The sequence below is a fragment of the Brevundimonas mediterranea genome, assembly GCF_011064825.1.
Classification (GTDB): domain Bacteria; phylum Pseudomonadota; class Alphaproteobacteria; order Caulobacterales; family Caulobacteraceae; genus Brevundimonas; species Brevundimonas mediterranea_A.
Map to the genome: position 1 here is coordinate 3,239,780 of NZ_CP048751.1, position 55,950 is coordinate 3,295,729.

The window sequence follows — 55,950 nt, forward strand, 5'->3', positions numbered from 1 at the left end:
ACGGATAGTTCATCACCAGCACCTTGGGGCGCGGCACGGTGTAGGCCATGGCCCGTTCGAGGCTTTCGAAATAGCGCTCGTCCGGCGTGGTCGGCACGCTGCGGATCGCCGCCCCGGCGATGATGAAGCCAAAGGTGTGGATCGGGTAGGAGGGGTTGGGCGCCAGGACGACGTCGCCGGGTTCGGTGATAGCCGTCGCCAGACTGGCCAGACCTTCCTTGGAGCCCATGGTGACGATCACCTCGGCGTCGGGATCCAGGTCCACGCCGAAACGGCGGGCGTAGTAGTTGGCCTGGGCGCGACGCAGGCCGGGAATGCCGCGCGACGCCGAATAGCCGTGGGCGTCGGGCTTGCGCGCCACTTCGCACAGCTTGTCGATCACGTGCGGCGGCGGCGGCAGATCGGGATTGCCCATGCCCAGGTCGATGACGTCCTCGCCGGCCGCGCGGGCGGTGGCGCGCATGGCGTTGGTCTCCGCGATCACATACGGAGGCAGGCGTTTCATGCGGTAGAATTCTTCGGACATGTCGAACTTCGCAGGGGGGCAGGAAAAGAGGGCGTCAGCGATGCCATCAATGGCGACGCTGCGATACCGAAAGATCGTCCATTTCCACGGTTTTTACGCCAAAAACATCTGATCCGGCGCCGGAGGGCGCCGTCTCCGGCATGAACCGTGCGTTCTGGCCGGTCAGTCGGCGAAGTTCTGTGGCTCCGGAGCGACGACGTCGTAACGAACGGCGAAGCCGGAGCCTGACGTCGGGCCAAGCCCCGGACCGCGCCGCCGGCGTACATGCTCGGACAGACGCCGCACCTGGGCTTCAGCCACGCCGTCGCGATCCATCAACTGCCGCACCATGGGGTCGGCCAGCATCTCGTCCAGGGTCAGGTCATAGGGCCTCATATCGCACCTCTGGTCTGTCGACTCGCCCCCGATCACAGATGGGCGAGGCGAGGGCGAGCGCCAGAGTCGTCCGGTCGATGTCGTCGAAAATTCACGCCCCGCTACGTCCATCCGGCGCGGACATCCAAGGCGCGGGGCAGATCGACGGGAGGGTGCGACCGATGGGTCGGCGGATGAACATCAAGGCGCACGAGGCGTTCAGACCGCATGACAATCTTCGCCGAGATTCTGATCGCGCTGCACCGCCTGGCCAAGTTTCTGACCCGCAAGGAGCGCCTTCTGTAGGCTCACGTCAGCGGACGGAGCGATTTGGCGATTGCGTCCCGCGTGGCGGGCCGTCAGTTTGGGGCCAGACTATCGACCATACGAGGACGCCCATGGCCCGCAAGCCCAACTACAGTTTCGAACGGCAGGAACGTGAGCGCGCGGCGGCCATAAAGGCGGCTGAAAAGGCGGCCGCCAAGGCCGAACGCAAGGCGGCGGATGCGGCGGAAAAGGCGCCGCCCGCCGAAGACTGAGGCTCAACGGCAAAATCCATTCGTGTTTTCGTTGTTTGAGCGGCCGCAAAGCCCTATTCTTGCCCGATGACACGCTGGACCCCCGAAAGCTGGAGAACCAAGACCGCCCTGCACATGCCGGCGGACTATCCAGATCCCAAAGCCCTCGCCGCCGTCGAGGACGAGTTGCGCGCCCTGCCGCCGCTCGTCTTCGCGGGCGAGGCGCGCCGCCTGACGTCGAAACTGGCCCAGGTCGAGCGGGGCGAGGCCTTCCTGCTCCAGGGCGGCGACTGCGCCGAGAGCTTCAAGGAGTTCTCGACCGACAATATCCGCGACACCTTTCGTCTGATCCTGCAGATGGCGGTCGTCCTGACCTTCGCCGGACGCAAGCCGGTGGTGAAGGTCGGCCGAATCGCGGGTCAGTTCGCCAAGCCGCGCTCGTCGCCGCTGGAAGAGATCGACGGCGTCGAACTGCCCAGCTATCGCGGCGACATCATCAACGGCATGGGCTTCACGCCGGAAGAGCGCGCGCCCGATCCGCAACGGTTGATCCGCGCCTACAACCAGTCGGCCTCGACCCTGAACCTGCTGCGCGCCTTCGCCGGCGGCGGCTACGCCGACCTCTACAACATCCATCGCTGGACCCTGGGCTTCGCGGGCGACAACGCCGCGGGCGCCCAGTATCGCGAACTGGCCGACAAGATCACCGAGGCCCTGGCCTTCATGGAGGCGGTCGGCGTCACGCCCGAGAGCCATCCGGACCTGAGCCGGGTCGAGGTCTTCACCAGCCACGAGGCCCTGTTGCTTAACGTCGAGAGCGCCCTGACACGGCTGGACGGCGGTTCGGGCGAATGGTTCGACACCTCGGCCCACATGCTGTGGATCGGCGAACGCACCCGCCAGCTGGACGGCGCCCACGTCGAGTTCATGAAGGGGATCAGGAACCCCATCGGCGTGAAGTGCGGACCGACCATGACGGCCGACGACCTTCTGCCCCTGATTGACGCCCTGAACCCGGATAATGTGTCGGGCCGCTTGACCCTGATCGGCCGTTTCGGTCACGACAAGGTCGGCGAGCGCCTGCCCAAGCTGATGCGCGAAGTGAAGGCCTCGGGCCGCAAGGTGATCTGGTCGATCGACCCGATGCACGGCAATACGCTGAAGGCCGGCAACGGCTACAAGACCCGGCCGTTCGACAGGATCCTGGGCGAGGTGCGGACCTTTATTGATGTTGCGGAGGCCGAGGGCGTCCACCCCGGCGGCGTCCATCTGGAGATGACCGGCCAGAACGTCACCGAATGCATCGGCGGGGCCCAGGCCGTGACCGAGGACGACCTGTCCAACCGCTATCATACCCACTGCGACCCGCGCCTGAACGCCGACCAGGCGCTGGAGCTGGCCTTCCTGGTGGCCGAACGGTTGAAGTCGGGCCGGATCAGCCGCTCGAAAGCCGCCTGATCGACGGGAACAACGGGGCGACGAGGCCGATGGTCGCGTTCGCCTCGGCCCGGTCCGGCGTCTCATCGTCGACGCCGACGCCGTTCATGTCGTTGCGCGTGGCCTGAACCACGATACCGTCCGGTCGCGACAGCACGGTCACGCCCCGGAAATGCAGGCCGTAGTTCGCCTCGGGCTGGGGCGCGAGCCAGGCGATCTGACCGCGCACCGGGATCAGATCCTTGTCTTCGAACAAGGCCTTGGCGCCATAACCGGTGCAGTTGACGACGATCTTCTCGGGCAGGGTCGTCAGTTCCGCCGGAGCGTTGAACGTGCGGGTCTCGATCCGACCGCCCTGGCTCAGAAACTCGGTCTCCAGCCGATGCGCCAGTTCGGCGACATTGAACTGCATGGCGCTGACCATCCGGGTTTCCCGGACCGGGAAGGGCGAGGCCGAAACGGGGAGGGGGAAGGATCGCGGGGCCAGCCCGTCCAGCCGGTATTCGGCGAAGCGGATCGGTTTTACGCCGGGCGCGGTGCGGATCGGCGGCGGTTCGGCCGTACGCGGCAGGTCCGCTGCGCCCGACAGGATATAGCGGTCGCTGAAGACGACCGGATCGCCTTCCGTCCCCAGATAGGTCTGGTGGGTCGCATAGGTCTCGCGCGCCATCTGTTCCCACAGGGCCGGAAATTCGGCCGAGACGCGGTCGGCGTCGGCGATGCGGCTGTCCGGCGTCCAGCTGCCGGTCGCGCGCATCGACCGGGTGAAGGCGGCGCGCTCTCGGGCGTAGATGGTCACCCGCGCGCCCATCCGCTGAAGCTGGAGCGCCGAGGTCAGACCCAGGGCGCCGCTGCCGATCACCGCGACGACGGGCGGACCGCCGGCGACCCCGGCCAGGGCCATGGCCTTGCGCGCCGCTATGGCGCTGGAGCCCCAGGACAGGGACCAGCCGCTGCCGCCGTGGCCGTAGTTGTGAACCACCCTGCTCTCGCCGACCGTCTCCACGTCCAGACGCGGACCGGCAGGGCGGAAGGGGCGGGTGCAGACGGTGATGCGGATGATTCGTTCGGGCTCCATCAGGATCGGGGCGATCCGACGGGGGGCGAAGCCGGCCGCGAGCGGGACAGGCGGCGTCGCGGCGCAGCCCGCGACGGTCCCCGCCAGGCCGGTCAGTACGGCGCGACGGCTGGAGTGGGCGACGACGGACATGAAGCCTCCAGGAACGGGAACAGCAAGGCTAGCGCGCCCATAGCCGGTTCGATAGCCGGCCGGCGCCATATTCGGCTTGTCGGAACAGGGGCGGCGCCGCAGATACGCTCGGATACGGCCATGGCGCGGACAAGGATGTTCCGTCTGATCAGCGGCCAACGACAAGGAAAGGCGTTCGGGGACGATCCCGGACGTAACGAATATGGATACGCCTGCGCACCAAGACGACAAGCCCGGCCGGGTCGCCTACCAGGGCGCGCCGGGGGCGTTCAGCCACGAGGCCTGCACGGCCCTGCGGCCTTGGGACGTGGCCGTGCCCTTCGAGACCTTTGCAGCGGCCATTGAAGCGCTGAAGACCGGGGACTGCGACTGCGCCCTGATCCCGGTCGAGAACTCGTCCATCGGCGTGGTCGAACCGGCGGCGACCCTGGTGCGCGAATCCGGTCTCCCCGTGGTGGCGGAGGCCTGGCGGCCGATCCGTCACGCGTTGATGGGCCTTGAGGGCGCCCGGATCGCCGATCTGAAACGGGTGCTCAGCCATCCCATCGCCCTGGCCCAGTGCGAACAGACGCTGAAGGGCATGAGGCTGAACGTGGTCGAGCATTTCGACACCGCCGGCGCCGCCCGCGACGTCGCCGAGGCCGGCGATCCGACCCAGGCGGCCGTAGCGCCGGTGGGCGCGGCGGAGGTCTATGGCCTGTCGATCCTGCGCAACGATCTTCAGGATTCCAGCGACAACCGGACGCGTTTCGTCCTTCTGGGCGTCTGAAGGGCTTGACGGCGCACGGTCTTTGCGTGCTTTAAGGTCGCACGGATCGCAATCGATCCGCATAACCGGACCCGGACCCATGTCCCGCCAGCGCGTTCTTTCTGTTTCCTTCGACCGTTCGCGCGCGGTTTCCGGCCTCTATTTCGGCTACGGCTTTTACGGCTTTCGATACGCCGGCTGAGGCGTCGGGCGCTCTTCGTCCCTGACTGTCTCGCCGGCGACCGCTCTGGACCAGAGCGGCTGTCCGCCCCTGCACATCGAAATCCCCCTTTGCCGAAAGCCCGAACCCATGCCCAATTCCAACGTCCAGCAAGTGTGGCCTGACGTGGTCGAACTGACCCCCGAACAACAGGCCTTGGCCGCCCTGCGCGCCGAGATCGACGCCATCGACGATCAGATCCTGGCCCTGTTCGAACAACGCCTCGCCGTCGCCGCCACCGTCGGCCGCGCCAAGGACGCCCCCACCGGCCCCCACACCAAGCTGCGCCCCGACCGCGAACAGACCGTTCTGTCGCGCATGCTGTCCAAGGCCCAGCCCGAGAACGCCGAAGCCGTCGAACACCTGTGGCGCGAAATCATCGGCTGGGGCCTGGCGCGCCAGGGGCGGCTCCAGGTCCAGGTCTGGGCGCCGATCGAGCCGACCCGCGCCTATGACGGCGCCCGGCTGCGTTTCGGCGCCGCCGCCGACATCAAGATGGTCCGCGACCCGCAAAAGGCCCTGGCCTTCGCCGCCGAGGGGCACGGGGTCGCCGTCCTGGCCATCAACACCGAGGACGCCTGGTGGATGGGTCTGCGTCGGGAATGGTCGATGCTGAGCGTGTTCGACGGTTACGGCGGAGAGACGCCGACGTCTCTGGCCGTGGGCAAGATCGACCCGCCGGCCCTGCCGAGAGGCCGCCGCGTCGTCGTCACCGCCGGCGGTGATGCGGGCGACGGCGGCGGCGCGCGTCGCTGGGGCCTGAACACCCACCACGGCTGGACCATCGCCCTGACCGAGGCGGAACTGACGCCGGGCGAGGCGGAAGGCTGCGTCGGCGCGATCGGCTGACCGCGCCGACTAGAGCGCTCAGGAGGCGTGCGCCTTCTGGGCCTTGGTCAGTTCGATCATCCCCTGGGCGGCGCCCATCTCCGGCACGATCTCTTTCGAACGGTCGGAGATGGCGTCGAACCGGGCCGCCACCTGTTCCGGCGCATCCTCGCCGGTGATGTGGACGCCCTCGGTCAGGGTGACATAGGCGCGCTCGAACCCGCCGGCGCCGGCCGCCAGTATACAGCGGCTGGGGGCGTCCCGGCTGAGCAGATACAGCAGGCCCGGCGTGACCAACTCCGGCCCCAGGGCCTCAAGGGGCAGGGCGGCACCCAGGTCTTCGGTCATGCGCGTATGGGCGGTGGGCGCCAGGCAGTTGACGCGAATGTCGTTCTTGGCCCCCTCGATCGACAGGGTCTGCATCAGACCCACCAGGGCCATCTTGGCCGCGCCATAGTTCGACTGGCCGAAATTGCCGTACAACCCGGACGAGGAGGTGGTCATGACGATACGGCCGTAATTCTGAGCCCGCATGATCTCCCACACCGCCTTGGTGCAGTTGACCGCTCCCATCAGATGGACGTCGACGACGAAGCGGAAATCCTCCAGCTCCATCTTGGCGAAACTCTTGTCCCGCAGCACCCCGGCGTTGTTGACCAGCAGGTCGACCCGGCCCCATTTCGCTACGGCCGCCTCGACCATGGCCTGAACGGCGGCGAAGTCGGTCACCGAGGCGGCATTGGCGATGGCCTCGCCGCCGGCCACCTCGATCTCGGCGACCACGGCCTCGGCGGCGGTGGCCGAACCGCCCGAACCGTCGCGGGCGCCGCCCAGATCATTGACTACCACCCTGGCCCCGCGCGCCGCCAGGGCCAGGGCGTGTTCCCGCCCCAGACCGCCGCCCGCGCCCGTCACAATGGCCACCTGGCCGTCAAATCGGATCGTCATCTCGTCGTCTCCACCCAAGGCCTGAGGCGTTCGGCTCCAGGGCCGGCCCCTTGGTCCGGTTTTGACGAGACTGGAGGCGGCGCACAAGCCCGGCCGGCGTGCTCAGCCCGCGCGGTTCTGGACCAGATCCTCGACGACCGACGGATCGGCCAGGGTCGAGGTGTCGCCCAGCGCCCCAATCTCGTTCTCGGCGATCTTGCGCAGGATGCGGCGCATGATCTTGCCCGACCGGGTCTTGGGCAGGCCGGGGGCCCACTGGATCACGTCGGGCGTGGCGATCGGACCGATCTCGCGGCGGACATGGGCCCCCAGGGCCTTGCGCAGATCCTCGGTCGCCTCGACCCCCTTGTTCAGGGTGACATAGGCGTAGATGCCCTGGCCCTTGATGTCGTGGGGATAGCCGACCACGGCCGCCTCGGCGACATCGTCGTGCAGCACCAGGGCGCTCTCGATCTCGGCCGTGCCCATCCGGTGGCCCGAGACATTGATGACGTCATCGACCCGGCCGGTGATCCAGTAATAGCCGTCCTGATCCCGGCGGCAGCCGTCGCCGGTGAAATACCGGCCCGGGTAGGTCGAGAAATAGGTGTCGAAGAAGCGCTGGTCGTCGCCATAGACGGTGCGCATCTGGCCCGGCCAGCTGTCGGTGATGCACAGATTGCCCGAGACGGCCCCGACCAGTTCCTGGCCTTCGGCATCGACGATCTGCAGTTCGACGCCGGGCAGGGGCAGGGTGGCCGAGCCGGGCTTCAGGTCGGTGGCGCCGGGCAGGGGGGTGATCAGATGCCCGCCGGTTTCGGTCTGCCACCAGGTGTCCACGACGGGGCAGCGGCCGTCTCCGACCACCTCGTGATACCAGCGCCAGGCCTCCGGATTGATCGGTTCGCCGACCGTGCCGAGCACCCGCAGCGACTTGCGCGAGGTCGCCTTCACGGGCGCCTCGCCTTCGCGCATCAGGGCGCGAAGGGCCGTGGGGGCGGTGTAGAAGGCCTCGACCTTGTGCTTGTCCACCACCTGCCAGAAACGGCTGGCGTCGGGGTAGTTTGGCACGCCTTCGAACATCAGGGTGGTCGCCGCATTCGCCAGCGGCCCATAGACCAGATACGAGTGGCCCGTTACCCAGCCCACGTCGGCGGTGCACCAGAAGACCTCGCCGGGACGATAGTCGAAGGTCAGCTCATGGGTCCAGGCGGCCCAGAACAGGTAGCCGCCGGTCGTGTGAAGAACGCCTTTCGGCTTTCCTGTGGAACCTGAGGTGTAGAGGATAAACAACGGATCTTCCGCGTTCATCGGCTCGGGCGGGCATTCGGTCGCGGCCTTGGCGGCCTCGACGGCGTAATCCACGTCGCGGCCTTCGATCATCGGCACGTCGGCGCCGGTGCGGCGGATGACCAGGACGGTGTCGACCTTCACCTTCTCCAGGGCCGCATCGACATTGGCCTTCAGCGGCACGATCTTGCCGCCCCGCACGCCCTCGTCGGCGGTGATGACCAGGGTGGAGCCGCAGTCCTCGATCCGGCCGCACAGGCTGTCGGGCGAGAAGCCGCCGAAGACCACGGAATGGACCGCCCCGATGCGGGCGCAGGCCAGCATGGCGTAGGCGGCCTCGGGGATCATCGGCATATAGATGGTGATCCGGTCGCCCTTCCTGGCGCCATGCGCCTTCAGCACATTGGCCATGCGGCAGACTTCGTCGTGCAGCCGGCCATAGGTGATGTGCTGGCTGTCCGCCGGATCGTCGCCTTCCCAGATGATGGCAGTCTCGTCCTGGCGATGGGGCAGGTGGCGGTCGATGCAGTTGGCGGCGACGTTCAGGACGCCGTCCTCGAACCAGCGGATGCGGAAATCTTCCTTCTTGAAGGAGACGTCCTTGATCTTGGTCGGTGCCTTGATCCAGTCGAGGCGCTGGGCCTGCTCGGACCAGAAGGCTTCGGGCGTCTCGCGCGCCGCAACCCGCGCCGCCTCATAGGCCTGCCGGTCCATGTGGGCACGGGCGGCGAAGTCTGCGGGAACGGGGTAGAGTTCGGAATCGGGCACGCGAGACGTCTCCAGCATTTTCAGAATCCGTATTTGGCGAACAGGATCAGTCGGGTCATGTCGCCGCTCGCGCCGGATTCGATTTCGCGATCAGCGAACATCAGCTCGGCCCCCACATCAAACGCCGTAACGGGCGACCAGATCAAGTTGGCGTGGATGCTCTGGGCGGACCGGTTGACGGCCAGACCGGTCACGCTGGTGTCGTTGTCCACCTTCTGGGCCGACCAGATCAGGCTGGAGCGCCAGCCGGGCGCCCAGACGTGACGATAGGCGGCGAAGCCGGCGACGACGCCGATCGCATCCAGTTCGCCCGAGGCGTCCAGCACCGCGTCGTTGGAGAAGTTCAGCCCCACATAACGGCCGATGCCTTCGCCGCCCGTCACCATCAGTCGGAGGTCGTCCTTGGCCCCGACCTTGATCTTGGTCGAGGCGGACAGGCCCCAGCCCGTGGCGGTGGAATCGATGTCCGTCGCCGGGTTCTGATATTTCAGCTGACGCAACAGACCGGCGAACTGCAGATCCCCCCACGGCTGCGCCACGGCGTAGCGGGCGGTGAAGTCCGGAAGACTGCTGTCGTCGGCGATGATCCGTGCTCCGCCGCTGAACGGGGTGACGGTCGTCTCGGGGTTCTCGACCGAGATCGAGAAGGGTCCGCGCGTGTATCGCACCTGAACCTGGCGGGCGAAGACCGTGCCCTCGGCCGCGCCGATGAAGTCGGCGGATTCCGGTAGGACGGCGGTGTTCTGGAAATTGGTCCACTCCTGGCCGATCAGCCAGTTGTCGATGGTGACGAAGGCGCGGCGCAGGGCCGGGTTGGCCGGGCTGGTGGTGCGCTGGTCCGCCGTGCCGGGCAGGGTCTGGAAGTCCATCTCGAGCCGCGTGCCGACCTTGTGGCCGCCGACCAGACCGTCCGTCGTCAACCAGAAGCGGGTCTGGCGGGCGTTGAAGTCGGTCGCCGTATCCTCGTCGGCGCCGCCGATGGGAATGGAGCCGGGAATGTGGAATTCGCGCAGGGCGTCGCCGTTGGCCGGATCGCCGCCGGAATAGTTCGAGGCCGAGGCGTCGACCTTGACGAAGCCGCCGAACTTCACCGTGTGGTCGCCGATGCGGAAGCCGTCGCTGGGCGCGGCCGCCTGCTGGACCGGGGGCGGGGGGGCAGGACGGGTCTCCAGCCGGATGATGTCCTGCTGCTGCGCCGCCTGCTGGGTGCGGGCGGCGACGACTTCGGACTTGAGGCTGTTCAACTCGGCTTCGAGCTGGGCGATACGGGCTTCGAGCGCGGCCTGGGCGTCCTGGGCGAAGGCGGCGCCGGGCGCGAGAATCATGGCCGCAGCCACGCACCCGCCCAGAAGACTGGACTTGATCATCATGGTTCCTCCCGCGCCCATCTGATGCGGGCGTCCTGCGTGAACCTTTCCTTTTGGGCCGTAGGCGGCCATTAGCCATTGGTCTAGTTTCGACCAAAGTCGAACCACGCCATGCTGTCGACGACGCGGCCGACAAGCATGCCGTGCAAGGGAAGGACGCCTTATGGATCGTATCGTCGTCGCCGACGATCACCCGCTGTTTCGCGCCGCGCTGCGTTCGGCCGTCGACAAGGCCGCGCCAGGGGTGCGGATCGACGAATGCGCCAGTCTGGCCGAAGCCCGAACCGCCCTGAACATCGGGGGGGTCGATCTGCTGCTGCTGGACCTGAAACTGTCGGACAGCGAGGGCATGGCGGGTCTGGCCGCCATCCGCGCCGAACATCCGACCGTGCCGGTCGCCGTGGTCTCGGCCAGTGAAGACGCCACGGTCGTGCGCCACGCCCTGGGTCTGGGCGCCGCCGGCTTCATTCCCAAGTCGGCAAGTCTTCCGGAGATGGTCGAGGCCATCGCCGCCATCCTGGCCGGCGACGGCTGGGCGCCGGAGACGCCGGACGTCGCGGACGACGACCTGCCGGCGCGGGTCGCCAGCCTGACGCCGTCGCAGTTGCGTATCCTCGAAGGCCTGAAGGCCGGCCGCCTGAACAAGCAGATCGCCTTCGACCTCGGCGTGTCCGAGGCCACGATCAAGGCGCATCTGACCAGCGTCTTCCGCAAACTGGGGGTCCATAACCGCACCCAGGCGGTGATCCTGGCCAAACAGATGGACCCCTCCTAGCTCGACAGGAAGGCCTTCAGGGTCGCTGGCTTGATCGGCTTGGGCAGCAGCACGGCCCCGGCGGCGGCGGCCTTTTCGTTCAGCCCGTCCCGGGTGTCGGCCGTGACCAGGGCGATCCGGCGCACCCCGCGCGGCCGCAGCCAGTCGATGACGGCGAATCCGTCCGGCCCGTCGCCCAGGTGCAGATCGACGACGGCGGCGTCGAACGGTCCTTGCGCGGCCATGGCCGCCTCGACCCCAGAGACCAGGGTGGGGCGCGCGCCCCAGCGGGTCAGCAGGGCGTTCAGCGCGTCCAGGATCACCGGCTCGTTGTCCACGCACAGGACGCGCAGACCGGCCAGGGGCAGGCGGACCTCATGCGTGGGCGCGGTCTCGACGACCCGATCCGGCGGGCTGCGCGGCACAGTGATGCGGAAGATGGTGCCGCGCCCGAAGCGGGAGTTCAGCTCCAGCGGATGGTCCAGCAGGCTGGACAAGCGGCGCACGATAGCCAGACCCAGTCCGGCGCCCGGCTCGTCGACAGGGGCGCCGGGCAGGCGCACGAACTCGCCGAACACCATCTCCTGTTCCGCATCGGGGATGCCGCGTCCGGTGTCGCAGACCAGCAGCCGCACGGCGTCGCCGCTCCGCCTCGCCCCGACCAGCACCCGACCGGCGTCCGTATAGCGGATGGCGTTGGCGATCAGGTTCTGCAGCATGGACCGCAGCAGATCCCGGTCGGACGAGACCCACAGGCGGCTGGGCACAAGGGTCAGAACCAGTCCCTTGGCCTCGGCCACCGGCGCATATTCGCGTCTCAGTTCGTCGAACAGACCGTCCAGCGACAGGCGGGTCACGGCCGCCTTGACCCCGCCGGCCTCCAGCTTGGACAGGTTCAGCAGAGCGGTCAGCAGGCGGTGGGCGCTGTCGATGGCGCGGTCGGCGTTGACGGCCAGGGTGCGGCTGGTCGGTTCGGCCCCGGGGCCGGAAACCGCCGGCTCCTCCTTCAGGGCGGCGATGAACAGGCGCGCGGCGTGCAGGGGCTGCAGCAGGTCATGACTGGCGGCGGCCAGGAAACGGGTCTTGGACGCCGTCGCGTCCTCCGCCACGCGCCGGGCTTCGTCCAGACGGGCGGTGCGGTCGGCCACGCGGGCTTCCAGACGTTCGTTGGCTTCTTCCAGCTGACGGGCGGCCCGGCGCAGGGCGGTGATGTCGGTGTAGCTGGTGACATAGCCGCCGCCGGGGATGGGGGCGCCGGAGGACCGCAAGACCCGGCCGTCGGGCTGGCGCCGTTCGTGGTCGTGCGGGATACGCCGGCTCAGGGCCTCCAGTCGGCGCTCCACCCAGGCCTCGATATCGTCCGGGCTCTCGCCGCGCTCGGCGTTCAGCCGATAGATGCTGGCGATCGACAGGCCGACATGGACGAAGCCAACGGGCAGGCCGAACATCTCGACATAACGGCGATTCCAAGCGGTTACACGTAGATCTTCGTCCACCACAATCACGCCCTGGTCGATATTGTCCAGGGTGGTCTGCAGCAGGTCGCGGCTGAACTGCACGGCCTGGGAGGCCTCGTCCAGCATCCGCACGACATCCTCTGGCGCACGACCGCCGCCGGCCAGGGCGGCGGCGATGACCCGCCGCGCCGAGGCCGCGCCGATGGCGCCGGCCAGCATCCGTTCGGCGGCCCGGGCGAGGGCGGCGTCGGCCGGGTCGGCGTCGCGAAGCCGGATGTCGGTCTCCGCGCTCCAGGCGGCGAAGGCCCGTTCGGCCCGCTCGTCGCCGATGAAGCGCGCGACCAAGGCGCGCAGGTCGCCGACCGAGGCGCCGGACGGCGATGGCTTCGACTCCAGCCAGTCCGGCCCCAGCCGATCCACGAAGGCCCGCGCCTGCACCCGATCAATCAGACGCGGCTGGGCGAAACGCGACACCCCGACATAGGCGACGAGGTTCAGCCCCAGGCTGACGAAGACGCCCAGAGCCAGCGGATCCTTCACCCCCATCATGACATGCAGATGCCAGGGGGCGCCGGGCGCCAGCTGGGGCAGCGCCAGCATGACGATCCACACGAAAACCCCGACGCTCATGCCCGCCAGAGCGCCATGGGCATGCCCGCCGCGCCACAGCACAGCCCCGAACAGGGACGGCGCCAACTGGGCCATGGCGGCGAAGGACACCAGACCCATGGCGGCCAGCCCGCGAGACTGGTCCGTCGCCTGATAATAAAGCCAGGCCAGCAGAAGCACGGCGACGATGGCGCCGCGCCGCACCTGCAGGATCGTGCCGGCCATGTCCGACGAGTCGCCTCTGACCCGCCATCGGTCACGGGCCAGGAAGGGCAGGATCAGACTGTTGGAGACCATGGCCGACAGGGCCACGGCCTCGACGATCACCATGGCCGTGGCGGCAGAGAAGCCGCCGACAAACACGATGGCCGTCAACCAGGACTCACCCCGCCCGAACGGCAGGGCCAGCACCAGAAGATCGGGGTTCGCCGCCGGCGCGAACAGGGCCCCCGCCGCGACTAGGGGCAGGACGGCCAGGCTGGTCAGAAGAAGATAGATCGGAAAGATCCAGCGGGCCTTCTTCACGTCCGCCGGCTGGGCGCCCTCGACGAAGGCGACGTGGAACTGGCGCGGCAGGCAGAAGATGGCCAGGGTCGAGACCAGGGTGATGGCCGTGAAGCGCGGCGTGATCTCGGGCGGCGAGGCGAGGGCGCCCAGTCCCTCGATGATACGCGGGGTCGATCCATCATGGATCAGCAGGACCAGGGCGAAGATCGCCACGAACAACAGGGCGCCCAGTTTGACCAGGGACTCCAGGCCGATGGCCTGGATCAGACCGCGATTATGTTCGGTCAGGTCCGGGCGTCGGGCGCCGAACAGGATGGCGAACCCCGCCAGAACCCCGGCCAGCGCCAGAACAGTCAGCCGTTCTCCCCCCGCCACCGGCGTGCCCGCCGTCAGAAGGGCGCCGGCCATCGACAGGGATTTCAGTTGCAGGGCGATATAGGGCAGGGAGCCCAGGATGGCCACGATGGTGACCGCGGCGCCCAAGGTCTGGCTCTTGCCGTAGCGCGACGCCACGAAGTCCGCCATCGACCCCACGTTCTCGCGCCGGGCGGCGGCGGCTATGCGTCGCCATAGGGGGAAGAGCAGGGTCAGACCGATCACGGGTCCGATATAGATGGGCAGATACTCCCACCCGTCGCGGGCAGCGGTGCCGACCGCCCCATAATAGGTCCAGGATGTGCAGTAGATCGCCAGCGACAGGGCGTAGACCCAGGGCGCCAGCGAGCGGCCCCGCGCCTGCGCCGCAGGCCGCTCCTGCCACCAGGCGACGGCGAACAGGATCGCCATATAGCCGGCCACGAGGCCGAGGATCACCAGGCTGAACATGAGCGGGATGTGAACCGGGCAGGGTGGGTTTCACAAGGGCGGACAGGCAAATGAAAGGGCGGGCTGTCCGAAGACAGCCCGCCCCTCATCACGCCCGAAAGCAGGATCAGGCGTTCAGATCGACGTCCTTGCCTTCCTTGACCAGCAGGAAGCCCAGCACGACCGTCGCCAGCGCCACGATGATCGGATACCAGAGGCCGGAGTAGATGTTTCCGGTCGCCGCCACGATGGCGAAGGCCGTCGTCGGCAGGAAGCCGCCGAACCAGCCGTTGCCGATATGATAGGGCAGGGACATGGAGGTGTAGCGGATATTGGTCGGGAACATCTCGACCAGGGCCGCCGCGATCGGTCCGTAGACCATGGTCACATAGAAGCCGAGGATGAACAGGATCAGCACCACCATCGGCTTGTTGACCAGGGCGCTGTCCGCCTTGGCCGGATAGCCGGCGGCGGTCAGGGCCTCGCTCAGGCCCTTGTCCCAGGTCTTCTTCTGAGCCGCGAAGTCCGCCGGGGTCATGGCGTCGCCGCGGAAGCTTTGGACGACCGACTGATCACCGATGCGAACCTCGGCCACCGTCCCGGCAGGCGCCGCGACATTGGTGTAGGTGACGCCGGCCTTGGCCAGATGCGACTTGGCCACGTCGCAGGACTGGTTGAACACCGTCTTGCCGATGGGGTCGAACTGGACGTTGCAGTCCGCCGGATCGGCGTAGACCACGACCGGCGCCGAGGCGGCGGCGGCGGCCAGGCGCGGATTGGCGGCCTGGGTCAGGGCGTTGAACAGCGGGAAATAGGTGAGGGCGGCGATCAGGCACCCGGCCAGAATGACCGGCTTGCGCCCCACCTTGTCCGACAGCCAGCCCCAGAAGATGAAGAAGGGCGAGGCCGCGACCAGAGCGATGGTCAGCATCACATAGACCAGGGTGGCGTCCAGCTTCATCACCCGTTCCAGGAAGAACAGGGCGTAGAACTGGCCCGTGTACCAGATCACGGCCTGGCCGGCGGTCAGGCCCAGCAGGGCGATCAGCACCAGCTTCAGATTGGGCCATTTGCCGAACGAGTCCTTCAGCGGGGTCTTGGAGCCCTTGCCCTCGGCCTTCATCCGCTTGAACGAAGGGCTCTCGGACAGCTTCAGGCGGATCCACAGCGACACGGCCAGCAGCAGGATCGAGACCAGGAACGGAATCCGCCAACCCCATTCCGCAAAGGCTTCTTCACCCACAGCGACGCGAACGCCCAGGATGACCACCAGGCTGAGCACCAGGCCGGCGGTCGCAGTGATCTGGATGAAGGAGGTGTAGAAGCCGCGTTTGCCGTGCGGCGCATGCTCGGCGACATAGGTGGCGGCGCCGCCGTACTCGCCGCCCAGGGCCAGGCCCTGGATCAGGCGCATCAGCACCAGGATGATGGGCGCCGCGATGCCGATGGCGGCGTAGGGCGGCAGAAGACCGACCACGAAGGTCGAGAGGCCCATCAGCAGCATGGTGACCAGGAAGGTGTTCTTGCGGCCCCACAGATCGCCCAGGCGCCCGAAGACGATCGCGCCGAACGGCCGCACCGCGAAACCGGCGGCGAAGGCCATCAGGGCGAAGATATAGCCGGTCGTCTCATTCACGCCGGAGAAGAACTGCACGGTGATGATCGCGGCGAGCGACCCGTACAGATAGAAATCATACCACTCGATGACAGTGCCGACCGACGACGCCAGGATCACCAGCTTGTCGTTCTTGCCGACCACATATTCATCATCGACCGGCGCACCAATGGCGCTGTCCGTCATTTGCGTTAGCCTCCCAGCTATCAGGTCTTTCCGACCGTTTCACGCCGCATACGCTGCGCATTGCAGGGACGTTGGCATCGTCGCGCGGGAAGCGTCAGGGAGACTTTGGTCGAACATAATATACGCCTAAGATATATTATGCGCAATTTAGACGTCCGACTGCGTGACGATGTGAGTTTTCCATAATGCTGAGACTCTAGGGTTTCTGGCCCGTTCTGTTCCGTAAATCTGCGATTCTTGTGCCGTAAATATGAGACTCGATGCCTCAAATGTTTTCGGCGCTACCATCGCGTTCGAGGTGCAGAGCGACGGCGGTGTAGATCAGTTCGTTCGAACTGACTTTCCTGCTGCTTGCCGTGTCGCGAACCAAAGCTGCAAATGATGCGGATACGGATATTGTGACGGCCGGCGCGTCGTTCTCGACCGCAAAGAAATGTCTGCGCCCTGGAAGCTCGGCTAAGACGAAACCCTGTACTATCTCCATGTAGAGATCCGACGCGCGCGCAGACTGATCTCGTGCCAAGGCTTTAATGGCGTCGTGTGCCTTTCGCGGCATGCGCAAAGACATATTTCTAAAGCGGGTGTCTGACGACGTGGTTAGTTTGGCGGTCAAGCTTTTCTCCATTGCGATGTGCAGAATCGCAAAGCTGGAGTCCGCCGTCTAGGGAGCTACGTCAGCGTAAGAGCGATGGCGGCCGCAGTTCTGGCCCGAAGAAGAAACGGACTAGGCCACCGAGCAGCACCTTCGAGAAACCGATGCAGATCGGAATCTGCGGCGCTTGCGAAGACAATAGCTAGAGGGTCTTTAAGCGCCAATTGTCCCAACGGACCAATTTGCCGTCGAGCTGAGGCCCTGCCGCCCAGATACCCGCCAAAAAAACTGTGCTCAACGACGAGTTCAAACCGAGAGGGGTCAGCAAGCACGGTGGCGAGCGCGTGCATACAACTGGATTGCCAAGCCGGCGAAAGTGATCGCATCGCTTTGAGGCCAAAGCGGAGGTTGCCCCAAAATGGGGTCTCGATCCCGTTGGGCAGCATTCGAACTGGTTGTTCTTGATCGCTCTTCCCAGGCGATAATAGGAGGTCGGCTAGGTCGAGGAATGTCGTCCGCGCCTTCGTCCATCGAGGCCCACAGCACCAGAAATGATCCAAGGGCGCTCCCCCCAGGGCAGCCATGCATGCCTCCTCAAAGACGATGACATATGCCGGCGGCACTTTCCTGGAGTGCCATGGCGTCGCCCTCCCCGGCTTGAGGAATGGGTCGCTGCGAAGATCGACTTCACGGAGCAGCTTCACTCGTCTCGTCCGCTCGCCGGCGACGATCACTGGGGCGAGGACGGAGGATATGATCGCATGGAGAGGAAGGCCGTGGCGGGAACACGTCGTCCGCCACACAAATAGCCACTCCCGGCGCAGATATTGGTCCCTTCCTTGCCGGGCATCCTCTTCAAGACACTCGCGACATGCCTTGCCTTGCCAATAATCGGATCTCTCCATCAGATCGTCGACATCCGCGTGGCGCCAGTGTCGATGGAGGCCTGATCGCTCAAGAACCAAGCCGGCCCCCTCCCCCAGGTTTCGCGCTGCCGCGATTAATTGAGGCGATGGTGCAAGGTCGTCGCTCGGAGCTTCGTTGAATCCTGGCGGCAGCAGGCCGCGCAGTTCCATCCGACGGACCCAAGAGCTCACCGCCTCGTCTGTGTATGGCTCAATCATCTCTTGCGAGGACCTCGCGTCCGCCGGCCTGCGTAGCGACGCGCTAGATCAAGGGCACCCAGTCGGGTAGCAAGTTCAGGGGCCTGGATGATCTCTGCGGTGATTTGCTCCGTGCCGATGCGGACCGCTTCGATTGCAGATTCCTTGATTAGATAAGCCGCGCGCCCGACATATCCTCCCGTTAATTCGTAGGCCGTATCGAGCATCTGAGAGGTCCACTCCGCAGTGAATTGAAGCGGCATCGCCTCTGAGAGCAACGTGACGAACTCCACAAAATCAGCCGGTGCGAGAGGAGCGAGTTCGACGATTTCGAACCTGTTTTCCAGCTGCTCATCAGCCTCGAACGCCATTTTGGCAGGCGGGGTGCCAAAGCAAAGAAGCGAGACCTTGTGGACGTTGCAGAGGCGACGGATTGCATTCAGGCACACCGCCCCGCGGACACCCGTAAAGACGCTCAGGTTGTTCGCTTCGTCGATGAGAAGCGCATCCGGTCGCAAGTCCTCAAAGAAGGAGTTGACGGCGCGGAGTAAGGTGCGCGCTGCGCCGCTTGGAATGTAGCGGTGACCGGCCTCCAGGATCGCTTCGTAAAACCTGCCTTCGTCTGCCTCTGTGGGCGCCTCAATCTCCAGTGTGACCGGCGGTCGGCCGCGTCCAGGAAGCGTTCCTAGCCTGCCCATCTCCATCATTAATTTCTGACGAAGAGCCGACTTTCCGGAGTTCGGCGGACCGGTGAACAAAAGGGCGCGGGGACGGATGCGCCCCGCGCTGAGGAGAGCCATCAGGGCCCTCTCCAATGCTGCGTCGCTGACCGGATTCGAAAGCCATCTGTCTCGGAGAATGTCGTCGAGACGGTGCAACTCGTTCGTTGGGGAGCCGGCAGGCAGGGAGCTCACCATTCCTCCACGATCCGTTTCGATTTGGCCAGCTTAGAGAAGACCAGATCGGTGATGATCGGTTTGGCTGGCTCGGGTTCGCCGTAGATGGTCTGCGCCACTTCCAAAGAGCGTTCCCCATGCTCGAGGCGCCGGCGAGCTCGCTTGGTGGTTGCGGCCTCGGAAGCGATTAGCGCCTCGCTTTCCTCGCGTTTGGCATGGATCATGTCCTCGTCCACTGTCGCCACCGCCGCCTCACGGAGGGCCTTTAGAGCGAGTTCATGCTCGCGCAATGTGAACGGCGCCTGGCGCTTGTACAGATGGACCCGTTCCCATCGCCCTTCCCACTCGACCCACACGAAGGACATATCTCTGGGATCGTATCTGAGATCGACTGCAACTCCGCCGCGCCGTACCGCCGCGCCCAACCAGGCCGACCAATAGCGAAGGCTTTTGAAATGGATCCCGGTATTGCGCAGCTTGCGACGATCGCTTGGCAAGAAGGCGAGCATGATGTCCACGGCTGCGCCCGGTGGCGCGTCCTTTTGCCGGAACCCTGCGTTCACACTCTCTTTCCAGCGAGATATGGGGGTGAAGCCGCCAATCCCTCGATGCGGCGAGATGTGATAGCGGCCTATCTGAAGGAACAGCCACCTCTCGAAGCCGTCCAGCGACATAACGGCTTTCGCTTCGCTGTCGTACTCGCCACGGTCGGACACATTGGAAAAGGTTGTTCCGGGCACGAGGTGCAGTTCACCCATTGTTGTCCCAATGTAGCGCTCGATCAGTGCGCCGTATCGGGGCTCCCTGACGGGCCGGAATTTTGGGGTGATGCCGTAGGTGATGAGGCCGCGCCTGAAGGCGTCCGACCGAAAATCTGAACCGTTGTCGGAGTGAACGATTTCGGGAAACCCCTGGCACGGCCAGTCCCAATCTTGCCCTGCTTGCTCTAGGAGCCCCTCCTTGGGAAGAAATGCTCGGAGCAGCGCCATGCCGGACTGGATGCGAGAAGGTTTGCCCAGACTGACGTAACAACCCACGCACATGCGAGTGTACGCATCGATGATCAGCGTGACGGTGGGACGACCGATAGGCAGGCGGAAACGGCGATCAACGAGTATGATGTCGCCTTCGGTGTGGTCGATGAGCCAGACTTGGTTTGGCCGTTCGGCGACGAATTCACCTGGTCGGGGCGTTGCGATTTCGGCGGCATTCTTTCCTCGACGCGCCTTTAGGCGGTCGTGCAAATCCAGCGCTTGTACGCGCGCCATCAGCCCCTTGCGTCCAGGCTGTTTTAAACCGGCCTTTCGGCAGCGTGCGCGAACCGTTGCCAAGACGTGGGCTACGCGCGGCTGCTGTCCGGACATGTAATCCTTCTGGAGAACCTCCAAAATGATTGCCTCGACTGCGGCATCGTACATTGAGGATCCCGGCGATCTTCCGCGCTTTTCGGGCAGAAGCGCAGATGCCCGATCATCCTCCTTCAAAAGGGCGATCATCCGGTAGGCTTTAGCCGTGGAAATATTCAGTTGCGCTGCAGCTGCATCGACCGCGGCTCGGCGCTTCCTGCCCATCTGCGCCAACGGCAGGAGCACGTGCCGCGCTTCAGCGGCGGCACGCCACGCGGCGTCCGGTTCGTCTGGCTCTTCGGCGTCTAGCAGGTCGACCGACATTCGGCGTCTCTAGGAACCTGAAACCCAAGGTTTTGAAAGGTTGCTGCTAAAATCGTGCTCGGCAAGACATTTTCGACGGGCGTGGGCGTCAAGTCCAATGCCAGGGTGCCACCCCCGGTATGCGGGCGAGCTGGGATGCTGTTGGATATCCCTGGAGTCAGAGTGGTCTCCGACTCAATCTGGATTAGTCCATCGATTCACCTGCGCCGGAAACTGACCGTGCTGGGGCTGACGTGCCCCTGAGTTTTCATCCAGCGGCGACCAGAGTCCTTGGGTTAGTTACGCCTCGCAGCGTGGGATGAGCAACAGGCCGGACCGCGCAGCTTTCATCCTGCGCAGCGGGTCGGCCTGTTGCGGTCAGACTGGCGGCAAAAGCCTCCGGGGTGAGGTAGCCGATTGATGAGTGCGGCCGGCGGGTGTTGTAGTCCAGCGCCCAGGCAGCGACCTTCTGGCGGGCGTGGTCGAGGCTAAAGAACAAGCTTTCGTTCAAAAGTTCGTCGCGCATCCGCCCGTTGAAGGATTCCACAAACCCGTTCTGGGTCGGCTTGCCCGGCGCGATGTAGTGCCAGTCGACGCCATGATCCTGCGCCCAGGCCAGTATGGCGGTGGACGTGAACTCCGTGCCGTTGTCGCTGACGATCATGGCAGGGCGGCCCCGCCGAGCGATCAGCGCGGTCAGCTCACGCGCGACGCGGCGTCCCGAGATCGAGGTGTCGGGGATCGCCGCCAGGCACTCGCGGGTGACGTCATCGACCACGTTGAGAATGCGGAAGCGGCGGCCCGTGGCGAACTGGTCGTGCACAAAGTCCAGCGACCAACGGGCGTTCTGCCTGACCTCGACCAGGATCGGCGCCCGCGTGCCGATGGCGCGACGACGTGAGCGGCGCTTGCGCACCGTCAGGCCTTCCTCGCGATAGAGCCGGTAGATCCGGTTCTTGCCCGAAGGCTCGCCCTCACGCCGCAGCAGCACGAACAGCCGGCGATAGCCGAACCGTCGCCGCTCCACGGCCAACGCGCGCAACCGCTCCCGCAGCGCCGTGTCCGGCGGACGGCAGGAGCGATAGCGCACCGATTTTCGATCGGCCTTGATGATGAAGCAGGCCCGCCGCTCGCTGACGCCGAACGCCGCCTTCAGATGGGCGACGGCCTGGCGCATCGCTGCGGGCCCTACCACTTTTTTGAGAGCAGATCGTTCAGCGCCGCTTTGTCGAGCATGGCGTCGGCCAGCAGGCGCTTCAGCTTTCCGTTCTCATCTTCCAGGGCCCGGAGGCGTTGGGCGTCCGACACGCTCATCCCGCCGAACTTGGCCTTCCAGGCGTAGATCGTGCCCTCAGACACGCCGTGCTTGCGCGCCAGCTCGCCCGCTTTCGCGCCGGCCTCGTTCTCCCGCAGGATCCCGATGATCTGCTCTTCCGTGAATCTCGCTCGTTTCATTCCGTCCGTCCTTTCAAGGGGCGGACTCTAGCTCCGCGTGGAGGAAATTCTCAGGGGCACGTCAGGGCCGACTCTAGGCGGTGGCACCACATATCATCTGTGTTGGGCGCGAACACCAAGATGGTCTTCAACGGTTGCCTCGCGCATTATGGTGTAAACCGGACGTTCGGAGGATCCGCCGCATGGATGATTTATCTCTGAGGTTTCTGGCTATGGCCGCTACGAGCATAACTGCCTTCCTACTCGGCGGCCTGGCGCTCAAAGGCCTGCGCATAATCTTCGAGAAGGTTTTCGCCGAGCGCATCAAACGCCTCGAAGATGAAGAGCGCAAGACGAAGTAGGCTCCGTTGCGGTCGGGTGACAGCAGCGCTTTGAATCAATGCCCCTCCCCTGTGATCTAAGACCCAAGCTAGGACTCAAGCTTGGCCAGTCTGTCTGCGGGAGATGTCAAAAACGACCGTTTCTGACATGGCGACTGGCCGTCTAGCCGCGCTCAGCCATTACAACGCGCGACTTGTGTCAAAACCCTGTCGCTGATTCAATGGGTCACTTCTATGAGCGCCAATGAGTTCTGACACATGCTGTTAGGTTACGCGCGGGTGTCCACCCCGGATCAAAAACTCGACCTCCAGATCGACGCTCTCGAAAAGGCTGGCTGCGAGCGAGTCTTCTCAGAAGCGGCCTCGGGGGTACGCTCGGAAAGAACAGCATTACGGGACGCGCTATCCCATGCGCGCTCGGGCGACGTCTTCATCGTGTGGAAGCTCGACCGTTTAGGGCGGACTGTTGGTCAACTCGTAGAGTTCGTGCGAAACTTACGAGAACGCGGTGTCGAGTTTCGAAGCCTTACTGATGGTATCGACACAACAACCCCTGCTGGTCGCTTCTTCTTCCATATGATGGCTGCATTGGCAGAGATGGAGCGGGACCTTATTCGCGAGCGGACGATGGCCGGACTAGCGGCCGCTCGCGCTCGGGGTAAGCAAGGCGGGCGCCGCCCTATCCTGTCCGAAAGGCAGTTGAAGCAGGCTAAGCTGCTTCTCGGCCACCCTGATCAAACTATGGAAGGGGTCGCTTCGTCCTTAGGCGTCTCTCGCAGCACGCTTTATAGAGCAATCGCAAGAAGTGCTGCAGCTGGAAAGCTCGGCAGCAGGTGATATCCAGCGTCCTCGATCAGTTTCAAGAACCCACCGGGCCACAACAAATAAGCTTACAGCCCCACTCCAGGCGCATCAGATCGCTGAGAGGGTCTTTCGGATGTCAAAGCGATACATCGCCAAGCCAACCGCCATAGGCGCCAAGGCTAGGGCTGACACCCTGACGGCCTCCATCGAATGTCCGATGCTCACACCCCAAAGGATAAACGTAAGCACCAGAAGCATTGAGGCTCCAACCAGCCACCCACCAAGCAGTTGGACCGAAGTACCGGACGTCAACTTCATCGAGCCTCTCCCTGTTCGAGAGCACAACTAGATCGGCCGGGTAAATACAATCCAAAGACGCATCCACTCAGGCCCAATCGGACTACAATGACTAGTTCAACGGGTGAGGCGTCCTACCCTTACTTCCGCTCAGACCGGCTAAGCGCCGCAGCAGGCATTCGCGAGCGCACCGTGCTGATTTCCACAATATCAAGATCCGTCGCCTAGACGCCCTTCAAAGATACTTCGTGATTTCCCGGAACTCGCCCATGGCCTGACGCGCCTCGGCGGGATCGCCCTCGGCCGCGTGGGCAAGGCAGTGGTCGATGTGGTCGTGGATGAGCGTCTTCTTGGCTGCGGCGACGGCCTTCTCGATCGCGTGCAGTTGCTGCGCCAGGTCCAGGCACGACCGCTCCGCCTCGATCATTCCGATCACAGTCCGCAAATGACCTTCGGCGCGCTTGAGCCGCTTGATGACGTCCGGGTGGGATGCGTGAGAAACATGAGCCATGGAATTTGACCTATCCCCCTGGAGGGGATACGGCAAGATGAAATCACGCTGACCGACCGGCGATCAGCTTCACATGCGACGCATCGAAACGATGTGGGCGGAGATCAGGAGGATAGAGCCGAACACAGTGCTCCAGACGGTCCAGCCATGGCCCGCGACTTCCGTCGCACCAAACACCAGGGATCCCACTCCCAGTACGGCGACGGCTTTGACAGCGATCTCGACGCTTGGGCGACGCAGGATCGACAGATAGGCGAACGTCGCCGCCACTAGGGCGAAAAGCCCATGCAGCCACTCCGTCGTGGCCAGGCCGACCAACGGAAGAACACTCGCCAGCACCGGCGCCGTCAAACAGTGGAGCAGGCACACCACGGACAAGCCGGCGCCCAGGACGTCTTCAGAACGACGAGGCGTGAGGGCTTCCGACAACGATATTCTCCAATGTTACGCCGTAACATTTACCCCTGTCAGTCAGGCATTGAAAGATGTTCTCTCCGCTTCGAAACGCCGCATATCGGCACCTCTTCATCGCTCAGGTCGCCGCCCTGCTGGGGACGGGCATGGCGACCGTGGCCCTGGGACTGTTGGCGCACGACCTCGCGGGCGCGAACGCGGGCGAAATCCTCGGCGCCGCCCTGGCCATCAAGATGATCGCCTATATCGGCGTCGCGCCGTTCGCGAGCGCCCTTGCGGCGCGCTTGCCGCGCAAGACGCTGCTGGTCTGTCTGGATCTCGTTCGCGCGGGCGTGGCGGTCGCCCTGCCCTTCGTCGGACAGGCCTGGCAGGTCTACGCCCTGATGACCGTGCTTTACGTCGCCTCTGCCGCCTTCACACCGGCGTTCCAAGCCATGATCCCCGATCTTCTCTCGGACGAGGCCGAATATACGAAGGCCCTGTCGCTCTCGCGTCTCGCCGCCGATCTGGAGAGCGTGGCGAGCCCTGTGGTCGCCGCCCTGCTGCTGGCCGTCATCAGCTACAACAACCTCTTCGTCGGAACGGCGATCGGCTTCGTGCTTTCGGCAGGCTTCGTGGTGACGGCGCTTCTGCCCCGTCCGTCATCAGCCCAGCCCCTGCCGTTCCTCAAGCGACTGACCGGCGGCGTGCGGCTGTTCGCCTTCACGCCTCGGCTGCGTGGCCTGCTCGCGGTGAGCCTGGCCACGGCGGCGGGTGGGGCCATGGTCTTCGTGAACACTGTGGTCATCGTACAGTCCGTGTTCGACCTGCCCCAGCAGGCGACGGCCTGGGCGCTCGCGGCGTTCGGGGCCGGGTCCATGACGGCGGCCGTCGTCCTGCCCCGTATCCTCAATCGACTGAAGGACCGCACCGCCATGCTGATGGGGGCCGGCATCATGACCTGTGTGCTTCTGGCGGGGGCCTTGATTGCCCGGTCCTATCCGATCCTGATCGGACTGTGGATCGTGATGGGCTTCGGTTACTCGCTCACCATCACGCCGGCCGGTCGCGCGCTTCGCCGGTCGTCGAGCGCCGGGGACAGACCTGCCCTGTTCGCCGCACAGTTCGCCTTGTCGCACGCCTGCTGGCTGATCGCCTATCCGGTGGCGGGTCTCGTCTCGGCCGAAGCGAACCCGACGGCGGCCTTCCTCGTCCTCTCGGCGCTGTGCGCCGCCGGTCTCGTGCTGGGCCTTGTCGTTTGGCCGGCGCATGACCCGTTGAATGTGGTGCACAGCCACGATGGACTGACGACGGACGATCCTCACCTTGCCGAGGGCGTAAGGCTCAAGGACGGCGGCGTGGTCCACGCCCACCCGGTCGTCATCGACGACCAGCATCGGCGTTGGCCGAAATCATGAGGCGCTGGTGGAGCGCAAGCAGGACAACGCTCCACCAGAACCCATGACGCGCCTTCGATCAGCACGTCATACAAGTCAGGTCACACGACCCGCTTGATCTCCGTATAGGCGCCCTGGGTTTGCAGGGTGATGGTCACCGGCGCACCGGTGCGGTTACGCCAGAACCAGCCGTGGGCGCCGGTGAAGGCGGCGGTCAGTTCGCCCGACTGCTGCTGCGCCGAGCCCTTGCCGTAGGCGTGGTAGGAAAGGCCTGGACGGTCAGCGTGGGTGTCGAAGTTGATCTTGCCGCCGCTACTGGTCCAGGTGAACCGCGCCTTGGCGCCCTCGACCATCACCAACTTGATCTCTGCGCCCTGGTCGGGTGCGAGCGTGAGCACGGTTTCATCGGTCCGCACCTCGGCGGTCGGCGCAGGTTGGACGGCCGGCGCAGTCGGCGAAGGACTGGCTGCGGGAGCGGTCGCCCCGGCGGCAGGTGTCGCCACATCGAGCGGCGGCGCGGCGGAAAGCCCCGATCCGGCGGCGGCGTCGGCGGCGGCGTCCGCTTCGGCCTCGGCTGCCAGTTGAACCTTGATACGACCCATCTCGGTCAGGCCGAAAATGGAGCCGACGCGGGTCGGATCGACCCCGTATTCGGACGGCATGACGATGGTGACCAGAAGCACGGAGGCGACGGCGGCGGCGATGCCGGTCGATTTGAGCAACTGCCCGGTCGAAGGCAGGTCGGAACGGGCGGGACGGTTTGCGTTGTACATGGAAGGTCTCCGATCACATGACGAAGAAGCCGACGAGCTGATAGCCCGTCAGGAGGAAGCCGAGGGTCATCAGCACGACGTTGGTCAGATAAGCGTGTTCCCAGAAGCTGTTCGAACGCCGCCAGAAGCCCATCAGGATGAGGATGCCGCCCAGGGCGAGCAGTTGCCCGATCTCGACGCCGATATTGAAGGCGACCAGATTGAGGAACAGGCCGTCAGGCGAGAGTTGGAAGTCCTGAAGCTTGGTCGCCAGGCCGAAGCCGTGGAACAGACCGAAGATCAGGGTCGCCCCCTTGGTCGAGGGCTGGAAGCCGAACCATCTCTGGAAGGCGCCCATATTGTCGAGCGCCTTGTAGACGACCGACAGGCCGATGATGGCGTCCACTACATAGCTGGAGACGCTGATATTGGTCAGGACGCCGAGCAGCAGGGTGGATGAGTGACCGATGGCGAACAGGGTCACATAGATGCTGATGTCCTTCATCCGGTAGAGGAAGAAGATCACGCCGAACAGGAACAGCAGGTGGTCGTAGCCGGTGACCATATGTTTGGCGCCGAGATAGACGAACGGCCAGAACAGGAAGCCCGAGGTCTCCTGGATATAGCCCTTGTCGCCTTCGGCGACGCCGTGAGCGAGGACCTGGCTGAGCAGGCCCTCCATGAAGAGGAATCCGATCACGAGGAGCGCGAGGGTCCAGGGCGATCGGAGCCACGACCGGGGGTCGTGACGCGCGATTGACGTCATGATTTCTCTTTCGATGTGGGAGGGATTGTGGCGCGATCGTCGGCGCCCTTTCGGATCGACCATCTCAGCCAAAGCCGAGCGGGCCTTTCCCAGAAGGCGTGAAGCGCGAAGGCCGCGCCGATCGTCAGCGCCAGCAACACCGCCGCTTCCCACAAGGGGAGACGATAGGTGCTGTCGACGCCGTGCAGCAGAGCCATGCCGTTCTTCCAGATGATCAGAAGCGGCAGGTGGACGAGATAGAGAGCGTAGGAGGCCTCGCCCGCCTCCACCGCCCAGGGGTGCGCGGCGAACGCCGCGTCCGTGCGCGCCAGCAAGGCCAGGGTCAGGATGACCAGACCCGCCACCGCGACGGTCAGCCGCTCGTCGGCGGCGAAGTGCATCATGGCCAACAGGGTCACAACGCTGAGCCCCGCCGCCAGTCGAGTGACTGTCGGTGAGAGCTTCAGCCGGGCGCCGAGCTGATAAAGGGCCACGCCGTACAGGAACTCCGGTGCGATCCTGAGCACGCCGAGAACAAGCTCGGCATGGGTCAGGATTTCGCCGAAACGCCAGCGATAGAAGGCGTCCAGTGCGACGAAGCCTGCGATCGCAAGCCCCAGGGTGAGCCAGGGATTGCGGCCGGAACGAAGACCGATCCAGGCGAACACCGGAAAGGCCAGATAGGCGGCCCATTCGGCGGACAGGGACCAGGACGGCCCGTTCCATTCGTTCGGGACAGACGCGGGCAACCAGGCGTGGATCATGCCCGCCGCCGCGACGAGCCCGGCGAACGAATAGCTCTGGCTGTCGAACGGCTGGCCCAGGGCCACGGCGACGCTGACGATCACGACCATCAGCACCAGCATCAGGCCATGCGCCGGATAGATCCGGGCCATGCGTGCGGTCAAAAAGCGTCCATAGTGGAACGTCCCGTCGCGCACCTGACGGCCATAGACGTGCGACAGCACGAAGCCCGACAGGATGAAGAAGAAATCGACCGCGAGGCGAGCACGCTCGATCAGGCTGACGCCCATCCCGCCCTCGGCGACGATGTTGAGCTGATAGTGGAACAGCACCACGCCGAGGGCGAGCCAGAAACGGATGCTGGTCAGGACCGGCATCCGTTCGGGAAAGGCATGGGTCGGCGCGACTGGGGGAATCCCGCCGACCCCGCCGCCGCGCTTTTCAGGAAGCGCGGCGGTCATCAGACGTTCCGGCGCCCGTTGCGGAACGGCAGATGATCCAGAAGCCCGCGCCCTGACCGCTCACCCGAAGGCGTGCGACCGTGAACGAGGCTGTAGAGGGCCGGGAGGACCAGCAGCGTCAGCACCGTCGAGGAGACGATGCCGCCGATGACCACGGTGGCCAGCGGACGCTGCACTTCCGCGCCGGCGCCCACGTTCAGCGCCATCGGCACGAAGCCGAGGCTGGCGACCAGGGCGGTCATCAGCACCGGGCGAAGGCGGGTGAGCGCCCCTTCCCGGATGGCTTGAGGCACAGGCTGCCCCTCGGCGATCAGCGACCGGATAAAGGTCACCATCACCACCCCGTTCAGCACGGCCACGCCCGAAAGCGCGATGAAGCCGACGCCCGCCGAGATCGACATGGGCAGACCACGCATCGCCAGGGCCGCCACGCCGCCGGTCAGGGCCAGAGGCACGCCGGAGAAGACGATGGCGCTGTCCTTCCAAGAGCGGAACAGGGCGAACAACAGACCGAAGATCAGCAGCAGCACCGCCGGCACAACCAGTTGAAGCCGTTTGGCGGCGGAGATCAGCTGTTCGAAGGTGCCGCCATAGGTGACCCAGTATCCAGCCGGCAGCTCCACCTCCCGTTCGATCCGCTCGCGGGCCTCTCCGATGAAGGAGCCCAGGTCGCGATTACGGACGTTGGCGGTGACGACGATGCGGCGCTTGCCGTCTTCTCGGCTGATCTGGTTCGGACCGGTTTCGAGCCCGATCGTGGCAATCTCGCTGAGAGGTACGAAGCCGCGCGGTTGACCGTCCGCCGCCGGCAGCGGCACCTGGATGCGGCCGATGGCGTCGGTGTTGGATCGCAGATCTTCGGGCAGGCGCACGACGATGTCGAAGCGACGGTCGCCTTCAAAGATCTGACCGGCGGTCGTGCCGCCCATCGAGGTCGCGATCACCGACTGGACGTCATCGACGCTCAATCCCAGACGCGCGATGGCGGCCCGGTTCGGCGTGATCTGCAGCATCGGCAGGCCGGTGACCTGTTCGGACTGCGGATCGGCCGCGCCGGGAATGGCGCCGACGATCTCCTCGATCTGAGAGCCGAGCGCCACCAGTTGATCCAGGTCGTCGCCGTGAACCTTGATGGCCACATCGGCGCGGACCCCGGAGAGCAGTTCGTTGAACCGCATCTGGATCGGCTGGGTGAACTCGTACTTGCTGCCGGGGATTTCATTCACCGCCTCTTCCATCTCGCGGACAAGCTGGAGTTTCGGCTTCCTGGGGTTCGGCCATTCGTCGCGGTCCTTCAACAGGATGAAGGTGTCGGCGACCGAAGGCGGCACCGGGTCGGTGGCCACTTCGGCGGTGCCGATCTTGGCGACAACCCGCTCCACTTCCGGGAACTTGGCCAGCCGGGCTTCGAGCGCGGTCTGCATCTCGATGGCCTGGCTCAGGCTCGTGCCGGGAATACGAAGGGCGTGCATGGCGATGTCGCCCTCGTCCAGGTTCGGCACGAACTCCGAACCCATCCGCGAGGCGACCACGCCCGAAATCGCCACAAGAGCGACGGCGGCGCCGATCATCAGCACACGCGCCTTCAACGCGAAGTCGAGCGCGGGCTGATAGCCCACACGCGCCCAGCGCATCAGGAAGCTGTCCTTCTCCTGAACCTTGCCGGTGACGAACATTGCGACCGCAGCCGGAACGAAGGTCAGTGACAGGATCAGGGCGCCGGTCAGGGCGATGACCACGGTGATGGCCATGGGGTGGAAGGTTTTACCTTCGACCCCGTCCAGGGCGAAGATCGGCACATAGACCAGGGTGATGATCAGCACGCCGAACAGGGACGGACGGATCACTTCGCTGGAGGCCTCGGCCGCCAGTTTGAACCGCTCGTCGCGTGTCAGCAGTCGACCGTGGTGATGCTGCGCCTCGGCGAAACGCCTCAGACAGTTCTCGACGATGATGACGGCGCCGTCGACGATTAGACCGAAGTCCAGAGCGCCGAGGCTCATCAGATTGCCGGACACCCCGGCCTGGACCATGCCGGTGATGGTCAGCAGCATGGTGATCGGAATGACCGCCGCCGTGATCAGGGCCGCGCGGATGTTGCCGAGCAGCAGGAACAGCACGACGATAACCAGAAGCGCGCCCTCGACGAGGTTCTTCTCGACGGTGGCGACAGCACGTTCGACCAGATTGGTGCGGTCATAGACCGGCGAGGCGACCACGCCCTTGGGCAGGGCCTTGGACGCCTCCTCCAGTCGAGCCGCCGCCGCCTGGGCCACGACCCGACTGTTCTCACCGGCCAGCATAAGAACGGTGGCCAGCACCGTCTCCTTGCCGTTTTCCGTCGCCGCGCCGGTGCGCAGTTCCTCTCCCAGCCCGACTTCCGCGACTTCCGCGACCCGGATGGGCACGCCGCCGCGCGTCGTGATCACGACGTTGGACAGATCCTCCTGCGTCGCGGCCTGACCGGGCACCCGGATCAGCCACTGCTCGCCGTAGCGTTCGACATAGCCGGCGCCGACATTGGCGTTGTTGCGCTCCAACGCCTCAACCACTTCGCTCATGGTCACGCCATAGGCGGCGAGCCGTTCGGGGCGCGGGGTGACGTGATACTCGCGCACGAAGCCGCCGATGGTGTTGACCTCGGTGACGCCGGGCGTGTTGCGCATCTGCGGACGGATGACCCAGTCCTGAAGCGTGCGCAGATCTTCCGGGGTGTACGGCGAACCGTCGGGCTTGCGCGCGCTCGGCTCGGCCTCGATCGTGTACATGAAGATCTCGCCCAGGCCGGTGGCGATCGGCCCCAGCTCCGGCGACAGGCCCGGCGGCAACTGACCGATGGCGGTCTGAAGCCGTTCATTGACCAGTTGCCGCGCCCGGTAGACGTCCGTACCGTCCTCGAAGACGACCGTGACCTGGCTCAGGCCGTAGCGCGAGACCGACCGGGTGTAGGACAGGCCCGGCACGCCGGCGATCGCCGTCTCCACCGGGAAGGTGATGCGTTGTTCGGCTTCGAGCGGCGAATAGCCGGGCGCCTCCGTGTTGATCTGGATTTGGACATTGGTGATGTCCGGCGTCGCGTCGATGGGCAGCTTCTGGAAACTCCAGACGCCGACCGCCGCCGCGACCAGGACAAGCGCCATGACGACCCAGCGGAACCGGATCGACAGCGCGATGATGCTTTCAAGCATGATGCGCGCGCCCCCTAGTGATCGTGGCTCGCGCCGGACTTGTCGATGTCCGCGCGAATGAGGAAGGCGCCGTCGACGACATAGGTCGTGCCGGGCTCGATGCCGCCGAGAACCTCGGTCCACTCATCGGTACGACGCCCCAGTTCGAGCATCCGCACCTCGTAGGTGTCGCCGACCTTGGCATAGACCACGGTGAAGTCGCGGAAGGGCTGGAGCCCTTTGGTCTTGACCGCCAGCGGCACTTCACCGGCCCCGACCTGAACTACGCCCTCGACGCCGAGCCCCGGCCGCCAGACGCCGCCCTGGTAGGGCAGCTCCACATGGGCGACGAGCGTCTGGCTGAGCACGTCGTCCGAGGGCAGGATCGCTTCGATCACGCCCGTCGCCGTGTGTTCGCCGGCCAGGCTCTTGAGCTCGACCCGCTGCCCGACGCGCACCCGCTCCGCATCGCGCGGATAGAGGAAGAACTCCGCATGAAGGCGCGTCGGATCGCCGATCGTCAGCATCGGCGGACCGTTGCCGGTAATCTGACCGGGGTTGGCGTTCTTCGTCGTGATCACGCCCGAGATCGGCGCGGTCACCGAATAGGTCTGCAGGCTCTCGCTGGATTCGACCCGCGCCAGAACCTGTCCGCGCGACACCCGCTGGCCGAGCTGAACGTTCAGCGAAACGATGCGGCCCGGATAGCGCGCAAACACCTCCGCCTGACCTTCAGGCGTGATCTCCACCCGACCCGACAGGGGCAAGGTCTCGCCCAGCACGGCGGGGCCGGCCCGTTCCGTCGTCACCCCGCCCGCCTGAGCGGCCTGGGACGAGATGATCGTGCGGCCCTCGTAGGACTGGTAGGTCCAGTTCGACCGCTTCCCGGCGCGCACGGCGTTGACCGCCACGTCGAAGGAGTGCGGTTCGAATACCACGCCAGGGCTGGCGAGGTAGTCGTTCTCCGGGGCGAAGATGAAGCGATCGACCTTCGGACCCAGGCGCGTGAGGGCCATGGTGACCTGGACCTGGCGCGGATCGACCGGCTTGTCGTTCACATAGGGATAGAGGCGGAACAGGGGCTCCGGCCCTTCCTCGTAGATGGTCACCTCCAGAGCGAAATCACCGTCACGGAGCAGACGACCGTTATGGGGTCCGCGCTCGTAGTCGGCCGCCGCAGCGGCTTCCGCCTCGCTCTCGGGCGCCGCCTTTTCGGCGCCGCCGCCGCATGAGGCCAAGGCCAAGGCGAAGGCCGATACCGCCGCGCCATAGGCGATGAGCGGAGTTCTGATCTGTCTCATTGTGGAGTCTCCATGCCGAGCAGGTCGGCGTGCGCGCCGGTCAGGCGATCAAGGCGGGCGCGGTCGTTGTGGAAGGCCTGAAGCACCGTCACGCGACGGGCTCGGCTCTGCAGAAGGGCCGTCTGTGCGGCCATGACGTCGTTGTAGGTGAAGCCGCCGCGCGCGAACCCGTCACGGACCAGGGTCACGGCCCGCTCCGCCTGCGGCAGGGTCTCTTCGCTGATGCGCCGGACCTCGTTGGCCTGGGACAGCAGCAGGACCTGGAGGCGAGCGATTTCGCGATCCAGTTCGATCCGTCTCGCGCCGAGATCCGCCTGCGCGGCTATGCCTTCTGCCCTGGCGCGGTCGATGGCACCCTGGTTCCGGTCGTAGCGTTGCAAGGGGATGGATCCGCCGACGACCAGCGACAGGTCGTTGTTCCAGAAGTGGCGAACGCCGACGCTGACGGTGGGATCTGCGACGGCTCTCGCCTCCTCCACCCGCACCTGGGCGACTGCCGCAGCCTGGCGCGCGCGGAACACGTCAAGATCGGCTTCCGCGACTTCGCCGGCGACCACGCGCGATGCGCTGGTGTCTTCGAAGGCGGTCGGATCCAGACGGAAGTTGACCGTCCCGTCCCAGTATTTGCCGATCATGATCGCCGCCATGCGCGCGGCGACCTCGGCCTGATCGAACTCGATCTGGGCCTGGGCCAGTTCAGCCTCGGCGCGGGCTCCGGCGAACAGAGGATCGCGCGCGGCGTTGACCCGCCGCTGCACCTCGTTCTGGAAGCGCTCCGCCATGGTGAGCCGTTCTCTGGCGATCTCGACCTGGGCCTGAGCTGCCATGGCGTCGGACCAGGCGCGCTGCACCCGTTCCAGACGATCCAGTTGGGCGACCCGCGCCTGTGCGGCGACCAACAGGCCTTCGCTACGCGCCAGGCTGGAACGGGCAGGACGGTCCCCGCCGCGCTCGATCCTCTGCTCATAGGTCAGGGTGGTCTCGGTGCGGTCGAGGATGTCGCCCCCGCCCAACGTTGGCAGGTTCTCGACCATCAGTCCGAGCGTCGGATTGGGGCGCACCCCGGCCTGGCGCACGCCGGCTTCGACAGCGCGCAGTCGCGCTTCGTAACCCGCACGCGCCGGGTCGGCGACGATGGAGCGCCGCAGCGCCTCTTCGAGCGACAGGACAGGCGAGGCCTGGACGGCCTCGGCGGACGGCGTCGCCTGGGCGAACGCCGGTGAAGGCAGCGATACGGTCGCCGCCAGGACGAGAGCAAGGGCGGACATGGCCGCGCCTCGCCCCCGCCATCCGGCGGAGCCGGACATGGAAGGTATCAAGGAATTTCTCCAACAGGACGCGCACGGCCGCACGGCCGCGCAGGATCAGCTCTTCAGGCGATCAGGCGTTCTGTTTTGGAGGCTGTTGCGGGGCGTCGATCAACGCGCCCGGCGGGACGGATTCCGGGGTCGGACCCAGGCGCACGACATAGGCGATGGAGGCGTCGATCGGCGGCAGCTCGTCGCCGATGACCAGGTGCTGGTCAGCGCCGCCATGGTGGTGGTGCGATTTGATCGGCTGACCGTCGAAGTCGCCGTCGTTCGCATCGACAAGCGTGTCGCCGGGGCTGGCGTCGACGACTTGATGATCGTGATCGTGATCATCGGCGGCGATTTCGACATAGGCGACGCCGGGGAATTGGACCGCGTGCTCGATCTTGTGCTCGGCGCTGATCGCGCCAAAGGCCTGCAGCGCGACCATAAGGGTCACGGCAAGTCCGACGCAAAACTGGCGAGCAAGGTGAGACAATAGAATACCCCGAGAATCTCCGCATACGTCGAACGCGGAGTTTCGGCAATGGGGCGACGATGGGGCAGATTGTCCGACCGTACCGTAAAAGGCCGCGCTGAACGCTGCTTAGGCAAAACGCGCTATGGTCCTTCTCGCTCATCGAGTCTGCCTATGCGCGAGCGGTAGGCGCTGGCCTTCGCCGAGGAAACGAAGTTGCACAGCCTACCGGGCCCTCTCAAGAGCCGAGGCGGTCGCCGAGTCGATGACTGCGCCGTGTAATGGAGAAATTAAGCCGACTCTCCGATCTTCCATCGCCATTGCCGACACGCGGGTTGTATGTTCGATATTCTAACATTACATTGGTCGAATGTCGGAGGATCAGCCATGACACAGATCAAGGACAAGCCGGAGACCAAGCCGTTTCCCGTCAAGGCGGTGAGCGCCTGCCTCTTGGCGGAGCTGACCTCACTGGCGGAAAGCGAGTTTGCCCTGCAGGGCGTAACGCCTCCCGCCGACCCGATAACCCTGCTTACCACCAAGATTCGGCTAGATTCCCTGACAGTCGTCGACGTGACCTTGGCGCTAGAGGACATTCTCGGGTTCGAGCCCAAGAATATTGTCAAGACCGGCGGCTACGATTCCATCCAGGCTGCTTTGGACCATATGATGCCCCGGCTTGAGGCGGCCTGGAAGAAAACCCATCCGGCCAGCGCATGATCGACGACGACGAACAGGCCCGGCGCAGTCTGGGGGAACGGCTTCGCGAAGCGCGGGAATATCTCGGTCTGAAGCAGGAAGAGGTGGCCGCGCATCTCAAGCTGCCCCGCACGGCGCTGACCGGTATCGAGAGTGGACAGCGGCGCGTGGAAGCGATCGAACTCACCCGCCTAGCGCGGCTCTACCGGCAATCAGTGGGCTATCTTACCGGAATCGAGGGACCGCCTGATTTGCCGCCCGATGTGGCACATCTGGCGCGCCAGGCGGCCGACCTATCGCAAAGAGACCGGGAGGAGCTGGGCCGCTTCACCGAGTTTCTACTGGCGCGCGCCCGGAAGACGGACTGACGGATGGCGCGGACCTATCAGGAGGCCGTCCGGAACGGGGTGGCGGCCGCCGGCCGGTTGCATCGCCAGTTTGATCTTCGCGCCCGGCTGGAAGCCGAACCCGGCGCCGTGGATGTGTTTGATCTGATCGCGGCGCTCGACACTCCCCTGATGGTCCGCCCCCTCGACGGGCTGCTGGGTGCCTTCGTCAACGTTCCTATTCCGGGGATCATGATCACCACCCAACGCCCGCTCAGCATCCAGCGCTTCACCGCGGCCCATGAACTCGGCCATTCCACTCTCCGGCATCAGCCCAGCCTCGACGACGAAGCCCAGGTCCTGCGGCGCGCGCCAGGTCGCGATCTCAGCCCCGGCTTCCAGGAGACGGAGGCCGACGCCTTCGCCGCCGCCCTGCTGATGCCACGCTGGCTGATCACGGCCCACTGCGCTCGGCAGGGCTGGCGGGCCGTCGATCTCGAACGCCCGCAGGTTGTCTATCAGCTTGCGCTTCGTCTCGGCGTGAGCTTCGAGGCCATGACGCGCACCCTGGAGCGCTACGACCTGCTCGACGCCGGACGGCGCCAGACCATTCTTGCGACAAGACCTCGGACCTTGAAGGTCGAGCTCCTCGGCGACTTCACCCCGCCGTCCTATCACGGCGATGTCTGGCTTCTGACGGAGAAGGATCAGGGCGGACGGATCGACGGCAGCCGCGGGGACCTGTTCGTCATCCGGGTCCGGGAACTGGGGTCGGCTGGCTATCTTTGGGATTTCGACACCCTTCAGGCCAGCGGCCTGGTGGTCCTGCGTGACACCCGGTTCGTCGGCCCTCGGGACAGTGTCGGCGATCAAGTGGAACGCGAGGTCCTGGCGGGTCCTGACGGCGAGGAGGTCGAGGGGGCGCTGGATCTGCGCCAGAGCCGTCCCTGGCTCGAGGAACCGCCGATCGCCGCCCTGACCGTGGCCTTCGACCTCTCCGGCCCCGAAGCGTCCGGCCTTTCCCGCGCCGAACGCCGCCGCTGGCTGGCGGCGGCTTAAGGATGGCGGCCTTGGACATCAGCACGGATCTACGCCACCGTCTCGGACCGGCTCGCGACCAGGGTCCGCGGCCGACCTGCTTGGCCTTCGCCGCCAGTGATCTTCACGCCGCGGTGCGTCCGGGCTGGACGCCCCTGTCTTGCGAGGCGGCCTTCCACCACGCCCAAAAGCGCGCGGGTCGCCCCCCGTCTTCCGGCGCGGGTCTGGGGTTCATGCTGGACGCCCTGCGCGAGGATGGCCAGCCCGCCGAAGAACATTGGCCATATGTCCCGACGCCGCCCGCTAATGACGCCTGGAGCACGCCGCCGGCGGACGGCGTCCGGTTCACCCGCAAGGGACAGGCCCTGCCCTTCGGCTGGGCGGAAATCATCGACGCCCTCCAGTCCGGGCGGCCGGTGCTGATCCTGCTGAGGCTTTCCGCCAGCTTCTACAGACCGGACGCCGCGGGGGTAGTCCGACCGGTGCCCGGCGAGGTCGGGGATCCAGCACTGGGCCATGCCGTGCTGGCGGTTGGCCATGGCGAGATCGCCGACACCCCGGTCCTCTTGGTCCGGAACAGCTGGGGCGCCGGTTGGGGTGTCGCCGGTCACGCCTGGCTGACCCGGACATATGTCGAGCCCCGTCTCTACGGGGCCGCCCTTCTCGAAGAGGACGATCATGTATCTCCCCATTCCGTCGCAGCCTGATTGCTTCAGCGCGTGGCGCGCCGCAGTCCAGACGGTCGATGATCGTCCGGGCCACGAGGCCCAGAACGTCATCATCGACGTCGCCGATCCCCTGGCGCGCGCCACCCTCGGCGATCCCGCGGTGACCATCGTGGACGACTTCCTCAGACAGTGGGACGCCAAGCCGATCGAGACGGTGGCCAACACCCTGTTTCCCGCCGCCCTCCATCGCCGGCACGGATCACCGGCCTTCTATGATCGGTTTAGGGACCATGTCCTTCCCGCCGCGGCGCGCGGCGGAGACCGCTGGTCGGGCTATTACTTCGAGCGGATGATCAATCTGCCGCGTCCGGGCGGAGGCGTCGCCTTCAATCAGCTGGCCGACATCGTCGATCGTCTGAAGGATCCCTCGGTCAAGGCGCTCAACAAGTTCGAGCTCTCTGTCTTTGACCCCCTGCGCGACGTCGACCGGTCCCCTTACGGCGGTCAGTGCCTGAGCCACGCCAGCTTCAAGCCCGAACGGAGCGCCGCGGGCGATCGGCTGCATCTGACGGTGATGTACCGCAATCACTATTATATCGAGAAGCTGCTGGGGAACCTAATCGGCCTGGGGCGGCTGATGGCCTTCGTGGCCCAGGAAGCGGGGCTTCAGGTCGGCGCCCTGACCGTCCTGTCGTCGCACGCGATCATCGATCAGCCTCGCAACGATGCGAAGCAAACCGCGCCGCGCACAGCTATCAAGGCCATGCTGGCGGCCTGCGACGCCCTAGTTGAGCGCTGAGGGCGGCTCCAGCCCGGCGAAGCTGAGCTGGGCGTCTGCGACCTCGTATAGCGCGTGCATGCCCGCCACGAACTCGGCCTGACCGCCATAGCTGGGATGACGCACCGCATCGGAGGCGACGCCGAGATTCGTTAGGGCCTGGCTGGCGTCCCGGCCGATGGCCACGATCCGGGCTGGTTGGACCATCTCGATTAGGGCCTCCAGCAAGGGCCATGTCGCATCCCGCTCCGCGCGAGTATGCGGCCGGTTCGACATTGGGTCTTGGGCAAGATGCGGATGGAAGGGGAAAACGTTCCACAGCATGGTCGGGCGTTGCACCCGCCGCAGAACGCTCCAGACGACCGCCGCCGTCCGTTCCGCCATGACCGGTCCTTCGGTAGCTCTGACTAGGGCGATGTCGCCCATCAGGGCCGAAGCCGAGGCGAGATGAACTTCGTCGGTCAGGGGCACGCCGGTCCGGCGGCCGCCCCGATAGCCGAGATCTCGTCCGATCCAAAGGGTCGCGCCGTCCACCTCGACCGCGCGCTCGAGGAAGAGACGCAGGTTTTCCCGGCGCAGCGAGGGAGCGTCGGCCCGGTCGCAGACGGCGCACTGGTCGCGCCAGGGATTGAACACATTGGGCAGGGAGGCGCTCTGGAGCGCATCGACAAAGGCGGTGGGCGTCATGATGCGAGGGCCTCTACACGCAAAGACCGAGTCTCGAAATCCAAGATTACCCGTCCGCGTCGGTGCTGACGCAGATATCGGAAGACCTCATAGCCCTGAAGGATCGCCTCCTCCCAAAGCCACAGCGGGAGACGGTCCGCCTCGTAGCCGGCCACGAACTGCTTGATCTGTTTGAGCAGATCTAGGGGAAGTTTGCCGATCCCGACTCCTTCGAAATAGTTCAGCCGCTGCGCCTGGCCAAACACCCAGGTCGAGACGCCTTCCTCAATCAGGATCGCCCGGGCTCCGTCCTCGGCGTCATCGATCTGCGGCTGGCTCTTGCGCTTCAGCCGCATCAGAGCCCGCGTCACCGGCGACCAGCCGAGCACGGCGACGAAGGCGTAGTGGAAGACGTCGTGGAACCGGTAGTCATCCTGCTCCAGCGAATTGTCGGTCAGACGGTCGCCGATGAACAGGGCGTTGCAGCGCTGGAAGACATAGTCCTTGTCCCCGACCCGCTTCTCATAGACCTCGACCTCCAGCCGACGCGGCAGTTGCTCGTCGGGATCGGCGTCGGCGTCGAAGGGCTCGGGGTAAGCCCGCGTCTCCGGCCATCGGTCGAAGATCTTGTAGGTGTTCTTGACTGCCGCCACCTCCAGGGTCAGGTGGGCCTCGCGCGACGCCCGCAACAGCCGAGTCAGGATCGCCGCCAGACGCATGGGCAAAAGACCCTGATCCACGTCAAGGCGGCCGGCCTGGAAATCCCCGATCAGGAGGCCGACGTCCGAGGCGAGATCTAAAAGCGTCTCCTCGAAGTTGGCGGTCGGCTCGCCTCCCGGCGCGATCGGGTGGGGCTGAAGCGCCTCAAAGGTCAGCGCCGGATCGTCGATGCCCCTCCACTGCGCATCTCGTCGATATAGATGGGCGGCGACAGCGCTGAGGGCCACTCCGCCTCGTCGCGCCACCGCCGCGAGATACCAAAGAACGTCTCCCAACTCCTCGGTCACGGCGTCTGAATGGCTGCGGTAGGAGGCAGGGTCGCGTTGTTTTTTCTTCAGTTCGCTAAGGAGGCTTCCCACTTCGCCGACCAGACCAAGAAGAGGAAAGGCCAGCGATTGGCCTTCGATACCGCGATCCGTTCGGGCCGCGTCTGCTGCGTAGTCCCCCACCGTTAGCGGTCTATAATCGTCCATTCTCGACCCCGCGTTGTTATCATCCCAATGTTATTCGAACGATTCGGAGGAGGCGTCTCCCGCAGACTGCCCGCTTCCAGTGGAGCAGCTTCCGGTCGAAACGTAGATGGTGGTCGTGAAGACACTTAGGCGACGAAAGCAGACCTCCTCCAATCACTAGGTTTCCGCTGGTTGGCATATCCGGGCAAGCGAGCGGCCAGCTTAGCGCTCTTAAACGAGAAGCAGCGCGATCACGTCCCGTCAGTTTCGTACTTCAATCAAGTCGCTGAGGGACTCGAGGACGCACTTAGGACCTCGCCAGGTCGCATAACGATGAGCGCTATACGGTCATCGAGCAGACTGGTTTCTAACGAGGTAGTACCTTCTAGCTAAAGACACCAAACCTCAGACCATCGATACGAGACAATATCCGGCTGATCCCGATCTCAAGCGCGACATCTCTCGCGACTTTTCCGTCGTGGATCGGTGCGTTGGCGAGGAACTGCCTTGCGGCATCCTTAGACCCGAAAACGTCAACAGCGTCGCCAGCGATCATATCGAGGATTGTATCGATCTTCGCCAGAGATGTTGGGACGCCCAGTGTCTCCCCGTACCGAGCGACAGCGGCAGCATAGTCGGAGATGGGGTCCGGCATTGTGTCGAAACTGCCAGCCATTAGAGAACCCTACGCAATCTGGGCGGAAAATGTCCCGTCCAGCGTAGACGCGCAACATTTGTCGCTATCGCCCACCCCGTAACTGCGTCTCTGGGCCACTTGCCGATGAACCGAGCTTCCTCGAAGCGCACAATGAGAATCTCAGATATCGGAGCACAGATACTGCTATAAAACAGATAGTTGGAATCTCAGATTTTCAGCACACTCACAGACGATCAGGAAGGCTCGACCTCGGTCGCCCCCTCGCGGAATTCTTCTGCGGTCACGCAAGCGGAGCCGTCTTCGTCGAGCACCCATACGCCGATCAGGGATGCGTGATCAGGCGTGATGTCCTCGTCGATCAGATCGCCCTCATAGACGCCGACATTGCTGTAGTCGAAGTCCAGCAGGAGTTGATGGGCCATGTCGATCATTTCGTCGGCCATCCGACGCGCATAGCCCAGCGCCTCGCTGTCATTGGCGAAGTCGTCCGTCAGCGTGTTGACCTCGGCGGTGTCGCCGCCCTGGACCGCACTGGTGGTTACGATGGTGTACGCGGGCATTTTTGAACTCTTTCAGGTTTGAATCTCTCGACTAGCCTGATTGGCTGCGGGAAAGGCCATAATTCGTCCGAACCCGTCTTCAGGAGGATTGGAACCGATCACGGACGATCAGTCGCCGCCGCCCCGGTCGTTCCTCTTGGTGGCGCGGTACACCTTCTGGAGCGCGCCGAGCCGGCGACGCTCTACCGCCTTCGCCGCCCGCTCCTGCTCGTGCTCGGCCGCAGCCGCCTCGAGGGTCAGCTTCTGGTAGTGCGCCCACCGCGCGGGATCGAGCGCGCCGCTCTGCACGGCGGCCTGCACGGCGCAGCCCGGCTCGTTGGCGTGACTGCAGTTGGTGAACCGGCACCTCTGGAGAAGACCCTCGATGTCTTCGAACACGGCGCTCACGCCCGCTTCGGCGTCGATCAGACCGACTTCGCGGATACCGGGCGTGTCGAGCATCAGCCGGCCGCCGGGAAGCAGGATGAGCTGGCGGTGGCTGGTGGTGTGACGCCCCTGATCGTCGGTCTCGCGGATGGCCTGCGTCGCCATCCGGTCTTCGTTCAGAAAGGCGTTGACCAGGGTCGACTTGCCGACGCCGGACGAGCCGATTAGCACGCAGGTCTCCCCCCTCCCCACCTGGGCGAGCAAGGCGTCGAGGCCCACGCCTTGGCGGGCCGAGACCATCAACACAGGACAGCCCGGCTCCAGGGCGGCGACGCGGGCCGCCTGGTCCCCCGGATCGACGCACAGGTCCGATTTCGTCAGCACCACGACAGGCCGGGCGCCGCTCTCCCAGGCCGCCGCCAGATACCGCTGGATCCGGCGCAGGTTGAGATCACCGTTCAGTGAGGTGACGATAAAGGCCACATCGACGTTTGCGGCCAGGATCTGCAGTTTCCGCATACTGTCGGCCGCCCTGCGGACGAAGGCCGTGCGGCGCGGCAGGAAGGCGTGGATCGTGGCCGTGCGCTCCTGCGCGCCGAACGAAAGGGCGACCCAGTCCCCGACCGCCGGATGCCCGATTTCCCCCGCCTCATGACGTAGCCGCCCCGAAACCTTGGCGCGTATTTCGCCGTTGTCGGTCGCGACGACGTAACCGTCCCGCTGGTGGAGAATGATGCGGCCCGGCGTGTGGCCCGCACGCTCATGGGGCTCGAAGGCCGACGCCAGAGACGTCGACCATCCATATTGTCCGATCAAATCAAGGGAATCCCTGTTGGTTGCGGCGACAATGTCCCTGCCGTTCCCCCTGATAGCATCTCGCAGGAGGCTCAGCACGCAAGGGCGCTCACACCCTGTCATTTCATCCGCCCCGACAACGGCTCACGTCGACAGCTGCGCCGACTGGGGTCGGCCTGGAATGATGCGGGGCGCGAGGCGTGGGCCAGGGCGGGGGCGATGACCGCTCACCGCAGTTGGTAAAAGGACAGCGGGCCCGACAGCGACCCGAATTGCAAAGGGGCCGCCCGAAAGCGGCCCCTCTAACCAACCGTTTCCTTAGAGGAAATGGTCGGAGCGACAGGATTCGAACCTGCGACCCCTTGACCCCCAGTCAAGTGCGCTACCAGGCTGCGCCACGCTCCGAAGGCGCTCCCTATAGACGGGGCGACCGTTGACCGCAAACGCTAAAACGACTTTTCCACCGACCGCGAAAGCACGGCGTCCAGACGCGCCTTCGCCTGCTCCAGATCGGCCAGAACACCCTGCAAGTCCGCATGTTCAGCGCGCCCGGCGTGCGACATCGAGACGGGGCGCGCCGGGACTGGCGTCGCGATGGCGGCGAACGTCTCGCCATCCTCGATCAGGGCCGCCGCCTCTGCGCCGACCAGCTTCTTCAGCCCCTGCTCCTTGTGCAGGCGCTGAACCCCGCGAATCGTCAGGCCGTCGTCGTGCAGCAGCCGCCGCACGGCTTTCAGCACCGCTATGTCCTGCGGTCGATAGAACCGGCGCCCCCCGGCCCGTTTCACAGGGGCCACGAAACTGAACTTGGTTTCCCAGAAGCGCAGCACATGCTGCGGCGCCCCGACTTCCTCGGCCGCCTCGGAGATCGTGCGGAAGGCGTCTGGGCTCTTGGCCAAGGGACTCAGGCCTCGACGACGGCGTCGTGAACCCGGCTCTTCATGATCTGAGAGGCGCGGAAGCTGATGACCCGGCGCGGATTGATCGCCGCCGGTTCGCCGGTCTTGGGATTACGGCCCATGCGGGCGCGCTTCTCGCGAACCTGAAACACGCCGAAGCCCGACAGTTTGACCGTATCGCCCTGTTCCAGGGATTCAACGATCAGTTCCAGGGTGCGCTCGACCAGGGCCGAACACTCCTGCCGGGACAGACCGACCTCTTCATGCACGGCTTCGCAAAGGTCGGCGCGCGTTACGGTCTGTAGGCCTGACATCATATCCCCGTCTGGTAGCGGTAGGCTGGGCGTATAGGGACGCAAAGTCTCCGAAAAATCAATGCCTCTGCCGGACTTAGAGGCGCAGCGCGCAGGCGCCCCAGGTCAGGCCGCCCCCCATGGCCTCCAGCAGGACCATGTCGCCCTTCTTGATCCGTCCGTCCTGGATCGCCGCGTCCAGCGCCAGGGGGATCGAGGCGGCCGAGGTGTTGGCGTGCAGGGCCACGGTCGAGATCACCTTGGTCTCGTCCAGACCCAGCCGGTCGCCGACGCCCTTGATGATCCGCTGATTGGCCTGATGCGGCACGAACCAGTCCACGTCGGAGATCTCGATGTCGGCGGCGGCGCAGGCGGCGGTGATGCCTTCGGCGATATTGACCACGGCATGACGGAACACCTGATTCCCGGCCATCCGCAGGTGGCCCACGGTCCCGGTCGTGGCCGGACCGCCGTCGACGTAGAGCAGATCGGTCTTCGAGCCGTCGGCGCGCAGGGCGAAGCCCAGCATCCCCTGATCGGCCGAGGTCCCCTGCCCTTCGCGCGGCTCCAGCACCACGGCCCCCGCACCGTCGCCGAACAGGACGCAGGTGGTCCGGTCGGTCCAGTCCATCAGCCGCGTCATTTCCTCGGCGCCGATCACCAGGGCGCATTTGGACAGGCCGCGCGCCACGAAGCCGTCGGCCACGCTCAAGGCATAGACGAAGCCTGAACAGACGGCCTGGACGTCAAAGGCCACGCCCACCCCGGCGCCCAGCTTGTGCTGAACGATCGAGGCCACGGCCGGGAAGGTCATGTCCGGCGTGGTGGTGGCCACGATGATCAGATCGACGTCCGCCGCCGTCTTGCCGGCGTCGGCCAGGGCCTTCCTGGCGGCCTCGACAGCCAGATCGCTGGTCGGCTGGTCGTCACGCGCCTTGTGGCGCTGCTTGATGCCGGTGCGTTCCTGGATCCATTCGTCGGAGGTGTCGACGAACTTGGCCAGGTCGGCGTTGGTGACGATCTGCTCCGGCAGATAGGAGCCGACGCCGGTCACGGCGCTGCGGGTGACGCTCACTGAAGGGGTTCTCCGGCGGGGGCGGCGGGCGGGCTGGAATGGTCGAACACGGCGTCCAGCTTGCCCAGATTGGCGCCCACCTTGGTCATATAGTCGCTGCGGGCCAGATCGACCGCGATACGGATGGCGTTGCCGAATCCCTTGGCGTCGGCGCCCCCGTGGCTCTTCACCACGATCCCGTTCAGCCCCAGCAGCGGGCCGCCGTTGATGGTGCTGGGATCGATCTTCTCGCGCATCTTCTTCAGAGCCGGCATGGCGATGGCGGCGCCCAGCTTGGACTGCAGGTTCGAGGTCAGGGCCTCGCGCAGCAGGGCGGAAATATAGCGCGCGGTGCCCTCGGCCGTCTTCAGGGCGATATTGCCGGTGAAGCCGTCGGTCACGACAACGTCCACCGTGCCCTTGGCGATGTCGTCGCCTTCGACGAAGCCGTGATAATTCAGGTCGAACGGCCCGTCGCGCAGGATGGCGTGCGCCTCCTTGACCTGTTCGTTGCCCTTCATGTCTTCCGAACCGACGTTCAGCAGGCCGATGGTCGGCCGGGCGATGCCGCGCACCGCCGACTGGAAGGCTTCGCCCATGATGGCGAACTCGACCAGTTGCTCGGCGTCGCTGCCGATATTGGCGCCCACGTCCAGCACCGCCGTATGGCCCTTGAAGGTCGGCCAGCTGGCGACGATGGCCGGTCGCTCCAGCCCCGGCGCCGACATGCGCAGAATCAGTTTGGAGATCGCCATCAGGGCGCCGGTGTTGCCGGCCGAGACCACGCCGCCGGCCTCGCCCGTCTTTACCGCCTCGACGGCGTTCCACAGGCTGGAGCCCTTGCCCCGGCGCATGGCCTGGGCGGGCTTCTCGTCCATGGCCACGACCTTTTCGGTGTGGCGAATCTCGGCGACAGCATCCAACAGGTCGGCGCGCGCCAACTCAGGCCGAATCTGGGTCTCGTCACCGTGCAGCAGGAAGCGAACCCCCTCCCCGCCATGGGTGAGGATATAGCTGCGGACGCCGGGAATAACGACGGATGGGCCGTGATCGCCGCCCATGGCGTCAAGCGAGATCGTAACTGGGGCTGGCAAATGGACCTCGAATAGCCGCGTCGTCTTGTCGCGCGACGCTTGATATAGGGCGCTGGACGATAGCGCCCAAGCCGGGGGATGCAACCACCCGGCCCTAACGTCAACCTCAGCCTTGGCCGTCCTGCGGCTTCAGCGCCTTCAGGGCGGCGAAGGGCGAGATTTCGGCCGGTTCTTCCGGTTGCACGAACTCCGCGCCTGGCTTGCGCGGGAACGGATCCAACGACAGGGCCAGTTGCTCGACGGCGTACTGGCCCAGGTCGATCTTGCCGTCCTCGATCAGATCGGCGTCCTCCTCGTCCAGCGTGACCTCGATCTCGTCGGTCTCCGTGGGCGCACGTTCGGCCAGCTGGATAGAGAAGCGGCGATCCACATCGACGGGCAGCGGCTCCAGCGTCAGGCCGCAGGTCTGAACCGCATGGGCGCTGACCCGGCCCTTCAGCGTCCATTCGCTGGTCGACGGGGTCGGCTTCACCTCCACGTCGATCGTGAAATCTTCCAGACCTTGAAGGTCCAGGGCGCGAGCGATTCGCTTGCGCGTGTCTGCGTCCGGCTCCAGCCGCCGGCTCAGTCCGGCGCCGATCTGGTTGATCCGCACCGTCTCGCTGTAGGGAAGGCTCACGCTCATCGTCTCAAACATCCGTCCAGGCCGGCTTCGCCAGCACATCATTGAATTCCTGCGCGGCCAGGCCGGCCCGCGCCGCCAGGGCGTAGCGCGCCAGATCATTCGCCCGTTCCGCCCCGGTCTCTGCATAGACATTGCGCGCCAGGGCCTCGGCCAGCGCCGTCGCGTCGTCGTCGCGCAGCGGCGTCTCATAGGCGTTCATCCGCCCGTACAGGGCCTCGCCCAGCTTGCGCATCTTCTTGCCGACCGAGACGTCGCCGACGCCTTCTTCGCGCAGCGCATGGTCCAGGGCCGAGACATAGGCGTCAAACAGGGCCTGGGCCGCGTCCCGCCCGGCCTCGGTGTTCTCGTCGCGCAACCTCAGCACCAGCAGCAGCACGTGCAGCGTATAAAGCTCGAAGCGGGCGTCGATCCGGTCGGCCACGCCCAGACGCGTGTAGAAGCCGAGATGGCGCGCCTGTTCCACCGCCAGGGCGTACAGGGCGTCGCCGATGCGGACGCCGGGCCGGGGTTTGAACAGGTATTTCAGCATGGTTTTATACGGCCCCTTTTCCGCCGCGCCGTTGAACTAGGACGCAGGTCCGTCTAGGTCAAAGACCTTGTTCTCTCGCAGGCGCCCGATCATGTCTCGTTTCGTCCCGCTTTTCGTCGCCGTTTCCCTGGCCGGCCTGTCCGCCGCCTGCGCGCCCATGATCGGCTCCAACGGCTTCCAGGCCATCGACGCCAAGCCCCAGGACATCGTCGCGGGGACCGACACCAAGGAAACCGTCCTGGCCCGCCTCGGTTCGCCGTCGACCACCTCGACCTTCGAACCGGATCAGGTCTGGTACTACATCAGCCAGACGACCGAGAAATACACCTACAACCGCCCGGTCGTCGCCAGCCGCACCATCACCGAAGTCACCTTCGAGCCGAACGGCGACAAGGTCGCCGCCGTCCGCACCCTGGGCCTGGCCGACGGCGAGCAGATCGCGATGAACCGGACCGAGACCCCGACCCGCGGCCGCGCCCTGACCGTGCTCGAACAGTTGCTGGGCAACGTCGGTCGCGGCCAGTTGCCGCGCACCGAGGACGACACCCCCGGCCAACGCCGCCCGGACTAGGGTCCGCCCGGACCAGGGTCCGACGCATCGCCGAAGAAAAAACGCCCCGGAGATCACTCTCCGGGGCGTCTTCGTACAAGCTTAGCCGATATTTCCGCTCGCCAGCACCGCCAGCAGCAGCAGGGCGACGATATTGGTGATCTTGATCATCGGATTCACCGCCGGGCCGCTGGTGTCCTTGTAAGGATCCCCTACCGTATCGCCGGTCACGGCCGCCTTGTGGGCTTCGGAGCCCTTGCCGTGGACCACGCCGTTCTTGTCGGTGAAGCCTTCCTCGATCACCTTCTTGGCGTTGTCCCAGGCGCCGCCGCCCGAGGTCATCGAGATGGCGACGAACAGGCCGGTGACGATCACCCCCATCAGCATGGCGCCCAGCGAGGCGAAGGCGTTGGCCTTGTCCGAAATCGCCAGCACCGCGGCGAACAGGACGATGGGCGACAGCACCGGCAACAGCGACGGCACGATCATCTCGCGAATCGCCGCCTTGGTCAGGATGTCCACCGCCCGGCCGTACTCCGGCTTGACCTGATAGGTCATGATGCCGGGGTTCTCGCAGAACTGACGCCGCACCTCGGCCACCACGGCCTCGGCCGCGCGCCCGACCGCCATCATCGACATGCCGCCGAACAGGAAGGGCAGCAGCCCCCCGAACAGCAGACCCACGACGACATAGGGGTTGGTCAGGTCGAAGGCGATCGCCCCCATGTCGGCGAAGAAGGGATAGTCCGCCGGATTGGCCGAGAAATACTGCAGGTCCGACGTATAGGCTGCGAACAGCACCAGGGCCCCCAGGCCGGCTGAACCGATGGCGTAGCCCTTGGTCACGGCCTTGGTGGTGTTGCCCACCGCGTCGAGCGCATCGGTCGACCGCCGCACCTCGCTGGGCAGGCCCGCCATCTCGGCGATCCCCCCGGCGTTGTCCGTCACCGGCCCGAAGGCGTCCAGCGCCACGATCATCCCCGCCACGCCCAGCATGGTGGTGGTGGCGATGGCGATGCCGAACAGACCCGCCAGCTGGAAGCTGGCCACGATGCCGACGATGATCGTCAGGGCCGGAAGCGCCGTGGCCTCCAGCGAGACCGCCAGCCCCTGGATCACATTGGTCCCGTGACCCGAGACCGAGGCGTTGGCCACCGACTGCACCGGCCGGAATTTCGACCCCGTGTAGTATTCCGTCACCACCACGATGGCCGCCGTCACCGCCAGCCCGACCATGCCGGACCAGAACAGGGCCATCGGCTGGATCGTCAGGCCGCTTCCGGTCACGATCGGCCCCGTCACCATCTGGTTGATCACCCACCAGACCGCGCCGATGGACAGGACGCCGGTCACGATCAGCCCCTGATACAGGGCGCCCATGATGTTCTGGCTCTTGCCCAGCCGCACGAAGAAGCTGCCGATGATCGAGGTGACGATACAGACTGCGCAGATCGCCAGCGGCAGCACCATCAGGGCGCCCACATAGGGCTGATCGCGGAAGAAGATGGCCGCCAGCACCATGGTCGCCACCGTCGTCACCGCATAGGTCTCGAACAGGTCGGCCGCCATGCCGGCGCAGTCGCCGACATTGTCGCCCACATTGTCGGCGATGGTCGCGGCGTTTCGGGGATCGTCCTCGGGGATGCCGGCCTCGACCTTGCCCACCATGTCGCCGCCCACGTCGGCGCCCTTGGTGAAGATGCCGCCGCCCAGACGGGCGAAGATCGAGATCAGCGAGGCGCCGAAGCCCAGGGCCACCAGACCGTCGATCACCTCGCGGCTGGTCGAGCCCAGGCCCAGGTGATGGGTCAGCACGATAAAGTAGCCGGACACCCCGATCAGGGCGCCGCCCGCCACGAACATACCGGTGATGGCGCCCGAGCGGAACGCCAGGTTCAGTCCCTTGGACAGGCTCTCGGACGCCGCCTGCGCCGTGCGCACATTGGCCCGCACCGAAATCAGCATGCCGGCGTAACCGGCGGCGCCCGACAGGACGGCCCCGATCACGAAGCCGACCGCCGCATAGACGCCGATCAGCAGATAGGCGGCGATCAGGATCACGACCCCGACCATGCCGATCGTCATATATTGCCGCTTCAGATAGGCCGAGGCGCCTTCCTGAATGGCGGCCGCGATCTCTCGCATCTTGTCATTGCCGGTGCTCGCCCTCATCAGCACGGCGGTCTGGGCGGCGCCGTACAGCACCGCCAGAACGCCTGCCGCGAAGACCAGCGTAAGTGAGTTCGTCATTGACGTTTCCATGCCCTTGCAACAAGCGCACGGATCCTTGCGACGGCGGGCGTTATCGCCTCTGTCCGACGTCCGGTCCCCCCGAGCGCGGCGGACGCGTCAGTGCGTCCCTTGGGATTTGCAGAGGGAGCGTGTCATGGGCGTCAAGTTGACGCAACCATGGTTGCGGACCTTCAGACGCCCGGCGTCATGCCCGCGCGCAGGCGCGGGTTTTGGGCGATGATCTCGGCCCGTGCGACGGAGCCCCGTCCAGAGATCGCGTTCGCAGCCGCGACCAGGGCCGCAGACATCCGGTTTTCGTCCAGCCGCGTCCAGTCGCCCGCAACAGTGAAGGGGGTGCGGTGGGCCGCCTTGACCAGGGCGTCGCGGAAGAACGCCTCCTTAGGCCGCATCTGCTCGACCGTCTTGCCCCCGCCGATATGCAGCTTCAGCGAGACGAAGACGTAGTTTCTAAGGCGACCGTCGGCGATCACCGGCAGGCCGACGCCGGGGATGCTCAAGGCCGGGGCCTCGGCGGGGGTCTTGCTGGATGAGGCCTGGGCCGATGTAGCAGCGACGCCGGCCAGGGCGACTGTTCCAGACGTGATCAAGGTTCTGCGATCCATAACCGCCACCCTAGCGGTGCGCGGTTAGGATTGTGTTGCCGGTTCAGCCATGGGTCCAGCCGCGCCGCGCCAGCTCTATCCGCCGTCCCCCATAGTCGACCGCAACGCCCTCGCCCGCCGTAACCGCCCCGATCCGGGTCAGGCGCAGCAGGCGGCGTTCGGCCTCGCGACGCAGGGTCTCTTCATGGCGGGGGTGGGCGGTGAAGACGATCTGGTAGTCGTCGCCGCCGGTCGCCAGGTCCTCCAGCGCCGCCTGCGGATCGACCCGGTCCTCGAACCAGGCCTGGGCGGCGGCGGACAGGGGCAGGACGCTGAGGTTCAGGGCAATGCCGACGCCGCTGGCCTTGGCGATATGGTTCAGGTCCGCCGCCAGACCGTCGGACACGTCCGCCGCCGCCGTCGCCAGGTTCCGGACGACATCGGCGAAATCCAGCCTCGGCATGGGGGTGCGGTAATGGTCGATCAGGCGCGCAAGCCGTTCGGCGTCCAGCTTCAGCTTGGCTTGCGCCGCCTGAAGCCCCAGCAGGCCATCGCCGATGGTTCCGGTGACGAAGACCAGGTCTCCCACCTGGGCGCCCGCGCGCGACACCGCCTCACCCGCCGGAACCCAGCCCAGGGCGGTCAGGGAGAACACCGCCGGCCCCGGCGTCCTGACCGTGTCGCCGCCCATCAGAAACACCCCGAACAGGGCCTGATCCTGCGCCAACCCGGCCGCAAAGGCCTCGCGTTCGGGCCAGCCGCAGCGGTCCGACCAGCAGCAGGCCAGCAGATAGCCGAAAGGCTCGGAGCCCTTGGCGGCCAGGTCCGACAGGTTCACCCGCAGCAGCTTCTTGGCCACGGTCTCCAGCGGATCGTCGGGCAGGAAATGCACGCCCTCGACGATGACGTCCTTGGTCAGGACCAGGTCGTAACCGGGCCGGGACGGCAGCACCGCCACATCATCGGCCAGCCCCCTGCCCCATTCGGGATGGGCCAGGGGCCGCAGCAGCCTCTCGATCGTCTCGAATTCGCCCGCGACGTCGAGCGACGGCATTATTTGCGCGTGTCTCTGGACACGCCGTCCAGCGCCGCATTGACGAACCGCGCCTCGGAGTCGTCGAAGAAGGCCTTGGCCAGTTCGACATATTCGTCGATCACGACCTCGCGCGGCGTCTCCGGGTGTTTGATCAACTCCCAGGCGCCCGAGCGCAGGAGGGCGCGCAGGGTGGCGTCGATCCGCTCCAGCTTCCAGTTGGACGCCAGGCGGGCCTTGATCGCCGTGTCGATGTCGCGCTGGCTCTCGATTACGCCCCGCACGATGTCGGCGAAATAGGCTTCGTCGGCCTCGGCCAGGGCCTCGCCCTCGATATCCGTATCGAAGCGGAAGTTGGCGAATTCGGTGATCACCGTCTCAACGCCCTCGCCCGCCAGCTCCATCTGGTACAGGGCCTGGACGGCGGCGAGACGCGACACGGTGCGCGCACGGCGCTGTTTGGAGCTGAGATGAGGCTCGGCCCGCTGCTTCTCGGCCTCGGCCAGTTGTTCGAGGACGGCTTTGACGCTGTTCGGTTCAGTCATGCGCCGAGGCCTAGCCGCAACCGCTTCTTCAATGCAATGAGCTCGAGACAGGCTTTGGCCGCCCCGCCCCCCTTATCCCCTTCGGAAAGCCGCGCCCGGGCCCAGGCCTGGTCTTCGTCCTCGGTCGTCAGGATGCCGTTGCCGATCAGCAGTCCCTTGACGCCCAGGGCCATAAGGCCGGCCGCCGACTGGTCCGAGACGATCTCGAAATGATAGGTCTCGCCGCGGATCACGCAGCCCAGGGCGACATAGCCGTCGTAACGGGGCGCGGTCGGGAACCGTCCGGCCTCCTCGGCCATGGCGATGACGGCCGGGATCTCCAGGGCGCCCGGCACGGTGACGACGTCGAACTCGGCGCCGCGCGCCTTCAACGTCTCCTTGGCGCCCTCCAGCAGGGCGTCGGCCAATTCGTCGTAGAAGCGCGCCTCGACGATCAGAATACGGGGGGCCTCGGTCACGCCTTGTCTTCTCCATCCATGTCGCGCCAGCCGACGATGCGCAGGCCATAGCCCTCAAGCGCCGTCGGTTCAGGCCGCGTCGAACTCATCACGATCATGTCTCTGACGCCCAGGTCCAGCAGGATCTGCGCGCCGACGCCATAGGCCCGCAGCGACCGGTCCACCGCCGCAGGCTTGTCCACGCCCGCGAGACGCTCCGCCAGCGAGGTCAACGACGGATCACGGAGGAAGACGACCACGCCCGGACCGTCGTGGTCGGTGATCTGTTTCAGGGCCTTGGGCACATAGTCCTGGCGCGTCTCGACATGGCCCAGCAGGTCGCAGGCGAAGTCCACCTGGTGCATCCGCACCAGGGTCGGCTTGGACGGATCGATCTTGCCGTGGACCAGGGCGATATGCTCGGCGCCCTCGATGGTGTTCCGATACAGCATCAGGCGGAACGGCCCGCCGTGGACGCTCTCGAACGGCGTATCCATGATCCGTTCGACGAACCGCTCGGTGCGGCGGCGATAGGCGATCAGGTCGGCGATGGTGCCGATCTTCAGCCCGTGCAGCTGGGCGAAGGCGACCAGATCGGGCATCCGCGCCATCTCGCCGTCGTCCTTGATGATCTCGCAGATGACCCCCGCGGGGGTCAGGCCCGCCATGCGGCTGATGTCCACGGCGGCCTCAGTATGGCCGGCGCGGACCAGAACCCCGCCGTCGCGCGCCACCAGGGGGAAGATGTGGCCGGGCGAGACGATGTCGTCCATGCCCTTAGAGGCGTCGGTGGCCACATGAATGGTGCGCGACCGGTCGGCCGCCGAAATCCCCGTGGTCACGCCCTCCTTGGCCTCAATCGAAACGGTGAAGGCGGTCTTCATGCTCTCACGATTGTCGGCCGCCATCGGCGGCAGCCGCAACTGATTGGCCCGCTCGGCCGTCAGGGCCAGGCACACCAGCCCGCGGGCCTGGCGGATCATGAAATTGATCTGGTCGGGGGTCGCGAACTGGGCGGGGATGATGATGTCCCCCTCGTTCTCGCGGTCCTCGGCGTCCACCAGGATGTAGGGACGGCCGTTGCGGGCGTCCTCAAGAATGTCCTCGATGGGACTGATCGGGCTGTCGTTCATGTTTGCGGCCAATTGCATCACGCCGTCTCCTGCCACCGCGCGAGGTATCGCGCCAGCATGTCGATCTCGAGATTGACCGGATCGCCCGCCTTCAGACGGCCCAGGGTCGTCACATCCCACGTATGCGGAATGATATTCAACGAAAACACCTGCCCCGCGACGCTGTTCACCGTCAGGGACACCCCGTCCACGGTGATCGAGCCCTTGGCGGCGATATAGCGGTGAAGGGGCGCCGGCGCCTCGACCTCGAGCCGGTGCGACCCGCCCTCCGGCGTGATCGACACGACGCGGCCCAGGCCGTCGACATGGCCCGACACCACATGGCCGCCCATCTCGTCGCCCAGCTTGGCCGCCCGCTCCAGATTGATCCCGTCGCCGGCCTTCCAGCCGCCCAGGGTCGTCTTGGACAGGGTCTCGTTCGACACCTCGACCGCGAACCAATCCGTCCCCTTCTCCGTCACCGTCAGGCAGCAGCCCGCGTGGCTGATCGAGGCGCCCAGGTCGATCCCGGACACGTCCCAGGCGGTCTGGATCTCATAGCGGCGATCCCGCTCCGTCTCGCGGACGTCGCGAACGCGCCCGATGTCGGTGACGATTCCGGTGAACATTTCGGCTCCGGTCCCTTCCGGACCCAAAAAACACAGTCTGAATAGTCTGAATTGTCTGAAATCGACCGGCGAAAACGTCCGGCGGGGGCGTCACGATCGCTCGTAGCGCTCCCACAGATCGTCTCCGACGGGCATGACGCCCAGGCGACGGAACTTGGGGGCGTCGGCCAGCTTTGCAAGAGCAAGGGCCGCCACGCAGGGCCGCCCCTCCCCGCCCAGCAGGATCGGCGCCCGGAACCACTCCAGCCGGTCCACAGCCCCGGCCCTCAGGAAGGCGGCCGCGACCTGGCCCCCGCCCTCGATCAGCACCGAGTCCACGCCCGCCGCCTTCAGCGCCTTCAGCACAGCCGGGATCGCCGGACGCCCGTCCTCGTCTTCGGCCTCGACCCGCCGCACCTGGGCTGCGCCGACGGGCTGCGGCTCGACCGCCGTCAGGATCAGGGTGTTCTCGCCTGCCAGTTTCGCTGTCGCCGGCGTGCGCAGCCGACTGTCCAGGACCACCCGCAGCGGCTGGTCCACGCTGCGCCCCGGCAGACGCGCGGTCAGTTCGGGGTCGTCCTTCAGCACCGTCTCGACGCCCACCAGAATGGCGTCATGGCCGGCGCGCAGCCGATGGCCTTCCAGCCGCGCCGCCTCGCCGGTGATCCACCGGCTTTCGCCCGTGGCCGTGGCGATACGCCCGTCCAGCGACGTGGCCAGCTTCAGGGTGACGCGCATCAGGCCTTGTCGGAGGGCTCGTCGAAGCCCCCGTCGGCAAAACCTTCGGCGCCCAGGAATTTGGCGAAATCGCCGGTATGGCGGAAGTCCTTGTAGACCGAGGCGTAGCGGACATAGGCCACCTCATCCACGCCCTTCAGGGCCTTCATGATGAAGTCCCCGACCGTGCTCGACGGCACCTCGGTCTCGCCCAGGCTCTCCAGCTGGCGCACGATCCGGTTGACCATCTGCTCGACCTGTTCGGGCTGGACCGGCCGTTTGCGCAGGGCCACGCCCAGCGACCGCTCCAGCTTGTCGCGGTCGAACGGCGTGCGCCGCCCGTTGCGCTTCAGGATCACCAGTTCGCGCAGTTGCACCCGTTCGAAGGTGGTGAAGCGCCCGTTGCAGTTCGGACAGGATCGACGGCGTCGGATCGCCGAGCCGTCGTCCGACGGCCGGCTGTCCTTAACCTGGGTGTCCTGATGACCGCAGAAGGGGCACTTCATCGGTCAGATCATCGGTAGATGGGGAAGCGGTTGGTCAGCTCCCGCACCTGGGCAGCCACGCCCGCGACCACGGCCGGATCGGCTTCATCGCCGCCGTTCATCGACGAGACGACGTCGGCGATCCAGTGGCCGATCTGCTTGAACTCGTCCTCGCCGAAGCCGCGCGTCGTGCCCGCCGGCGTGCCGAGGCGAACGCCCGAGGTGACGGTGAAGGGGGCGGTGTCGAACGGCACGCCGTTCTTGTTGCAGGTCATCAGCGCCTTCTCGAGCTCGTGCTCGGTCGCCTTGCCGGTCACGCCCTTGGGCCGCAGATCGACCAGGGCCAGGTGGCTGTCGGTGCCGCCCGAGACGATGGCCAGGCCGCGCTCGACCAGGACGCCGGCCAGGGCCTGGGCGTTCTTGACCACCTGATGGGCGTACAGTTTGAACTCGGGCTGCAGCGCCTCACCGAAGGCCACGGCCTTGGCCGCGATCACATGTTCCAGCGGCCCGCCCTGCAGGCCGGGGAAGACGGCCGAGTTGATCTTCTTGCCCAGGTCGGCGTCGTTGGACAGGATCATGCCGCCGCGCGGTCCGCGCAGGGTCTTGTGCGTCGTCGTGGTCACGACATGGGCGTGCGGGAGCGGATCGGGATAGGCGCCGCCGGCGACCAGGCCGGCGTAGTGGGCCATGTCCACCATCAGATAGGCGCCGACGCTGTCGGCGATCTCGCGGAACCGCTTGAAGTCGATGTGGCGGCTATAGGCGCTGGCGCCGGCCAGGATCAGCTTCGGCTTCTCCTTCTGCGCCATCTCGGCCACGTGGTCATAGTCGATCAGATGGGTGTCTTCGCGGACCTTGTAGGTCACGGGCCGGAACCACTTGCCCGACTGGTTCGCCGGCGACCCGTGCGTCAGGTGCCCGCCGCAG

55 protein-coding genes and 1 tRNA gene (2 of these 56 only partly in view) are annotated in these 55,950 nt (G+C 65.8%); 15 read left to right on the plus strand and 41 right to left on the minus strand.

Features of this window, described 5'->3' with window-relative positions; all coding sequences use genetic code 11:
* A protein-coding gene (locus tag GYM46_RS15950; protein ID WP_008261139.1) for an LL-diaminopimelate aminotransferase crosses the window boundary here: on the minus strand, positions 1-526 show its beginning. Its footprint begins 692 nt before the window's first position; the window shows 526 of its 1,218 coding nt (coding positions 1-526); the start codon lies at positions 524-526; the stop codon falls past the left edge of the window.
* Positions 527-688: 162 nt separating this feature from the next.
* Positions 689-901, minus strand: coding sequence for a hypothetical protein (locus GYM46_RS15955; protein ID WP_008259349.1), 213 nt, complete (start codon positions 899-901; stop codon positions 689-691).
* 377 nt (positions 902-1,278) lie between these two features.
* Here GYM46_RS15955 and GYM46_RS15960 point away from each other — a divergent pair, with 377 nt between their 5' ends.
* Together GYM46_RS15960 and GYM46_RS15965 are read left to right on the plus strand one after the other, a co-directional pair.
* Entirely contained in the window at positions 1,279-1,419 is a 141-nt protein-coding gene (locus GYM46_RS15960; RefSeq protein ID WP_008261426.1) for a hypothetical protein, read from the plus strand.
* 66 nt (positions 1,420-1,485) lie between these two features.
* Entirely contained in the window at positions 1,486-2,856 is a 1,371-nt protein-coding gene (locus tag GYM46_RS15965; protein WP_008259368.1) for a class II 3-deoxy-7-phosphoheptulonate synthase, read from the plus strand.
* On the opposite strand, the gene GYM46_RS15970 is transcribed toward GYM46_RS15965, so the two are convergent.
* Positions 2,834-4,045, minus strand: coding sequence for an FAD-dependent oxidoreductase (locus GYM46_RS15970; protein WP_040349523.1), 1,212 nt, complete (start codon positions 4,043-4,045; stop codon positions 2,834-2,836). The genes GYM46_RS15965 and GYM46_RS15970 overlap by 23 nt on opposite strands.
* A 202-nt stretch (positions 4,046-4,247) precedes the next feature.
* Between GYM46_RS15970 and GYM46_RS15975 the strand changes: the two genes are divergently transcribed.
* Positions 4,248-4,814: a prephenate dehydratase domain-containing protein gene (locus GYM46_RS15975; RefSeq protein ID WP_008261806.1), complete on the plus strand. Its 567-nt coding sequence runs from the start codon at positions 4,248-4,250 to the stop codon at positions 4,812-4,814.
* 289 nt (positions 4,815-5,103) lie between these two features.
* Entirely contained in the window at positions 5,104-5,862 is a 759-nt protein-coding gene (locus tag GYM46_RS15980; protein WP_008261594.1) for a chorismate mutase, read from the plus strand.
* 18 nt (positions 5,863-5,880) lie between these two features.
* Here the strand turns inward: GYM46_RS15980 and GYM46_RS15985 are convergent, their stop codons facing one another.
* The 3 genes from GYM46_RS15985 to GYM46_RS15995 all read right to left on the minus strand — a co-directional run bounded on the left by GYM46_RS15985 (position 5,881) and on the right by GYM46_RS15995 (position 10,196).
* The gene (locus tag GYM46_RS15985) at positions 5,881-6,789 is read right to left on the minus strand and encodes an SDR family NAD(P)-dependent oxidoreductase (RefSeq protein ID WP_008260523.1); all 909 of its coding nucleotides are present in this window, start codon (positions 6,787-6,789) and stop codon (positions 5,881-5,883) included.
* 102 nt (positions 6,790-6,891) lie between these two features.
* A complete protein-coding gene (gene acs / locus GYM46_RS15990) occupies positions 6,892-8,844 on the minus strand; it encodes an acetate--CoA ligase (RefSeq protein ID WP_008262907.1) in 1,953 nt (650 codons plus the stop codon).
* Positions 8,845-8,846: 2 nt separating this feature from the next.
* Entirely contained in the window at positions 8,847-10,196 is a 1,350-nt protein-coding gene (locus GYM46_RS15995; RefSeq protein WP_008261387.1) for a DcaP family trimeric outer membrane transporter, read from the minus strand.
* A gap of 160 nt (positions 10,197-10,356) precedes the next feature.
* Between GYM46_RS15995 and GYM46_RS16000 the strand changes: the two genes are divergently transcribed.
* Positions 10,357-10,968, plus strand: a complete 612-nt coding sequence (locus GYM46_RS16000; protein WP_008262719.1) for a response regulator transcription factor — start codon at positions 10,357-10,359, stop codon at positions 10,966-10,968.
* Here the strand turns inward: GYM46_RS16000 and GYM46_RS16005 are convergent.
* From GYM46_RS16005 to GYM46_RS16030, 6 genes are all read right to left on the minus strand, one after another.
* Positions 10,965-14,333, minus strand: a complete 3,369-nt coding sequence (locus GYM46_RS16005; protein WP_232216233.1) for a hybrid sensor histidine kinase/response regulator — start codon at positions 14,331-14,333, stop codon at positions 10,965-10,967. The two genes, GYM46_RS16000 and GYM46_RS16005, sit on opposite strands and share 4 nt — an antisense overlap.
* Positions 14,334-14,451: 118 nt before the next feature.
* Positions 14,452-16,125, minus strand: coding sequence for an MFS transporter (locus GYM46_RS16010; RefSeq protein WP_008262186.1), 1,674 nt, complete (start codon positions 16,123-16,125; stop codon positions 14,452-14,454).
* Between the two features lie 265 nt (positions 16,126-16,390).
* Entirely contained in the window at positions 16,391-16,738 is a 348-nt protein-coding gene (locus tag GYM46_RS16015) for a hypothetical protein (RefSeq protein ID WP_156494639.1), read from the minus strand.
* 1,099 nt (positions 16,739-17,837) lie between these two features.
* On the minus strand, positions 17,838-18,737 hold the full coding sequence (locus GYM46_RS16020) for a TniB family NTP-binding protein (RefSeq protein ID WP_174085111.1): 900 nt from the start codon (positions 18,735-18,737) through the stop codon (positions 17,838-17,840).
* Entirely contained in the window at positions 18,731-20,386 is a 1,656-nt protein-coding gene (locus GYM46_RS16025; RefSeq protein WP_066551550.1) for a Mu transposase C-terminal domain-containing protein, read from the minus strand. The genes GYM46_RS16020 and GYM46_RS16025 overlap by 7 nt, the downstream gene beginning before the upstream one ends.
* Positions 20,387-20,633: 247 nt before the next feature.
* Positions 20,634-21,820, minus strand: a protein-coding gene (locus GYM46_RS16030; RefSeq protein ID WP_115616106.1) for an IS3 family transposase whose coding sequence is annotated in 2 segments (ribosomal slippage) — positions 20,634-21,559 and positions 21,559-21,820 — 1,188 coding nt in all. Because the reading frame shifts where the segments join, the coding sequence is not laid out codon by codon here.
* 182 nt (positions 21,821-22,002) lie between these two features.
* Here GYM46_RS16030 and GYM46_RS16035 point away from each other — a divergent pair.
* Positions 22,003-22,161: a hypothetical protein gene (locus tag GYM46_RS16035; RefSeq protein WP_156494638.1), complete on the plus strand. Its 159-nt coding sequence runs from the start codon at positions 22,003-22,005 to the stop codon at positions 22,159-22,161.
* A gap of 237 nt (positions 22,162-22,398) precedes the next feature.
* Positions 22,399-22,977 (plus strand): recombinase family protein, encoded by a 579-nt coding sequence (locus GYM46_RS16040; protein ID WP_164952718.1) that lies wholly within the window; start codon positions 22,399-22,401, stop codon positions 22,975-22,977.
* A 499-nt stretch (positions 22,978-23,476) separates the two neighbouring features.
* Here the strand turns inward: GYM46_RS16040 and GYM46_RS16045 are convergent, their stop codons facing one another.
* Both GYM46_RS16045 and GYM46_RS16050 read right to left on the minus strand, forming a co-directional pair.
* Positions 23,477-23,752 carry a metal-sensing transcriptional repressor gene (locus tag GYM46_RS16045; RefSeq protein ID WP_066551548.1) on the minus strand — a complete coding sequence of 92 codons (276 nt, stop codon included), beginning with the start codon at positions 23,750-23,752 and terminating at the stop codon, positions 23,477-23,479.
* Positions 23,753-23,821: 69 nt separating this feature from the next.
* Positions 23,822-24,181 carry a MerC domain-containing protein gene (locus GYM46_RS16050; protein ID WP_164952719.1) on the minus strand — a complete coding sequence of 120 codons (360 nt, stop codon included), beginning with the start codon at positions 24,179-24,181 and terminating at the stop codon, positions 23,822-23,824.
* A 56-nt stretch (positions 24,182-24,237) separates the two neighbouring features.
* Between GYM46_RS16050 and GYM46_RS16055 the strand changes: the two genes are divergently transcribed.
* Positions 24,238-25,563, plus strand: coding sequence for an MFS transporter (locus GYM46_RS16055; RefSeq protein ID WP_066551547.1), 1,326 nt, complete (start codon positions 24,238-24,240; stop codon positions 25,561-25,563).
* Positions 25,564-25,643: 80 nt separating this feature from the next.
* Here the strand turns inward: GYM46_RS16055 and GYM46_RS16060 are convergent, their stop codons facing one another.
* The 6 genes from GYM46_RS16060 to GYM46_RS16085 form a co-directional block, all read right to left on the minus strand.
* Positions 25,644-26,315 (minus strand): transmembrane anchor protein, encoded by a 672-nt coding sequence (locus GYM46_RS16060; RefSeq protein WP_066551546.1) that lies wholly within the window; start codon positions 26,313-26,315, stop codon positions 25,644-25,646.
* 13 nt (positions 26,316-26,328) lie between these two features.
* The gene (locus tag GYM46_RS16065; RefSeq protein ID WP_335621858.1) at positions 26,329-26,994 is read right to left on the minus strand and encodes a HupE/UreJ family protein; all 666 of its coding nucleotides are present in this window, start codon (positions 26,992-26,994) and stop codon (positions 26,329-26,331) included.
* Between the two features lie 62 nt (positions 26,995-27,056).
* Positions 27,057-28,244 carry an acyltransferase family protein gene (locus tag GYM46_RS16070; RefSeq protein ID WP_164952720.1) on the minus strand — a complete coding sequence of 396 codons (1,188 nt, stop codon included), beginning with the start codon at positions 28,242-28,244 and terminating at the stop codon, positions 27,057-27,059.
* Positions 28,244-31,432: an efflux RND transporter permease subunit gene (locus GYM46_RS16075; protein WP_066551543.1), complete on the minus strand. Its 3,189-nt coding sequence runs from the start codon at positions 31,430-31,432 to the stop codon at positions 28,244-28,246. The genes GYM46_RS16070 and GYM46_RS16075 overlap by 1 nt, the downstream gene beginning before the upstream one ends.
* A gap of 14 nt (positions 31,433-31,446) precedes the next feature.
* Complete coding sequence (locus GYM46_RS16080; RefSeq protein ID WP_066551542.1) at positions 31,447-32,712, minus strand: efflux RND transporter periplasmic adaptor subunit; 1,266 nt, start codon at positions 32,710-32,712, stop codon at positions 31,447-31,449.
* Positions 32,709-33,980, minus strand: a complete 1,272-nt coding sequence (locus GYM46_RS16085) for a TolC family protein (protein ID WP_231868785.1) — start codon at positions 33,978-33,980, stop codon at positions 32,709-32,711. Before GYM46_RS16085 ends, GYM46_RS16080 begins: the two co-directional genes overlap by 4 nt.
* A gap of 37 nt (positions 33,981-34,017) precedes the next feature.
* Between GYM46_RS16085 and GYM46_RS16090 the strand changes: the two genes are divergently transcribed.
* The 6 genes from GYM46_RS16090 to GYM46_RS16115 all read left to right on the plus strand — a co-directional run bounded on the left by GYM46_RS16090 (position 34,018) and on the right by GYM46_RS16115 (position 38,009).
* Positions 34,018-34,503, plus strand: coding sequence for a hypothetical protein (locus tag GYM46_RS16090; RefSeq protein WP_156494637.1), 486 nt, complete (start codon positions 34,018-34,020; stop codon positions 34,501-34,503).
* Positions 34,504-34,866: 363 nt separating this feature from the next.
* Positions 34,867-35,199, plus strand: coding sequence for a hypothetical protein (locus GYM46_RS16095; RefSeq protein WP_082854077.1), 333 nt, complete (start codon positions 34,867-34,869; stop codon positions 35,197-35,199).
* On the plus strand, positions 35,196-35,546 hold the full coding sequence (locus tag GYM46_RS16100; RefSeq protein WP_066551539.1) for a helix-turn-helix domain-containing protein: 351 nt from the start codon (positions 35,196-35,198) through the stop codon (positions 35,544-35,546). The genes GYM46_RS16095 and GYM46_RS16100 overlap by 4 nt, the downstream gene beginning before the upstream one ends.
* 3 nt (positions 35,547-35,549) lie before the next feature.
* Complete coding sequence (locus tag GYM46_RS16105; protein ID WP_082854076.1) at positions 35,550-36,563, plus strand: ImmA/IrrE family metallo-endopeptidase; 1,014 nt, start codon at positions 35,550-35,552, stop codon at positions 36,561-36,563.
* An 11-nt stretch (positions 36,564-36,574) separates the two neighbouring features.
* A complete protein-coding gene (locus tag GYM46_RS16110; RefSeq protein ID WP_231868783.1) occupies positions 36,575-37,249 on the plus strand; it encodes a C1 family peptidase in 675 nt (224 codons plus the stop codon).
* Positions 37,221-38,009: a hypothetical protein gene (locus GYM46_RS16115; RefSeq protein ID WP_066551537.1), complete on the plus strand. Its 789-nt coding sequence runs from the start codon at positions 37,221-37,223 to the stop codon at positions 38,007-38,009. Before GYM46_RS16110 ends, GYM46_RS16115 begins: the two co-directional genes overlap by 29 nt.
* Here the strand turns inward: GYM46_RS16115 and GYM46_RS16120 are convergent.
* From GYM46_RS16120 to GYM46_RS16170, 11 genes are all read right to left on the minus strand, one after another.
* Positions 37,995-38,675, minus strand: coding sequence for a uracil-DNA glycosylase (locus GYM46_RS16120; RefSeq protein WP_066551536.1), 681 nt, complete (start codon positions 38,673-38,675; stop codon positions 37,995-37,997). The two genes, GYM46_RS16115 and GYM46_RS16120, sit on opposite strands and share 15 nt — an antisense overlap.
* Positions 38,672-39,847 carry a nucleoside triphosphate pyrophosphohydrolase family protein gene (locus tag GYM46_RS16125; protein WP_066551535.1) on the minus strand — a complete coding sequence of 392 codons (1,176 nt, stop codon included), beginning with the start codon at positions 39,845-39,847 and terminating at the stop codon, positions 38,672-38,674. The genes GYM46_RS16120 and GYM46_RS16125 overlap by 4 nt, the downstream gene beginning before the upstream one ends.
* A gap of 870 nt (positions 39,848-40,717) precedes the next feature.
* The gene (locus tag GYM46_RS16130; protein WP_008262117.1) at positions 40,718-41,044 is read right to left on the minus strand and encodes a hypothetical protein; all 327 of its coding nucleotides are present in this window, start codon (positions 41,042-41,044) and stop codon (positions 40,718-40,720) included.
* 108 nt (positions 41,045-41,152) lie between these two features.
* A complete protein-coding gene (gene rsgA / locus GYM46_RS16135) occupies positions 41,153-42,226 on the minus strand; it encodes a ribosome small subunit-dependent GTPase A (protein ID WP_008264234.1) in 1,074 nt (357 codons plus the stop codon).
* A gap of 307 nt (positions 42,227-42,533) precedes the next feature.
* Positions 42,534-42,610, minus strand: a tRNA-Pro gene (locus tag GYM46_RS16140).
* 41 nt (positions 42,611-42,651) lie between these two features.
* Positions 42,652-43,104: a MerR family transcriptional regulator gene (locus tag GYM46_RS16145; protein ID WP_008260568.1), complete on the minus strand. Its 453-nt coding sequence runs from the start codon at positions 43,102-43,104 to the stop codon at positions 42,652-42,654.
* 5 nt (positions 43,105-43,109) lie between these two features.
* Positions 43,110-43,418 (minus strand): integration host factor subunit alpha, encoded by a 309-nt coding sequence (locus GYM46_RS16150; RefSeq protein ID WP_035306862.1) that lies wholly within the window; start codon positions 43,416-43,418, stop codon positions 43,110-43,112.
* A 76-nt stretch (positions 43,419-43,494) separates the two neighbouring features.
* Complete coding sequence (locus GYM46_RS16155) at positions 43,495-44,472, minus strand: beta-ketoacyl-ACP synthase III (protein ID WP_008261217.1); 978 nt, start codon at positions 44,470-44,472, stop codon at positions 43,495-43,497.
* A complete protein-coding gene (gene plsX, locus GYM46_RS16160) occupies positions 44,469-45,545 on the minus strand; it encodes a phosphate acyltransferase PlsX (protein ID WP_083793355.1) in 1,077 nt (358 codons plus the stop codon). The genes GYM46_RS16155 and plsX overlap by 4 nt, the downstream gene beginning before the upstream one ends.
* Positions 45,546-45,651: 106 nt before the next feature.
* Positions 45,652-46,170, minus strand: coding sequence for a YceD family protein (locus GYM46_RS16165; protein ID WP_035310147.1), 519 nt, complete (start codon positions 46,168-46,170; stop codon positions 45,652-45,654).
* 4 nt (positions 46,171-46,174) lie between these two features.
* Positions 46,175-46,699, minus strand: coding sequence for a ubiquinol-cytochrome C chaperone family protein (locus GYM46_RS16170; RefSeq protein WP_008259732.1), 525 nt, complete (start codon positions 46,697-46,699; stop codon positions 46,175-46,177).
* 91 nt (positions 46,700-46,790) lie between these two features.
* On the opposite strand from GYM46_RS16170, the gene GYM46_RS16175 reads away from it, so the two are divergent.
* Positions 46,791-47,270 carry an outer membrane protein assembly factor BamE gene (locus GYM46_RS16175; RefSeq protein ID WP_008262615.1) on the plus strand — a complete coding sequence of 160 codons (480 nt, stop codon included), beginning with the start codon at positions 46,791-46,793 and terminating at the stop codon, positions 47,268-47,270.
* Positions 47,271-47,351: 81 nt separating this feature from the next.
* Here the strand turns inward: GYM46_RS16175 and GYM46_RS16180 are convergent, their stop codons facing one another.
* From GYM46_RS16180 to glyA, 10 genes are all read right to left on the minus strand, one after another.
* Positions 47,352-49,499, minus strand: a complete 2,148-nt coding sequence (locus tag GYM46_RS16180) for a sodium-translocating pyrophosphatase (RefSeq protein WP_040349521.1) — start codon at positions 49,497-49,499, stop codon at positions 47,352-47,354.
* Positions 49,500-49,672: 173 nt separating this feature from the next.
* Positions 49,673-50,089: a hypothetical protein gene (locus GYM46_RS16185; protein WP_231492554.1), complete on the minus strand. Its 417-nt coding sequence runs from the start codon at positions 50,087-50,089 to the stop codon at positions 49,673-49,675.
* Between the two features lie 58 nt (positions 50,090-50,147).
* Positions 50,148-51,137, minus strand: a complete 990-nt coding sequence (gene thiL / locus GYM46_RS16190; RefSeq protein WP_008261557.1) for a thiamine-phosphate kinase — start codon at positions 51,135-51,137, stop codon at positions 50,148-50,150.
* On the minus strand, positions 51,137-51,661 hold the full coding sequence (gene nusB, locus GYM46_RS16195) for a transcription antitermination factor NusB (RefSeq protein WP_008258889.1): 525 nt from the start codon (positions 51,659-51,661) through the stop codon (positions 51,137-51,139). The genes thiL and nusB overlap by 1 nt, the downstream gene beginning before the upstream one ends.
* Positions 51,658-52,119: a 6,7-dimethyl-8-ribityllumazine synthase gene (ribH, locus tag GYM46_RS16200; protein WP_008263826.1), complete on the minus strand. Its 462-nt coding sequence runs from the start codon at positions 52,117-52,119 to the stop codon at positions 51,658-51,660. Before ribH ends, nusB begins: the two co-directional genes overlap by 4 nt.
* Positions 52,116-53,249, minus strand: a complete 1,134-nt coding sequence (gene ribB, locus GYM46_RS16205; protein WP_008264284.1) for a 3,4-dihydroxy-2-butanone-4-phosphate synthase — start codon at positions 53,247-53,249, stop codon at positions 52,116-52,118. The genes ribH and ribB overlap by 4 nt, the downstream gene beginning before the upstream one ends.
* Positions 53,249-53,839 carry a riboflavin synthase gene (locus GYM46_RS16210; protein WP_008262410.1) on the minus strand — a complete coding sequence of 197 codons (591 nt, stop codon included), beginning with the start codon at positions 53,837-53,839 and terminating at the stop codon, positions 53,249-53,251. The genes ribB and GYM46_RS16210 overlap by 1 nt, the downstream gene beginning before the upstream one ends.
* A 90-nt stretch (positions 53,840-53,929) precedes the next feature.
* A complete protein-coding gene (locus GYM46_RS16215) occupies positions 53,930-54,556 on the minus strand; it encodes a RibD family protein (RefSeq protein ID WP_008260579.1) in 627 nt (208 codons plus the stop codon).
* A complete protein-coding gene (gene nrdR / locus GYM46_RS16220) occupies positions 54,556-55,041 on the minus strand; it encodes a transcriptional regulator NrdR (protein WP_008264203.1) in 486 nt (161 codons plus the stop codon). Before nrdR ends, GYM46_RS16215 begins: the two co-directional genes overlap by 1 nt.
* A gap of 8 nt (positions 55,042-55,049) precedes the next feature.
* A protein-coding gene (gene glyA, locus GYM46_RS16225) for a serine hydroxymethyltransferase (protein ID WP_008261195.1) crosses the window boundary here: on the minus strand, positions 55,050-55,950 show its 3' portion. Its footprint extends 383 nt past the window's final position; 901 of the gene's 1,284 nt are visible here — the last part of the coding sequence; its start codon lies off the right edge, out of view; it ends in the stop codon at positions 55,050-55,052.

What these genes read in the sequence shown, in the direction of transcription:
- GYM46_RS15955 (WP_008259349.1), bottom strand. Translation starts at nt 901, where the DNA reads ATGAGGCCCTATGACCTGACCCTGGACGAGATGCTGGCCGACCCCATG.
- GYM46_RS15960 (WP_008261426.1), top strand. Translation starts at nt 1,279, where the DNA reads ATGGCCCGCAAGCCCAACTACAGTTTCGAACGGCAGGAACGTGAGCGC.
- GYM46_RS15965 (WP_008259368.1), top strand. Translation starts at nt 1,486, where the DNA reads ATGACACGCTGGACCCCCGAAAGCTGGAGAACCAAGACCGCCCTGCAC.
- GYM46_RS15970 (WP_040349523.1), bottom strand. Translation starts at nt 4,045, where the DNA reads ATGTCCGTCGTCGCCCACTCCAGCCGTCGCGCCGTACTGACCGGCCTG.
- GYM46_RS15975 (WP_008261806.1), top strand. Translation starts at nt 4,248, where the DNA reads ATGGATACGCCTGCGCACCAAGACGACAAGCCCGGCCGGGTCGCCTAC.
- GYM46_RS15980 (WP_008261594.1), top strand. Translation starts at nt 5,104, where the DNA reads ATGCCCAATTCCAACGTCCAGCAAGTGTGGCCTGACGTGGTCGAACTG.
- GYM46_RS15985 (WP_008260523.1), bottom strand. Translation starts at nt 6,789, where the DNA reads ATGACGATCCGATTTGACGGCCAGGTGGCCATTGTGACGGGCGCGGGC.
- acs (WP_008262907.1), bottom strand. Translation starts at nt 8,844, where the DNA reads ATGCTGGAGACGTCTCGCGTGCCCGATTCCGAACTCTACCCCGTTCCC.
- GYM46_RS15995 (WP_008261387.1), bottom strand. Translation starts at nt 10,196, where the DNA reads ATGATGATCAAGTCCAGTCTTCTGGGCGGGTGCGTGGCTGCGGCCATG.
- GYM46_RS16000 (WP_008262719.1), top strand. Translation starts at nt 10,357, where the DNA reads ATGGATCGTATCGTCGTCGCCGACGATCACCCGCTGTTTCGCGCCGCG.
- GYM46_RS16010 (WP_008262186.1), bottom strand. Translation starts at nt 16,125, where the DNA reads ATGACGGACAGCGCCATTGGTGCGCCGGTCGATGATGAATATGTGGTC.
- GYM46_RS16020 (WP_174085111.1), bottom strand. Translation starts at nt 18,737, where the DNA reads ATGGTGAGCTCCCTGCCTGCCGGCTCCCCAACGAACGAGTTGCACCGT.
- GYM46_RS16025 (WP_066551550.1), bottom strand. Translation starts at nt 20,386, where the DNA reads ATGTCGGTCGACCTGCTAGACGCCGAAGAGCCAGACGAACCGGACGCC.
- GYM46_RS16035 (WP_156494638.1), top strand. Translation starts at nt 22,003, where the DNA reads ATGGATGATTTATCTCTGAGGTTTCTGGCTATGGCCGCTACGAGCATA.
- GYM46_RS16040 (WP_164952718.1), top strand. Translation starts at nt 22,399, where the DNA reads ATGCTGTTAGGTTACGCGCGGGTGTCCACCCCGGATCAAAAACTCGAC.
- GYM46_RS16045 (WP_066551548.1), bottom strand. Translation starts at nt 23,752, where the DNA reads ATGGCTCATGTTTCTCACGCATCCCACCCGGACGTCATCAAGCGGCTC.
- GYM46_RS16055 (WP_066551547.1), top strand. Translation starts at nt 24,238, where the DNA reads ATGTTCTCTCCGCTTCGAAACGCCGCATATCGGCACCTCTTCATCGCT.
- GYM46_RS16060 (WP_066551546.1), bottom strand. Translation starts at nt 26,315, where the DNA reads ATGTACAACGCAAACCGTCCCGCCCGTTCCGACCTGCCTTCGACCGGG.
- GYM46_RS16070 (WP_164952720.1), bottom strand. Translation starts at nt 28,244, where the DNA reads ATGACCGCCGCGCTTCCTGAAAAGCGCGGCGGCGGGGTCGGCGGGATT.
- GYM46_RS16075 (WP_066551543.1), bottom strand. Translation starts at nt 31,432, where the DNA reads ATGCTTGAAAGCATCATCGCGCTGTCGATCCGGTTCCGCTGGGTCGTC.
- GYM46_RS16080 (WP_066551542.1), bottom strand. Translation starts at nt 32,712, where the DNA reads ATGAGACAGATCAGAACTCCGCTCATCGCCTATGGCGCGGCGGTATCG.
- GYM46_RS16085 (WP_231868785.1), bottom strand. Translation starts at nt 33,980, where the DNA reads ATGTCCGCCCTTGCTCTCGTCCTGGCGGCGACCGTATCGCTGCCTTCA.
- GYM46_RS16090 (WP_156494637.1), top strand. Translation starts at nt 34,018, where the DNA reads ATGGAAGGTATCAAGGAATTTCTCCAACAGGACGCGCACGGCCGCACG.
- GYM46_RS16095 (WP_082854077.1), top strand. Translation starts at nt 34,867, where the DNA reads ATGACACAGATCAAGGACAAGCCGGAGACCAAGCCGTTTCCCGTCAAG.
- GYM46_RS16100 (WP_066551539.1), top strand. Translation starts at nt 35,196, where the DNA reads ATGATCGACGACGACGAACAGGCCCGGCGCAGTCTGGGGGAACGGCTT.
- GYM46_RS16105 (WP_082854076.1), top strand. Translation starts at nt 35,550, where the DNA reads ATGGCGCGGACCTATCAGGAGGCCGTCCGGAACGGGGTGGCGGCCGCC.
- GYM46_RS16115 (WP_066551537.1), top strand. Translation starts at nt 37,221, where the DNA reads ATGTATCTCCCCATTCCGTCGCAGCCTGATTGCTTCAGCGCGTGGCGC.
- GYM46_RS16120 (WP_066551536.1), bottom strand. Translation starts at nt 38,675, where the DNA reads ATGACGCCCACCGCCTTTGTCGATGCGCTCCAGAGCGCCTCCCTGCCC.
- GYM46_RS16125 (WP_066551535.1), bottom strand. Translation starts at nt 39,847, where the DNA reads ATGGACGATTATAGACCGCTAACGGTGGGGGACTACGCAGCAGACGCG.
- GYM46_RS16130 (WP_008262117.1), bottom strand. Translation starts at nt 41,044, where the DNA reads ATGCCCGCGTACACCATCGTAACCACCAGTGCGGTCCAGGGCGGCGAC.
- GYM46_RS16150 (WP_035306862.1), bottom strand. Translation starts at nt 43,418, where the DNA reads ATGTCAGGCCTACAGACCGTAACGCGCGCCGACCTTTGCGAAGCCGTG.
- GYM46_RS16165 (WP_035310147.1), bottom strand. Translation starts at nt 46,170, where the DNA reads ATGAGCGTGAGCCTTCCCTACAGCGAGACGGTGCGGATCAACCAGATC.
- GYM46_RS16170 (WP_008259732.1), bottom strand. Translation starts at nt 46,699, where the DNA reads ATGCTGAAATACCTGTTCAAACCCCGGCCCGGCGTCCGCATCGGCGAC.
- GYM46_RS16175 (WP_008262615.1), top strand. Translation starts at nt 46,791, where the DNA reads ATGTCTCGTTTCGTCCCGCTTTTCGTCGCCGTTTCCCTGGCCGGCCTG.
- GYM46_RS16180 (WP_040349521.1), bottom strand. Translation starts at nt 49,499, where the DNA reads ATGACGAACTCACTTACGCTGGTCTTCGCGGCAGGCGTTCTGGCGGTG.
- thiL (WP_008261557.1), bottom strand. Translation starts at nt 51,137, where the DNA reads ATGCCGTCGCTCGACGTCGCGGGCGAATTCGAGACGATCGAGAGGCTG.
- nusB (WP_008258889.1), bottom strand. Translation starts at nt 51,661, where the DNA reads ATGACTGAACCGAACAGCGTCAAAGCCGTCCTCGAACAACTGGCCGAG.
- ribB (WP_008264284.1), bottom strand. Translation starts at nt 53,249, where the DNA reads ATGCAATTGGCCGCAAACATGAACGACAGCCCGATCAGTCCCATCGAG.
- GYM46_RS16210 (WP_008262410.1), bottom strand. Translation starts at nt 53,839, where the DNA reads ATGTTCACCGGAATCGTCACCGACATCGGGCGCGTTCGCGACGTCCGC.
- GYM46_RS16215 (WP_008260579.1), bottom strand. Translation starts at nt 54,556, where the DNA reads ATGCGCGTCACCCTGAAGCTGGCCACGTCGCTGGACGGGCGTATCGCC.
- nrdR (WP_008264203.1), bottom strand. Translation starts at nt 55,041, where the DNA reads ATGAAGTGCCCCTTCTGCGGTCATCAGGACACCCAGGTTAAGGACAGC.